The organism is Pseudomonas sp. SWRI154 (assembly GCF_014268645.1).
GTDB classification, from domain to species: Bacteria; Pseudomonadota; Gammaproteobacteria; order Pseudomonadales; family Pseudomonadaceae; genus Aquipseudomonas; species Aquipseudomonas marvdashtae.
Genome location: NZ_JABWQW010000033.1, coordinates 1 through 54744, shown reverse-complemented (window position 1 = coordinate 54744; position 54744 = coordinate 1). Strand labels below are relative to the sequence as shown.

Below are 54744 nucleotides of genomic sequence, written 5' to 3'. Positions count from 1 at the left end.
CTTTCCCACGGGTACCGAGGAAACTGGAGCAACCAGGCCTGGCTGGCGAGCGCCTTGGCTCATAAGGGCTATATCGTCGTCGCCGTCAATCATCCAGGCACCACCACCCATGACCGAAGCCCTCGGGCAGCGGCGCAGCTTTGGCAGCGACCCGTTGACCTGCGCCGGGCCATTGATGGGATCACGACTCAAGCGGAAAAATTTGGCCAGGTCGCCAATGGCCGAGTTGCAGTCGTGGGCCATTCGCTTGGCGGCTGGACTGCCCTGGAGATTGCTGGTGCTCGTTTCGATCCCGACCGATTCGCCCAGGATTGCAAAGGCCATCCGCAGTTATCCAGTTGCACCGTCTACGACCAGATAAACCCGGCGAACACTTCAGAATCGCGGGCCGCACTGGCCGCCGATTGGCGCGATAAACGCGTCACTGCCGTGGTGGCGCTGGACCTGGGCCTTTCCCGGGGCATGACCGACAAAAGCCTCGCCGCATTGCCGGTGCCCGCTCTGGTGATCGCGGCGGGCGTGCCCTCGCAAGAGCTTCCCGCCGAACTGGAATCGGCAAACCTCGCCAAACGCTTGCCGGCGGCATCCAGCCGTTACGTGGAGATCAGCGATGCCAGCCATTTCAGCTTCATGTCGCGGTGCAAACCTGGCGCGCAGGAAATACTAGAGGAGGAAGTGCCGGGCGATGGCATCATCTGCCGGGACGGCGATAACGGTCGTGCTCGTGAGGCGATTCAACAGCAGGTCGTATCGCTGATAACGGAGTTTTCGGCGCAGTCGCCGGGCATGGAGGAGGGCAGTCGGTAAGCGCGCTCATCATCAAGGATCGGATTTCATCCGCCCCTGGATCGCCACGCGCAGGCAGCCCCAGGCGATGACGCCAATAACCAGCAACTCGGCTATGCCGATCAGCACGTGGAATGAGAAGGCCATCGGTTGCTCGGTCCAATAGAAGGTCGTCGGGCGGGAGATGCCGATGCTCAGTCGCCCGGTAAACAGCGCGCGCAGCAATGCGATGATCCGGGTCAGCTCGAACACTGCGAGGAAGGTGCCAAGCAAGGCGAGGAGGGCGCGTGCGGGGATGCCCAGTCGATCACCCGTACCAGCGCAAGGCATGGGTGCCTTTGCGTTGCGCTGCCTGGCGATCTTCGTTGGGGGTGGAGCAGGCCTATAGGCAGCCGACGCACCGGTCGCCGAACCCATGACCACTTCGGCGGGGACTGCCATCTTCAAATAGTCGGCCAGTTCGTTCAGCCACACGTTGGTGCGTTTGCGTCCCGGCGTTACCGGAACGTTGTCGGTCGTCAGGCGATGCTCGGTGCCATCGCGCAGCACCAGCCATAACTGAGTGCGGGCTGGCTCGGCCTCGGGGCGGCGGCGAAGTTCGAGGGATTTGGCGGCATCGATCCTGAACACCGAATGCACTCGCTCGCGACGTCCGAAAACATTTCGGGTGCGGCGTTTGCCTTCACCGTCCAGGCGCGATAACAGCAAGGTCTCGCGGGTGCCGGAGTAAATCAGTAGGAGCAGGCCAGCGGCAGGAATCAATAGCAGCCCGAGCACGGTAAGAAGTGTAGCCAGCGGGTCCACACTCGCCAGTGGCGAATCTGCTGTGGCAATCGCCAGGACGGCCGCCACTGGAAAGGTCAAAGCCATCGCGCTTGTCAGCAGCACGAATCCGCTCTGCACCCGGTTAATCGAGTGGATGTGCAGGTCATCCCGCGCGGTGCGTTCGAACCGATGACCTATCAACATGCAGACATCCTGGAGCAACCTTTAAGGCTGCTTGTAAGGCCGTGGACAGCAATTGCATGCCGCAGGCCGCGATGGTGTTTTACGCAGCGCAGGATACCTCATGCCGAGTGTAGGCGTGTGGGGCAGGCCGTGTTTTCGCCGGCGAGCCTTGAGCGCTGATTCCCGACCTACAACGCTTGATGAAAACGGAGCTGGCAGTAAAGGAAACCTCCTACATCGCCGATTTCGTTGCGTGCGTTAGCGTCCGTCCTGGATTTTCAAGATGAGATTCGCGACTTGTGACCACACGGCCAAAAGACCTGCCCAGGATCCGTAACCCAAGTTCCGGCGAAGGGCACACCGCCTCCTATCGAGACATGACCTCCAGCGAAGTGGCCGAGTACGAAGCGCTCCAACGCGGTCATGAAGCCATGCTCGCCCGCCAGGCCGCCTATGCGAAAGAGCGCTGGGCCAAGGTGGATAAAGAGCCCCTCGTCACCATCGGGTCCGTATTCGCCAAAAGCTGCGCGCTACCCAACGGCATCATTGATTACAGCAACCCCAACGGTTACATCCCGCCGGACTTGGTCAAGCAGTACGGCGAGCTGACGTGGCTGGGCGGTAGGGGGCCTGACGCTTCGGGAGTCCTTCCCCTCGAGCAGATCGGCGCAAGTGCAATCCCCGTTACCTTGGGCAGACTCGCGCTAAGCGGCTCCGCTGTGGCAACGACTGGAGCAGTTGGCGGCACGGTCGGCGCGGCACTGTTGACCGGCATCGTTGCCTTGCTCTGGCCGTCCAGCCTGGGCGATAGCGCCCTCTACAGCGAAGAACAACTGCGCAACCTCAAGCAGGCCCGCAGCCGCATGCGCCTGACTATCGAACAACAGGCCGACGGCAGCCTCAAGGGCTATGGCTTCTACACCGGGCAGAACCGCGATTGGGAAATGGTCGACATCGTCCAATTCACGCCTCGCGCCGATCAATACGTCGCCGACCTAGGCGACGGCATCGAACTGATCTGGACCCCGGCCATCGACCCCTCCGACACCCTCGGCATCCCCGCCCTGGAGGCCGCGCCCCTGGCCCCGCACATCTGGATCTACCCGCCGACGCCAGTGGCAGACAGCATCATCGTCAACCCGATCTATCCGCCGGAGTACAAGGATTTCATTCTGGTGTTTCCGGCGGATTCGGGGGTTCGGCCGGTTTATGTGGTTTTGGGTACGGCTCATCATGACTATTTCCCGAAACCAGACTTCCTACCCGCATTTCCAAGTGCAAAATGGACTCCATCCAAGACGCGTATGAAAGGCGGAGGGTTACGTCCGCGCTGGAAGGATAAAGAGAAGTTTATTTATGAATGGGATTTTCAACATGGCGCGGTAGAAAAGTACAACAAGCGAGGGAAGCACCTGGGCGAGTTTGACTATGTTACGGGTGCCCAAACGAAACCAGCCAACACATCAAGGTGGATTGAACCATGAAATACAAAATAATGGGTGTCATCGAAGGAGACGACTTTGCGTCATATGAAAAAACGCTCTGCATCGATAACCAAGATCTGGCAAAGATAATGGGCTGGGTAAAAAAGGAGGAGTCTCTATACGATTACGAATTGACTGCCGTTCAAGTAGATGCGCTGGAGGAGGCTTGCTCGATAGAGCTCCCCCGAAAACTGTTGTTATATTTAACCACCAGTAGCGAACAGTGATAGGAGGAATCTTTTCTTAAGGGTGGCGGAGTTTAATTAAGCTTCAATAGCAAAATCTGTCCGCTGTTAGGAGGGGAAATGGGACTCAAATTAAGACTTGAGTGGTATAGCAAGCAAACCGAATCTTTCGAGGCGGAGGAGTACTCAGAAGATTTAGGTGACGACGGCGCTGTCGTTGAGGCTTTAGGTATTCCATTCGAAAACAATATAAATAATGGTGGATTCGATGTCCTCGTGGACTGGGTAGCAATTCTTCAACCACATTTTCAGCACTCGATTGATTGGGGGCGCTATGACTATCAAATAGCCTTCGATTACCGAGACAGCTGGTGACTTGGGAATGGGTAGGCCTTGATGCAGCGAAGGCTTGGCAAAATCGGAACTAACCAACCCTGCCAAGCCAGCCGCCCGCTAGAAACTGTACTTAGCAGTCAACAGCATATTCCGCGGATTGCCATAGGAATCTCCCCCATAATCGGCGGACGTGGCAATCGCCGAGTAGTAACGGCGGTCAAAGATATTGTTGGCATTGACCTGCAAATCCAGGTTCTCACTGACCCTGTACCCGGCCATCAAGTCCGTCACCGCGTAGCTGCCCTGTTCGAGGCGGTGTTGGCTGCCATCCGCCAGCTGAATGTCGTTGTACAGGCGGCTTTGCCAAGAGATGTTGCCGCCTACGCGCAGTTTTTCCAGCGGGCCTTGAAATTTGTAGGTGGTGGTCAGCTTGAACAGATGCTCAGGCACGTCGGGGTCGAACTGCTTGTTGACCTTCTGCGGGTTGGCGGCGTCCTTGATGGTGTGGGTTCGCGCGTAGGTATAGCCACCGCCGACCTGCCAGTTTTCGGTCAAGGCGCCCTGCAGTTCGAAGTCGATGCCTTGGCTGCGGATCTCGCCGGAGGCCTCACTACAGGTTGCCTGGGGGCAGTTTCCCGTGACGATCGACACGGCGCGGTTTTCCTGGTCGATGCGGAACACCGCCAGGCTCGCATTGAGCGTGCCGTCAAAGTACTCACCCTTGATGCCGATCTCGTAGTTCTTGCCGATGATGGGCTTGAGCGGGCTTGCAGAGATGTCCTTTTCGGTCTGCGGCGTGAAGATGTCGCTGTAGCTCACGTAGACCGAATGATGGTCGTCCAGGTCGTAGATCAAACCGGCGTAACGCGTGACGTTGCGAGTGACTTTGAAGTCGCCGTCGCCATCACGGTTATCGTATTCGTACCAGTCCAGGCGTCCGCCGAGAATCAACTTCAAAGGGTCGGCCAAGCTTAGGCGAGTGGTGATGTAGACACCGTCCTGAGTGGTCACGTCGCGCTGGTTGTTGGTGTGGACGAAGTCCGGTTTACCCGCGTTGATCGGCCAGTTGAGGTTGTACGGGCTGTAGTTGTGGGTGGTCTTGTCATTCATGCGCTTGCTGGCGCCAACCACCAGTTCATGCGTACGCCCGAACGCCTCGAAGGGCCCGCTGGCGAAGGCATCCACGCCGGCCTGGTTTTCATCGTAGGTCGCTTGGTAAACCGTGCGGGCCAATGTGTTGTTGACCCAGCGCGATTGGTAGGAGCCGGAGAACAATGCGTCCTGTTCGGAGTAGTTGGCGTTGACCTGAAGGTTCCAGTCGTTGGCCAGGCGATGACGGACCTCGGCGAATACCGTATTGATCTCCTGATCCTTGTTCTCCCAATCGGTGCCCGGATTGTAAGAACGCGGCAGGTCCAAGTGATGGCCGTCCTGGCCGATCATCGAGGCGCCCCAGAAGTAATTGGTCTTGTCCTTTTGATGAGAAAAACCCAGCGTCAGGGTGGTGTCTTCGCTCAGGTCTGCTTCGGTGATCGCATAAAACAGGCCGTGATCCTCTTCGACATCATCGATGAAGCTATTGGCGTCGCGGTAAGACGTCACGACCCGGCCGCGCAGCGTGCCACTGTCGTTCAGCGGGCTGGAGGCATCGACCTCGCCGCGGTAGTCGTCCCAACTGCCGGCCGCACCGGTCAAGGTGACTTTCTGTTCGGCCAGTGGCCGCTTGCGAACCAGATTGATCGCCGCCGATGGGTTGCCCGCGCCCGTCACCAGACCGGTGGCACCGCGCACGATCTCGACCCGATCAAACATCGCCAAGTTAGGCTGGGAGCCGGCGGAATAACCGTCGTAGCCCGTCGGGATGCCGTCATACATAAGGTTATCGATATCAAAACCGCGCGCCTTGTAGGTCTGCCGGCCAGGGCCGCCGGAAAAATCCAGGAACAATCCGGGCGTCGCGGCCACCACATCGTTGATGTCGGTCATCGCCTGATCGTCCATACGTTGGCGCGTAATGACGGTGACGGCTTGTGGGGTTTCGCGCATCGACAGCGGCAGCTTGGTCGCTGTCGACATCGCGCCAGTGGTGTAGGACTCGGTGCCTTCCGTGGTAGTCCAAAGTTGATTGCCGGTGACCTCGGTCGCGCCCAGCTCCAGCGTGACCGGTTGGGCATTCTGCGGGTTGGCGCTGCTGTCCTCGGCGTAGGCGGGGGCGAGGGTGGCCATGCAGATAGCCATGGCCAAAAGATCGCGGGCAGGGATGAAATGACGCGGTGCGGTGGTGCAAGTCGGCATGAGCAAATCCTGAGGCGCTAATGGTGTTGATAACGATTAGCGTTTAAGTTTCGCAGGATTTGTCTGAGGGATAAAGCTCGAAACGCTCTGGGAGCATTGATGCAGAGGGGTGGAGCTTCTTTATATCGGTGCGGCGGGGGGATGACGGGACCGTTTAGCGAATCGCAGTTGCAACAGGCGAAAGGGAGCGATCCCTAAAGTTGGATCCATTGCCGTCGATAACCTTCTGAATTTCCAAATCATGGATCGATGAAATGGTACTTTCCATCAGCTCCGTTTATATCTCACCCGCCAAAACCAACCTGACGCGCTCCGAGCAACCGCTCGTGACCCAGGCGCCGACAGACGCTGCAAAACTAGCCCTGTCCAACGCCAGCCCAGCGGCCATTTTCCATCCCAGCGAAGAAGCCCAGGCGACGATGCCAATGCCTGCGGCGATCGAGACCTGGGTCGGCCGGTCCCAATCAGCGGACTTCCCTCGATACGCCGAGATCCTCAAAGGCGCGACCAGTACTCTGAAATTCTCGTTCGAGGATTTTCAATCCACGCTTTCGGCGCCCCATCCAGACTTGGCTGGCAAGAAATACGGCTTCACCGTCGAAGCCGATGGCAGCCTGAAAGTCCTCAACAGCGCCGGCCAGCTCAGCACCTCCGATATCCAGCGGCTGACCGATTTGCTCAACGACTCCAAGGACCTGAAAGCCGCCGCCATCGCGGTCCGCGACGCCTCCATCGACCTGGTCGACGCAGACTCGCCATGGTCCGGCAGCTACCTGGGGCTCTATAGCCTGACCAAGGAAAACTTCGCCAACACGATCGATCTGGCCCCGCTGCTGAAAGACCGTGGGTCGGTGTCCATACAGGAATATTCGGACGGGTTGTTTTTCAATCAGTTGGCGTACAAGGGCGAGCGGGCGACGCGGGAGACGGAACAGGCGATGTTTGAGAGGCGGGCAGCGGAGCGGTTCTCGGCGCAGGCGTGAGTGGAGGGGATTCAATTAGGAAAAAGGACGGATTTATTTGCCAAATAGACCCGTCCTTTTTCGATTTTTAGAACTCCAGCGAAGCCCCATCTTCCGGAATGTCTACACGACCCTCAATCCCTTGCTTCTTGACGTAGGCACGCAACTCTTCACGCGTCAGGGACATATGGTTGATCGCGTCCATGTGCACCGCGACTATCTGCGCGTTTTTCGCGGCTTTTGACGCGCGAAGCACATCTTCTTCACCCATGATGATCGAGCCGTCGAACCCCGCCATCTTGGCCTTGCCGGCATTGAGCACGATAACTTCCGGGTGGTATTGGTTGATGGCCTGGTCGACCTCTTTACGCCAGATCGTGTCACCCGCAAGGTAGAGCGTCTTGTAGCCCGGTGCCTGGAAAACCACGCCCATGGCTTCGCCTAGCGGTTTTGCGAGCGCAGGTATGGCGTACATTTCATCAGTGCCATGCTGGCCGCCGGTCTTGGTGATTTTGACGCCGCCGAATTCCGCTTCATCCGTCAGCACGCGTACGTTCTTGAAACCCTGGGAACGAATCAGCTGTGCATCTTCTTCATGCTGAGCGAACAACGGAATGTCTTTAGGCAGCGCTTTTTGCGCGGCATCGTCCCAGTGATCAAGGTGCGTATGGGTGACGATGACAGCGTCGACCCCGGCGATAACTTTCTCTGGCGATTCCGTCAGATCAACCAGGGGATTGCGAAGGTTGCTCCGATAAGTATTTTCAAATCCCGGGTAGGCGCCTTTTTTTGCCAGCATGGGATCAATCAGGAACGTGGTACCACCGTAAGTGATTTTCACCGTGGCGTTACGAACCTGCTGCAGATCCAACTTATGAGAGGCGTCAGGCGCCTTGGGCGCGTTTGAACTGGCAAAGGACGGCGTAGCGGCGACAGCACAAGCAATGCTGAAGGCAAGCGGTAAAGTTCTGAGTTTCATGGGAATCAATCCTGTTGTTTACATCGAGGCATCCATTCTTGCCGAATGCCTCTGGGGTCAACAGTGGCCCAAATGACATAATTCGATATAATCGGGCCAACTGACCGACATTGTTCGGCTTGAGCCCTGCGGGGCGAACCGAGGCTGCCTGATGCTCCCGATACGCGTTGCTGTTCTAGCTTTTGAAGGCGTGAGCCTTTTCCACCTTTCCGTGCCCGGAATGGTATTGGGGACCGTCCAGCCCGCCCCCGATGAGCCTCGGTATAAAATCAATTACTGCGCGGAACTGCCCGGCATGGTCAGTACCGACCAAGGCGTCGGCCTGTCGGTAAGCCTCGGCCTGGAACTGATGGAAGCCTGCGACGTCATCATCATCCCCGCGTGGGGCGATCAATCCCTCGTTGCATCGCCCCAACTCATGGAAGCGCTGCAGCTCGCCAACGCGCAAGGCAAGCTCATCGTCGGATTATGTTTGGGAGCGTTCGTCCTCGGCGATGCAGGGCTGCTCGATGGAAAGGAGGCAACCACCCACTGGGCCGTCCGTGATCAGTTTGCGCAACGTTTTCCCAAGGTTCGATTCAAACCCGAGGTGCTCTACGTCAGCGCCGATAACATCGTGACGTCTGCCGGAACCGTCGCGGCAATCGATTGCTGCCTGCACCTGGTACGCGAGCGACTCGGCGCAGACGTGGCGAATCGCACCGCGAAAATGCTCGTGACACCACCCCACAGGCCCGGAGGCCAGGCGCAGTATGTTGAGCATCCGGTGCCGCAATTACTTGGCGAAACGCATCTGTCCGACGTCCTGACATGGGCCCGCATGAACCTGTCCAGCGACCTCTCGCTCGACGTTCTGGCCGGGATGGCGAAAATGAGCAGGCGGACTTTTACCCGTCGGTTCAAGGAAGCGACTGGCACAACCGTATCCAAATGGTTGACCGCAGAACGAGTGGCCAGAGCGCAGGCGTTGCTGGAAACGACGGAGTTGTCTATTGAATGCATCGCAGGGGAGGTGGGGTTTGGGACGTCGCTGTCGTTGAGGCAGCATTTTGGGATGCATCTGGGAACGTCGCCTTCTGATTATCGGAAGATGTTTTGTCTTGGGGTGGGGCGCAATGCTGGCGGTCGCCCAAAAGCGGACACCTGAGCGCCACGTATTTGCCTAAGGCCTATCGCCTGAGTAGAATGCGATTAATTATCAATCATGTACTTGCCGGGATTCCGATGCGCAGCGATGAAACACTAGGTACTGCAGATCTAGGGCTGCTCTATCGAACCCACCACTCATGGTTACACGGCTGGCTAATTCGACGCATTGGATGTCGCGATAACGCAGCAGATTTGGCGCAGGATACCTTCGTACGTCTGCTCAAATCCCGCCAGTCCAGCCCCTTGCGCGAACCACGCGCCTATTTGAGCAGTATCGCCCGCGGACTGATGATTGATCAGTATCGTCGTCGCGAACTCGAACGTGCCTACTTGGAAAGCGTCATGTTGCTGCCTCAACACGAGGTTCCCTCGGAAGAAAGCCGGCTGATGATTCTTGATGCGCTTGAGCGCATCGACCGCATGCTCGGTACGCTTAAACCAAGAGTCCGCCAGGCATTTTTATTTGCCCGACTCGACGGTCTAACCTGCGTGCAAATAGCCGAAAAGCTGGGTGTTTCCCGGGCGACGGTGGAACGCGACCTGGCCACGGCCCTGCAACACTGCTATCGCTTGCGTTATGTCGAGGCGTGAGCCGCAGGCGCTCAATCCGGCCATTGTCGAGCAGGCAATCCAATGGCTGGTGCGCCTTCGCTTCAATCAAGCCGATGAACAAACACAGCGCACTTTTGAGCACTGGCTGCAGCAGAGCCCGGAGCATGTGTTGGCGTGGCAGCGTGTGGAAACGCTTGGGGATGAATTCGCCGGCGTGCCAGTTCAACTGGCCCGACAAACCCTTAATGGTACCCATCATGGAATGCGGCGGCGGGAAAGCCTGAAGCTACTGGGCATATTGGCTACTGTCAGTACTGCAGCCTGGCTCGGCCGGGACTACACACCCGTACCCGCCATGCTTGCGCAGCAGCGCAGCAGCACCGGCGAGCAACGACGCTTCCAACTCGATGATGGCAGCCTTATCCAGCTCAATAGCGATAGCGCCGTCGACAGCGATTTCGACGCCCAGCGACGCCTGATCATCCTGCGACGTGGTGAAATCATCGTGAATGTCGGCGCGGATCAACACGCGCCTCGAGCGCGACCGTTCTGGGTGCAATCCCGTGACGGGATCATGCGCGCCCAGAGTTCCCGCTTTCTGGCACGCGAGCTGGATGATGGCACTCTGGTCGCGGCTCAGGAAGGATCAGTCACGGTTTTCCCCGGCTCCAGTCAAGCTCCTGCGAGCCGCAGCGTCCAGGCAGGAAATCAGCTGCTGTTCACATCCAGTGGCGCCCGAGTGTTCAGGGACAACGGCCTTGATCTTTGGAGCTGGGGTGACGGGGTGATCAGTGCGCGCAATATGCGCCTCAATGATTTCATCGTGGAGTTGTCGCGTTATCGCCCAGGGGTATTGCGCTGCGCGGAAGAGGTCGCTGATCGTCGCGTTTCCGGCACCTTCCAGCTCGCCGACAACGATCAGGTCCTGGCATTGATCGCGCAGTCACTGCACTTGAACATTGATTATCGAACCCGTTATTGGGTGACCGTGACCGCTGCTACCTGAGCCCATCAGCACTTTTCGCCACCTGAAAAATAATGAGGTGGCTTCTCATTCTCGTTCGACCTCTAAGGAAGGCCGGAATACAGGCCAGTCTGCCGATGTCCTTTCTTGGAGCGAGAAAATGAGTTCGTCCCCTGTTTCACAGCGCCATCCATTAAATCGTGCCTTGCAGGGTGCGATTCTGGGTTTGATCGTAAGCAGCTACGCATTGCCATCGCTGGCACAAACGTCGAGCGTTGACCACAGCAATCAAGTCAAGCAGTGGAACATCGCTGCCGGCCCACTGGCGCCGGCGCTTGACCGCTTTGCCCGCGAGGCTGGGATCAGTCTTTCGTTCGACGCGTCGAGTGTAGCGAACCGCACCACTGCTGGCGTGAATGGCACGCTCGATACGTCGGCTGCGCTGTCATCGTTGCTGCAGGGGAGCGACTTGCAAATCGAACAGCAAGGCCCGAATGCCTATCTACTATCCCCTCAACCAAAGCCCGCCGGCCCGCTGGAGCTCGACGCAACGGACGTTGAGGAATACCGTCTTGCACCCCTCATCATCAATGCCAAGGTCAGGGTCAGTGCCGACGACGACACCAACTCGGTGGTCGCCAAGGAACTCTGGGTTGGCGGCAAGGTGGCAACCAGCATTCTCAATACACCGGCATCGGTGTCGGTTGTTACCAATAAGGAAATGGAGCAACGCAGCGTCAGCACCACGGAAGAGGCGTTGCAATACACGCCGGGCGTGGTCAGTGACTTTTATGGTACGGATGACCGCAACGACTATTTCCAGATCCGGGGCTTCCAGGCCACCACCTACCGTGACGGCTTGACCCTGAGTTCGATGCGCGGCGTACGCGAAGATCCATTCGCTTATGAACGCATAGAGATTCTGCGTGGCGCCAACTCCACGCTGTTTGGCCCAGCGGACCCGGGCGGCTCGGTGAATTTCGTGACCAAACAGCCGCGCTTCGAGCAGTTTGGTCAAGGTTATGTGACCTACGGTTCGTTTGACCATGTCGAGACAGGCATCGATGTGGGGGATGCGCTGAACGACGAGAAAACCGTGGCTGGCCGCTTTACCGCCAAAGGCCAAAACAGCGACCGCGAGTACGATCACTCACAGGACGACAACCAGTTGGTGATGGGTGGCCTCACCTGGGCACCCACGGATTACACGTCAGCCACCGTGATTCTGGACTATCTGAAAACTGAAAGTTCGCCCAACAGTGGCGGCTATCCGCTGGACAAGGAATACGACCGCAGCAAGTTTTATGGTGAGCCCAGCTACAACTTCCACGATGTCGAGCGCACCAGCCTCAGCGGTAACGTCACCCATGACTTCGACAACGGCTTCGTACTGCGCAGCAATCTGCGTTACAGCAAATTGACCGATGATTTTGGCTACGTTTACCTCAGCGACAGCGCCGCACGTGTCGGTACTACCGTTGATCGGTTTCTGTTTGGAACGGACACTGAGGCCGACCAATTCAACGGCAACTTGATGCTGCAATACGATGCCCGCTTCGAGAACATCGACAGCAGCAGCCTGGTGGGGGTGGAGTACCTCGATTCGACCACCAAGGAAAGTTCGGTCTACGCCCTGACGACTCCGATTGACATTGCAAATCCCGTGTTTACGGGCGTTTCGCGCTCAATCACGCCGTATGCCGTCAACAAGCGAGACGCGACCACCAAGGCCGTGTTCCTTCAGCAGAATCTTTCGTTCTACGAGCGTTTCATCGTCACCGCGGGTATGCGCAACGACTCGATGGACCTTACCAGCAAAGGCTTGCAATCCACTGAGAAAGACAACTTCTCCGAAACCTCCTACCGAGGTGCGTTGACCTATATCGTCAACGATGAGGTGTCCACTTATGTGAGCATGGTGGAATCCGTCTCGCCGCCTCAGGTTGGCGTAACGCCGCAGACGGGCAGGCAGTACGAAGTGGGCGTGAAGTATGCGCCGATGGGGATGGACGCACTGTTCTCCGCAGCCGTTTATGACTTGACCCAGGAAAACGTCACCATCGCCGTGGTGCTGCCGAGCGGCATCATTGAGCAACAGACAGTGGGCGAATCGCAGGTGCGTGGCCTCGACCTGGAGGCCAAGGCGCAGGTGACGCAAAACCTCAGCCTGATTGGTGGCTACTCCTACATGGAGTCCGAGGTACTGCGCGGTTCGTTGTACGACGGCAGCTCCCTAAAGGGTAATGAGTTCACCACGGCACCCAAGCATTCCGCTTCGCTCTGGAGTTATTACGACGTGCCCGGCACGGATGTCAGCGTTGGCTTGGGTGCGCGCTACGTCGGCTCTTATTACTTCGATGCAGCCAACTCCGGCAAAAGCGATGGCACCACACTGTTCGACGCCGCCTTCAACTATGAGATCGCCAAGGGCACCGACCTTGCGGTGAACGTCAGCAACCTGTTGGATGAACAGCACGTGGTCGGTTCCGGCACAGCGAACTTTTACAACCCGGGTCGCGAGATTACCGCCAAAGTGAGTTACAACTGGTAGGTAGGCGTGTAAGCATTTTTCCATAAAGACGGGCGCTTCCAGCGCCCGTTTCCCCGTCAACCCTCAACCCCCTCCTGAAGCCGCCGCCCACTCACCTCCAACAAATCAGGTTCAAGCACTCCCCCCGAACAGGTGACCATTTCCGAGAGTCGCGTAGGAATCATCACAACTCACCCCAACGCGTCCCCAACACAATCCCCTGCACCTTGAACCCCTCAAGCGCCGCCACCCCCACCGGCATCAACTCCTGCACCGTCAACCCAGCCGTATCAGCCAGCGCCACCAGATGTTCCCGTCCGCTGCGTCGGTTATCCATCAGCGAAACCAACAACGCATAAGCCATCGGCGCAAGGCGCGAAAATATCACTTGCCCGGCGCGTCGCTGGAGCAGGACCAACGTCGGAGCCGCAGGCTTTTCGGTGGGTTGGTAATCCGGCCCGATGTCACACACCGGCCATTCATACGCCTGCACCCAAGCCAATCCGGACACCACGGGCACGCCGTCGATCAAGTCGCCGAGGGGATTGTATGACGGTTCCACGGCATCGCTCAGCAGCAGGGCGCTTTCGCTCCATTCGTGTTGCGCGAGTTCGGGCAGCCAGGCGGGGAAGTCATGCAGGTCCGGGTGTTGTTCAAGGTAGGTGACGAATTCGCCGGCGAGCTGTGTGAACAGGGGCGTCTGGCTGCGGTGGTTGGCGTAGAAGTCGTGGACCAGCCGTTGCCAGTCTGTGCGCGGTAGGGTTCGGTGGATGACCGGGAAGCTGGCCGCCAGCAGTGATTCGATGCTGCCGATGAACAATCGGCGGTAGATGGCCAGGCGTCGGGCTTCGAGCCCTGGCGGGGGCGGGTTGTGGGGGTTGCGGACGAAGCTGGCCATGCAGTTGAGTTGTTCCAGCAATTGTTCAGGCATGGCGGGCCTCCGGTGTTACCGGGCAGGTGAGTTGTTGCAGGTGTTTGATCTGCTGGATTTCGGCCAGCAATTCAGCCAACGGCGGAAAGTTGAAGTCGCGTTCCAGCAGTGTCGGCACTGGTCCGAATCGTTGGTAGGTCTGGTATAGGAGGCTCCAGACGTCTTGCTTGACCGCCGCGCCGTGGGTGTCGATTTTCAGGTCGTCGGCTTCGTCGTAATGGCCGGCGACGTGCAGGTAGGTGACGCGTTGCGCGGGGAGGGCGGCGAGGAATTTCTGGGCGTCGTAACGGTGGTTGATGGCGTTGACGTAGAGGTTGTTGACGTCCAACAGCAGGTCGCAGTCGGCTTCTTCGAGCACGGCGGTGACGAAGTCGATTTCGCTCATGGCCTGAAAGGGCGCGGCGTAGTAGGAAATGTTTTCCACGGCGATGCGCTGGCCGAGTATGTCCTGGGTCAGGCGTATGCGGGCGGCGACGTGGTGGACGGCTTCTTCGGTGAAGGGGATCGGCAAGAGGTCGTAGAGGTGGCCGCTGTCGGAGCAGTAGCTCAGGTGCTCGCTGTAGATCGCCACGGCGTAGCGATCGAGAAAGCGCCGGGTGCCGCGCAGCAGCTCGAGGTCGAGTGGTTGCGGGCCGCCGAGGGACAGCGACAGGCCGTGGCAGGTGATGGGGTGCCGTGCGGCCAGTTGGTCCAATTGCTCGGCGTAGACGCCGCCGACGCCGATCCAGTTATCCGGGGCGCATTCGAGGAAGCCCACGGCGCCCGGGGCCATTTCCAGCAGATCGCCAAGCATGGCGCGACGCAGGCCGAGCCCGGCGCCGTTGGGTGAGGTGAAAGTGCTCATCGCTGTTCTCCAGGAATAACCAATGCCTCCCGGTGTGATCCACCGGGAGGGCGGGAGCGAAGGATTTACTCCTTGGCTTTGCTCATGTGGATGAACAGCTCGGTGGGCACTTTCTTGCCGTTGGCGGTGTATTGGCCAGTCCGGTATTTGTAGGTTTCCGCCTCCGACAGGTAGCCGTCGTGGTTGGTGTCCATCTTCTCGAACTCGGCTTGCTGGGTCGGCGCGACGGTGAGGAATTCTTTCAGCGACACGCGCGCATCGTCGTCGGTGTCGGTACGGGCAAAGGACGCGTCGCCGCATTTGCCTTCGCCGCACTTGCCTTCCGCCGCGGTGACTTTTTTGCCGGATTCGTCGGCGCCGCATTTGCCTTCGCCGCACTTGCCTTCCGCGTCGGTGACTTTTTTGCCCGATTCGGCAGCACCGCATTTACCTTCACCGCATTTGCCTTCAGAGGTTTTTTCCGCCGAAGCCAGCTGATAACCCTGGGGCAGGGCGTCCACCGCGAAGGCGGATTGGGCCAGGCTCAAGCCGCCGGACAGGGCGAGTGCGGCGAGGGCGAAGCGAGCGGCGTTCGAGTTTTTTGTACGGGTCATGACAGTTCTCCAGATAAGAAGGGGTGTGCCCCAAGGCAACGTTGCGCGGGGCGTGCCGTGGCGGTTGTCACGCTGCTTGCGACCCGGCGATGCGTTGAGCGCGTCGGGACGAAGCAAGCGGGACAGGCCTGTTCGGACGGGGCCATTTGGCCCTTGCCGTGTATCTGGGATATGTCATTTAGCGGGGTGTTTGTATTGCTCTGTGTCGTGGATACAGAGGGTGCAAGGGGCTGCTGCGCAGCCCAGCGGAAGCAAGCTCCCTCGCCACGGGTTTGGTGTGTTTCCTACAGAAGATGGATGCTTATGGAGTGAATGAACGAAATCTCTGACGACTTTTTAGGGTTGGCCTTCGGAAATACTGCCCCTAGGATCTGGTGCTATCTGTTGTGCATGCAATACAGCAAGCGCAGCCCCGTTCTATTGGATGAGGATTGATTGATGCCGGGAAGCCAGGAAGCCGGGCCTGATAAATTCAATTGTTGCCCTGACGACATTTGGCGCTATGCTTACGTCAAATGTCGTAAGGAGGCTAGCATGATGACCGTTGCAGCTAAGCAGGCAGAGGGGGCCACCGTCAGACCTACCGGGAAAACGGCGGCGATGCACCGCGAGAAGACCGTTGAAAAGCCGACCCAGGTGTTGTTGCAAGGGCGCAAAGGGGATGAACGCCTGCTGATTATTCGTTACACCCAGGAAGGTTTTTATTTGAGCGATGTCAGGGAGATGCTCTCCGGATCAAAGCTGTACATGGAGCATGGTCTCCTTGAGCGCATCACAGGCAAGTCTGTCAGGACCGTACAGCGCTTGGCGAAAGAGGCGCAACCGGTACGGCTGAACCGCCAACAAAGTACCGTTGCGTTTCAATATGCCCAAGCCTTGGAACATGCCACTGAGGTATTTGGCAGCCAAACATTGGCTGAGGACTGGCTGGAGAAGCCCTGCAGGTATCTGGATGGCCATGTACCCTTGGAATTGATCGACAACTCGCTGGGCTTTCAGGTCGTGGAGGATTACCTGAGCCGTATTGAGCATGGGGTTTATCAATGAGTCCCTTGCCCTGGGAGGGCAAGTGGCATGCATGGCGTCTTGATCGCGAGGTCTACAAGGAGACATGGGACAGTGGCGTCGGTGCGCAACGATCCGGCGGGCGCTGGAATCCTCCCGGCCGTCGGGTGATCTACGCCTCGGCCGATCCTTCCACTGCTATTTTGGAGGTCGCGGCGCATCTGGGGTTCGACGCGCTGGACAAGGTGCCCCATCTGCTGACCTGCTTTGAGGTGCTGGATCCGGCACTGATCAAGGTGGTTCATGCCGAAGACGTGCCAAATCCTAATTGGCTCGCCCCGACTCAACCTTCGCCGAACCAGCAACTGTTTGCCGACGAGTTGCTGGCGAACTTTCCCTTCGTGCTGATTCCTTCGGCGGTAACCCGTCATTCCTGGAATTTGCTGGTGAGCTGCGATTTGGCGACGGACCAATTCAAGCTGATTTCCCAAGAGCGGTTTGGCTTGGATACTCGATTGGTCAGGTAAAGACTAGGCATGTTCTGACGGGGTAACGAGCCCTGCTACGGATTACTTTTTCACCGAATAATCCTTCCCCCAAACCCGCACGGAACTGATCGCCTCGTTCATGCCTTCAAACACGAACTTCTGTCGCACGGCGGTCTTCGGTGGGACGGTAACTTCGTCAGCGTTGTCCAGCCCGGTGAGTCGGTTGGCGTAACCGGCTTGGTCGATGGCCAGCAGCGCACCGGTTTGCCCGAGGTTGATCAGGCGCAGTTGTGTGTCGGTGCTGTTCTTGAAACCGAGGGTGATGGTGACGTTTTCATCGCTGGGCTCCAGCTTCAGCACTTCAACGTTGATGCGATCTTTCATCTGCTCATCCGAAGAGATAATCGCTGCGCCGTCGGTGCCCTGGACTGATTCGCGACCATCGAGCACGCCTTCGCTGACGCCGCCCAAGAGGTTCTTGCCGGCGGTGATGAATGACGAGACCGCGGATTTGGTCGAGTCCTTGATAACGCTTTCTGCCGGCTCGCCTTCGGCCAGGCATACGGAACTGAGCAAAATACCGGAGAAGAAGAGGGTGGTGCGTGACGGCAGAAGGGTCATACCTGAGTCCTTTAGGGTGGCTTGCAGCACGCCCGTCGGATGGGCGTGCGGCATGATAGCGGGGATCATGGCGTACTTGTCCATTCCTGGTTTCTCGGGTCATTGGGTTTATGCGCTGATCCGCATTTTTTGGCGGCAGGTGCATCTGTAACGGTATCAGTTCCCACTCCACAATTCGGTCACGGCGCAATGACTCTGGGGGAGAAAGCTCATGGCGAAGATGGCGATTTTTTTGGGTGGTTTCCTGGCGTTGACGTTGCTGATTGGTATGTTGGCGACCATTTCACCAGTGTAGAAGAGCCTTTGTGGCGAGGGAGCAAGCTCCCTGGCCACGGGTTACGCGTCGATCAGCGATGTAATATCACCTGCGCGATCTCCTGCAACGGCATCACCCGCTGCGCGGCGTTGAGCTTGATGGCTTCCTTGGGCATGCCGAACACCACGCAACTGGCTTCGTCTTGGGCCACGGTGGCGCTACCGGCGTCGAGCATTTCCTTGAGGCCGCGGGCGCCGTCGTCGCCCATGCCGGTCATGATGATGCCGGTGGCGTTGCGGCCGGCGAACTTGGCCACCGAGCGAAACAGCACGTCTACCGAAGGGCGATGTCGGTTGACCAGCGGGCCGTCCACCACTTGCACGTGGTAGAACGCGCCGCTGCGAGTCACCATCATGTGCTTGCCGCCGGGGGCGATGAGGGCCAGGCCCGGGTGGATGCGATCGTTGTTTTTCGCTTCGCGCACTTCGATCTGGCACAGGCTATTGAGCCGGGCGGCGAACGACGCGGTGAATTTCTCCGGCATGTGCTGGACGATGACGATGCCAGGGCTCACGCGGGGCAGGGCGGTCAGCACCGCTTCCAGCGCCTGGGTGCCGCCTGTGGAGGTGCCCATGGCGACGATGCGTTCGGTGGTCTGGGCCATGGCGTGGCCATTGGCGGCGGGCAGCATCGCGTCGGCGGTGAGTTTGGTCGCCGGCGTCAGCGGGGCCGGGGCAGGGCGCTTGCCCAGGTTGCGGACGTTGACCTGAGCGGCGGCGCGGATGGCGGACACCAGTTCCGGCGCCGACTCCAACAAGAAATTCTTCAGGCCGCTGGTGGGCTTGGTGATGATTTCCACCGCGCCCGCGGCCATGGCTTGCAACGTGGTTTCCGCGCCCTTGGGCGTCAATGATGAGCAGATCACCACCGGCGTGGGCCGCTCGCTCATGATTTTCTTCAGGAAGGTGATGCCGTCCATGCGCGGCATTTCCACGTCCAGCACAATCACGTCGGGCCATTCCTTTGCCAGTTTATCCATGGCGAATATCGGATCGGAGGCCGCGCCGATGACGTTGATGTCCGGCGTGTCGCTGAGGATCGCCAGCAACACCTGGCGGACCACGGCGGAATCATCCACCAGCAATACATTTATCTTTTTGCCTGACATGGTTAATGCAGGGTCCTTATCGGTTGGTGCCTGACCCAGACGTCGCCCGTGCAGAGGTCGAAAATGATGCTGCGATGACCGGTGCTGCCCATGTCCTGGGCGATCAGGTCCAGGCGATACAGCGCAGCCATTTCCAGCGCCGCGTTGACGTTCGACCGCGCCACGTCGCCGAATGCCACGTGGCGTTGCAGCTCAGGGAACATCTCGCCGCCGCCGAACAGCTTGAGCTGATATTCCTCGGGCTTGGTGTGATGGGCCCGTGCCTGGCGAATGAACAATTCGATGGCTTCGTCGGCGTACATCCCGTTCAGCGCCGTGGAGCAACGCACGCGGCTGGGCAACATGAAGTGGCACATGCCGCCGATCTTGCGCTGCGGATGCCAGAGCGTGATTGCCACGCAGGATCCGAGAATCGTGCGCAGCCGGGTTGGGCAGGTCGCGAAGCGAAACTCACCCGGCCCGAGATAGACCTCGGCCACCTCCTTCATCACGGCGCTCATGGCTTGCGATAAATCGAAGGGGCGACCAGCTTCAACGCATCGGACACGCCGTTGAGGCTTTCCGAATGGCTGACGATGAAATATCCGCCGGACTTGAGCCGAGGAATCAGCCGGGCGACCACTTTGCTTTTGGTTGGCTGATCGAAATAGATCATCACGTTGCGCAGGAAAATCACGTCGAATTCTCCCAGCTCCGGCAAGGTGTCGTTGAGGTTGACCTGGATGAAGTTGACCCGGTTGCGCAACGCCCGGTCGATGAGCATCGTGCCTTGTTGGCGGCCGGTGCCCTTGAGGCAGTATTTCACCAGCAATTGATGGGGCAGGTTGCGGGCGCGCTCCATCGGATAGTGCCCGGAACGGGCCTTGGCCAGCACTTGGGTGCTGATGTCCGAGCCGATGACTTCCCAGGGCGTGGTGCCCAGGCTTTCGGCCAGGGTCATGGCGAGGCTGTAGGGTTCCTCGCCAGAGGAGCTGGCCGCACTCCACAGGCGAAAGGTCTTGCCCGGTGTCGCATGGGGCAGCACTTGGTCGCGGAGGAAATCGAAGTGTTTGGGTTCGCGGAAAAAATAGGTTTCGTTGGTCGTGAGCAGGTCCAGCGCCACCTGCAATTCGTCGCTGCGCTGGCCGCTCATGATCAGCTTGAAATATTCGCCGTAGCTGTCCAGTTCATAGTGCTTGAGGCGCTTGAACAGTCGCCCGGCCACCAAGGCTTTCTTGGCCGGCGACAGGTTGATACCGGCGGCCTGGTACAGCCAGGATTGGAACTGGCCGAACTCCCGGTCGGTGAGCGCCATTGAATGCACCGTGCGTTCCTTGCAAGTGGCTGTACTCATGAGGCCGGCGCTTCCAACGCGGCAGGGCTGGCTTGGGCGAGTTCGGACATCTCGTCGATGGACAGCACCCGGTCTACCTCCAGCACGATGACGAACTTGCCATCGACCTTGGCCATGCCGCTGATGAAGTCGGCGCGGATCTTCGCGCCGAAACTCGGTGGCGGCTCGATCTGCGAAGCCGGGATTTCCAGCACCGCCGACACCGTGTCCACCAACAGACCGATGTCCTGGGCCTGTCCGTCGGCGCTGGCGGCCTCGATGATCACCACGCAACTGCGCCGGCTGATGGCGGAATTCGGTCGGCCGAAACGCGCCGACAGATCCACCACCGGCACGACCGCGCCGCGCAGGTTGATCACCCCGCGCACGAAGGTCGGCATCATCGGCACCACGGTGAGGTTGCCGTACTCGATGATTTCCTTGATGCACAGGATGCCGATGGCGAACATCTCAGTGCCGAGCATGAACGTCAGGTACTGCGCTTCTTCCTCGACCGCGCTGACGGTTTGACGTGTGGTCGCGATGGCGCCCATTGCCTTTTCTCCTTTAAGCAAGCCTGTGGGACCGGGCCATCAGAACCGGGTGAATTCCGATTCGTCCGGCGCGCTGGCCATGTTGTAGGCAAACGCCTTGGGCATCACCGGTGCCGGTGCCCGCGCCGGTTTACGGCTGGATGGCCCCGGCGTGTTATCGACCCTGGCGACCTGCATGGCAGACTTGGCCGGCGTGTCCAAGGTGAAGAAGCTCATGGCCTGTTGCAGTTGCTCGGCCTGGCTGCTCATCTCTTCGGCGGTGGCGGCCAGCTCTTCGCTGCTGGAAGCGTTCTGCTGGGTCACCTGGTTGAGCTGGGTCATGGCGGTGTTGATCTGCGCCACGCCAGCGGCCTGTTCTTCAGAGGCGGCGCTGATTTCCTGCACCAGGTCCGAAGTCTTGTTGATGGACGGGACCATTTCGTTGAGCAGGTTCCCGGCTTTCTCGGCCATGTCGACGCTGCTGGACGACAGTTCGCCGATTTCCTGGGCGGCAACCTGGCTGCGCTCAGCCAGTTTGCGCACTTCGGCGGCGACCACCGCGAAGCCTTTGCCGTGTTCGCCGGCGCGGGCGGCTTCGATGGCGGCGTTGAGCGCCAGCAGGTTGGTCTGGTAGGCGATGTCGTCGATGATGCTGATGCGCTGGGCAATTTTTTTCATCGCCACCACGGTCTGCTGCACCGATTCACCGCCGTCGGTGGCTTCCTTGGCAGCCTTGCTGGCCATGCCGTCGGTCACCTTGGCGTTCTCGGTGTTCTGGTTGATGCTGGCGCTCATCTGCTCAATGGACGCACTGGTTTCCTCGACGCTGGCCGCCTGTTCGCTGGTGGCCTGGCTCATCGACTGTGCGGTGGCGCTGACTTCTTCGGAGGCGCTGGCGAGGTTATCCGCCGCGTTGCGCACTTCACCGATGATGTGCGACAGCTTGCCGACCATGTTCTGCATGGCGCTGAGCACCATGCCGGTTTCGTCCTTGGAACCGGCTTCGATTTTCGCGTTCAGGTTGCCTTCGGCCAGTTGCTCGGCAACGGCGGCGGCCTGCTTCAACGGGCGGGAAATGATCCGCGAGATGAACAGCGCCAGGCCCAGGCCCACCAGTAGGGCAGCAGCCAGCACGGCGATGATCGACAGGCGCGCTTTTTCATACAGCGCGGTGCCGTGCTCGCTGGCGGCGCCGGCGCCGGCGTCGTTGAGCTCGACCAGTTTTTGCAGGTCGTTCGTCACCAGGTCGAACTGACGCTTGGACTCGCCTTTGAGCAGCGCCATGGCTTGCTCTGTCTGGTTCTGCCGCGACAGCGCGAACAGATCCTTGCTGACCACCAGGTAAGCAGCCCAATCGTTGCGCGTGGTGTCGAACAGTTGGCGATCTTCGCCGCTGGACAACAGTTTTTCATAAGTGCCAAGACGGGTTTCGAAGGCTTTCCTGGCCTCTTCGGCTTCCTGTTCCAGGGTGGCTCGTTCCTGCTCGGAGTCGGCCGCGATATGGCGGTTTTCCTTCAGGCGAAAGCTCGCTGCGTAGAAGCGCATCCCCGATGCGGCGCGCATGGATGGCATCCAGTTTTCGCGGATCTCGGTGGTGGTGCCGTTCACCTGGCCCAGCTGAATGATCGAAAACACGCCCATGACGGCGGTCAGCGCCAACACCACAAGGAACGAGGTGATCAGTTTGGTGGCGATTCTAAGGTTGTAGAACCATTTCATTGGGGAATACCTCTCCATGGAGTGTTGAAGCGTCAGCGAGCGTTGGCTTGTTGTAATTGAGTTGGGGTGTAGCGAATTTCGGTTTGGGCGATCTGGGTGAGCAGGGCGGGTACGTCGAGGATCAACGCCACGGCGCCGCTGCCCAGGATGGTCGAGCCGCTGATGCCGCGCAGGGCGCCGAACAGCTTGCCCAAAGGCTTGATCACGGTCTGGAATTCCCCCAGCAAGTCATCCACCACCAGCCCGGCCTTGAGTTCGGCGTAGCGCACCACCACCACGTTCTGCCGACGTGAAGCCGGGCCTTCGTGGTGGAAGTGATCGCGCAGGTACACCAGCGGCAGCACTTCGCCGCGCAGGTCGAGGTAGCCTTGTTCGCGACTGGCCAGGCCATCGTCTTCGCTCAGCTCGATGCATTCCTGGACCATGTCCAGCGGAATCACATAGGTGGACTGGCCGATGCCGACCAGAAAACCATTGATGATCGCCAGGGTCAGCGGCAGGCGGATGCGCACCACGGTGCCCTTGCCGGGCTGGCTGTCCAAGTCGACCGTGCCGCGCAGCAGGGTGATGTTGCGCTTGACCACGTCCATGCCTACGCCACGTCCGGACAGGTTGGTCACGGCCTGGGCGGTGGAGAAGCCGGGCTCGAAAATCAGGTTGTAGATTTCCTGGTCGGTCAGGCTCGCGCCCGGCGCAATCAGTCCGCGCTCCTGGGCTTTTTCCAGGATGCGGTCGCGGTTCAGGCCGGCGCCGTCGTCGGCGATTTCCAGCACGATGCTGCCCGAGTCGTGATAGGCGTTGAGGTGCAGATGCCCCTTGGCCGGTTTGCCGGCCGCCCGCCGCGCCTCGGCAGTTTCGATGCCGTGGTCCATCGCGTTGCGCAGCAAGTGCATGAGCGGGTCGCCGATTTTTTCCACCACGGTCTTGTCCAGCTCGGTTTCCGCGCCGCTGATGATCAGGTCGATGTCCTTGCCCAATTCCTGGCTGACATCGCGCACCACCCGGCGAAAGCGGTTGAAGGTTTCGCCGATCGGGATCATGCGCAGGCGCAAGGCGCCGTCGAGGATTTCTTCCACCAGCCCGGACACCGACGAGGTGGCTTCCTGCAACGGGTCGTTCTGGCAGGTGCGGGCCAGCAGGCTGGCGCCGGCGCTGGCGATGACCAGCTCGCCAACCAGGTTGATCAGTTCGTCGAGTTTGTCGGCGTTGACTCTTACATAAGTCCCATCTTTGCCTTTGCTGTCGCTGGTGACGGCTTGTTTGTCAGGCGAGACCTGGGCAGGCATGCGTGGGGTCTTGCGTTGATCCGGCATCAGCTCGCCCGTGGTGACCATCGCGGTGCTTTCGTCGACCTGCGCCTGGGCGCTGGCGACCAGGCCCGTGTTGGCTTCGGGCTCGATGTCTTGCGCGGCAACGATGTCGATCAGGCAATCTTCCCGCACGAAATCGAAGACTTCGTTGATCGCGGCATGACCGGCCGCCGAGCGAAACTCGATATCAAAACCCAGGTAGCACGACTCGGCATCCCAGGCTTCGACCGTCGGCATCGCGTCAGTCAGTGTGGTGATGTGGACGATGTCGCCGAGGGTCTGCAGATAGCGCAGGAATGACAACGGGTCCATGCCATTGCGGAACACCTCCTGGCCGAAGCGCAGGGAGATGTGCCAGCGGCTCGCCTCGGATGATTCGCCCGTTTCGGTTTCCTGTGGCGCAGGCGGTTCGGCCGCGACCGTGGGCGACTGGTATTCCTGCAGCATCTGGCACAACTCGATTTCCCGGGCCTGGGCAGGGGCCTGCAACGTCGAGCCCTGGTTGGCGACCACGTCGATCAGCTCAAGCATATGATCGCCGGATTTGAGCAGCACCGCGATCAGGCCCGGGTCCACGGTGACGCTGCCTTCGCGCAGGCGATCGAGCACGTCTTCGACGATGTGGGTGAAGCTGACGATCGGCTCCAGGCCGAACAGCCCTGCCGAACCCTTGATCGTGTGGGCCGCCCGGAAGATCGCGCCGATGGCGTCATCGTCGGCGGGGTCGTTCTCCAATTGCAGCAGCGACTCTTCCATCGCCTGCAATTGTTCCCGGGCCTCGACGATGAAGGTTTGTTGTGCCTGATCGAGATTGATGCTCACGCTCATATCCTTTGTCGTGTCCGACGTAGTGCAGGGCCTCTAGGCAACCAGGTTGCACAGGGCGAGTGTTTCCGTGACAGCCTTGCTTTGGCCGGTCACCGTCAGTTCGGTACCGGCCTTGGGGGCTTCGCGCTGGACCATCAGCAGCAGTTGCAAGCCGGCGCCGTCCATCTCGGTGACCTGCGACAGGTCCACCGCCATTCGCGGCGTTGCCCCCAGTCGCGGCAGCCATTGCGCGGCGAGGTCGGCGGCGGTGTAGATCGTCAGTTCGCCGTCGATCTGCACCTGCGCAGTGTCATCGTCTATTTCGTACAGCAGCGGCATTGAAGCCTCCGACCATCAAGGAAGAATCAGCTTGGATACCGCCGCCAGCATCTGCGCCGGTTGGAACGGCTTGACCACCCAGGCCTTGGCGCCTGCGGCCTGACCCTCTTGCTTTTTCGATTCCTGGGATTCGGTGGTAAGCATGATGATCGGCGTGAACTTGTAGCTGGCCAGCTTCTTGACCTCCTTGACGAAGGTGATGCCGTCCATGTTCGGCATGTTCACGTCGCTGATGATCAGGTGCACTTTCTGGCCGTTGAGCTTGCCTAGCGCGTCCTTGCCATCGCTCGCCTCGATGACGTCGTAGCCGGCACTTTTCAACGCGATGCCGACCACCTGCCGAACGCTCGCGGAGTCGTCGACAACCAATACATTTTTAGCCATGAGGGGCTCTCCTAAAAGAAGGTTATTTCCTGTGAAGCTTGTTGCGCTGCCGAGTCGCCGTGGTGGTTGCGGCGTTGCTCGTCAGTGGCATAAGTGGTTTCCATGCGCGCCAGCCATTGGCCGGCGTCGATGGAGACAGCCTGTTCGGGCGACTGGCTGGCCTGCTGAATGTGCACGTGCAGGTCCTCGATGTTGTCGCGCACGTGGCTGAGGATCTGGCTGACCCGATCCTGGAATTGCAGGTTGACCAGCACTTCGGTGAGCTCGTCGCGAATGCCGAAGCTTTCGCGCTGCAGCATGTCGGCCGAATCGGCGAGGCGCCCGGTGACGCTTTTGAAACGCTCGAGCACGCGTTGGATGCTGCCTTCGGACACGACCACGGACTGACTGTCCTGGTCCGCGCCGCTGGACGCGGCCTGCACCAGTTGGGTGATGGCGGTATTGATCACGTCGACCTTGGCCGACATCTGTTGGCCGGTCTCGCTGGATTTGCTCGACAGGGCGCGCACAGCGTCGGCCACCACGGCAAAACCGCGTCCGGCTTCGCCGGCCCGGGCCGCTTCGATGGCGGCGTTGAGGGCCAGCAGGTTGGTCTGGGCGGCAATCGCCGCGACATCGGCGGCCATGGTCCGCAGCTCGCCGGTGTAAGCGGTCAGGTTGCGCACCTGGGCCAGGGTTTCATCGCGGCTGGCCTGGGTCGATTTCAACGAGTCGATAACCTTGACCAGTTCGCCTTCGCTTTGCGCCAGGACTTGTACGGCACCACCGCTGCTGTTGCCGGTCAACTCGCCGGCGGCCAATTCAGAGGCTTGCACGGTCTCTTCCAGACGCGAAGAAATGCCAATGAAGCGGCTGGTCAGCGAGACGATCGCGGTTTCGGTTTGCTGGCGCGAACTTTCAACTTGCTTGGCCCAGATCGGCATCGCGCCGAGGATCACTTCGTTGAGTTGCGCGGTGGCTTTATGGGCGCCATGGTCGGCGGTCTCCTGCTCGCGACGGGCGATGGCGACGACGACTGCCTCGTCAAGCTCAAGCCGTTGCGACCGCGCGGCCAAGACACCGACAGCCACGCCAAGGACCAGGAGCACGACGCTCAAACCGATGTTCTGCGCGCTCGTGTCATTGACTGCCAGCACGCCGACGCTCGCGGCAACGGCCACGATAACGGCGTGCCAGACGATGCGCGGCGGGGTTTGGGCGAGGGAGTGGTCGTGGGAATACGACGTCATGGTTCGGTCCTTGAACAGTGTTGCCAGAGGATATTTGCGAATAACTGGTTATCTGCAATGCCGACTTGGTCTTGAGTACCAGTCGTCCGGTTTCGGAAAAAATAATGGCACATTGCTATCTAAGCATAGACGAAATCGGAGAAATGTCGAGAAAGCCAGGTCCACGCAGACCCTGTGGCGAGGGAGCTTGCTCCCGCTGGACTGCGCAGCAGTCCCAAAATTTCATGGTATGACTAAATCAGGATGGGGGCCGCTACGTGCCCCAGCGGGAGCAAGCTCCCTCGCCACAAAAGCGGACATTCACTGAAACGATATCCGGAGATTGAGCTAAATTACCCCGCATCGGATTCCGAACCTGCCAACGAGCCCTCATGCCTGCCCAGCCGCTCTGGAAAACCTACCTGTTGTTCCTGGCCCCCATGGTCCTGTCCAATTTCCTGCAGTCGATGTCCGGCACGTTCAACAGCATCTACATCGGCCAGATGCTTGGCACGCAGGCGCTGGCCTCGGTGTCGGGCATGTTCCCCATCGTGTTTTTCTTTATCGCCCTGGTGATCGGCCTGGGCGCTGGCGCGGGGGTGTTGATCGGCCAGGCCTACGGCGCTGGCGAGACCGGCACGGTGAAAGCGATTGCCGGTTCGACGCTGTTGCTGGGGGCGATCATCGGGTTGGTGGCGGCAGTCCTTGGCAGTGTCTTCGCCCGTGAGGCCTTGCAAGGACTGGGGACGCCGGACGATGTGCTCGAAGATGCCATTTCCTATGCGCGCGTAATGATGTGGATTCTGCCGATGCTGTTGGTGTTCGTGCTCTTCACCCAGCTGCTGCGCGGTGTGAGCGATACCCTGTCGCCGCTGCTGGCGTTGCTGGTGTCCACCAGCGTCGGACTGATGCTGACGCCAGCGCTGATTCGCGGCTGGCTGGGATTGCCGCAGATGGGCATCCAGAGCGCCGCGTGGGCCGGGTTGGTGGGCACCGCGACGGCCATGGGCATGCTCGTGTGGCGGCTGAACCGCCGCAAGCATGCCCTGGCGCCGGACCGTGCGCTGTTCGCGGCGATGCGCCTGGACCGGGTAATCCTCGGCAAAGTGCTGCGCATCGGTTTGCCGACGGGGCTGCAGATGGTGGTGATTTCGCTGTCGGAGCTGGTGATCCTGGCGTTGGTCAACTCCCACGGCTCCCAGGCCACGGCGGCCTACGGCGCGGTGACACAGATCGTCAATTACGTGCAGTTCCCGGCGCTGTCGATTGCCATCACCGCCTCGATCCTTGGCGCCCAGGCCATTGGCGCCGGGCGTCTGGAACGGCTGGGGCCGATCCTGCGTACCGGGTTGTTGATCAATGTCTGGCTGACGGGTGGGCTGGTGCTGCTCGGGTACCTGATGTCCCATTGGCTGCTGGGGCTGTTCATCACCTATCCGGCGGCGCGAGTCCAGGCTGAACACTTGTTGCATATCATGCTCTGGAGCTTGCTGGTGTTCGGCTTCCAGGCAATCATCGGCGGCATCATGCGCGCCAGCGGCACGGTGCTGGTACCGGTGGCGATCTCGATTTTTTGCATCCTCGGCGTGCAAGTGCCAGCAGCCTACCTGCTGGACGCACACTTCGGCCTGCAAGGGGTGTGGATGGCGTTTCCAGTGGCGTACCTGAGCATGCTGTTGTTGCAGACGCTGTACTACAAACGGGTCTGGCAGCATCAGCGGATCGAGCGTTTGGTCTAGATACCTTGGGTGGGTTTAGCGGGTGTTACAGTGCCCGCCGTTGATCTTGTCATTCACGGGGATTTCGATGTCTGTAGAACTTCCATCCGCCAGCTACCGCGCCTTCCTCTTCGATATGGACGGCACGCTGCTCAATTCCATCGCCGCCACCGAGCGGATCTGGACGCGCTGGGCCCTGCGCCACGGCTTGGACGTGGCGAAATTCCTGCCGACGATCCATGGCGTGCGCGCCGTCGATACCGTCGCCCGCCAGTGTCTGCCAGGTGTGGACGCCCAGGCCGAGGCCGAGCAGCTCACCCGGGAAGAAATCGAGGACGTGGATGGGGTGGTCGAAGTGCCCGGTGCATTGGCCTTCCTCAAGCGCCTGCCGCCGACGCAATGGGCGATTGTCACCTCGGCGCCCATGGCATTGGCCTTGCGCCGCATGGAAGCGGCCGGGATTGCACGGCCCGACGTGATGGTGACCGCTGAAGACGTGAGCGCCGGCAAGCCGAACCCCAGCTGTTATTTATTGGCGGCGCAGCGCTTGCAGGTGACCGCGCAGCAATGCTTGGTGTTCGAGGATGCCGAAGCCGGCATCAAGGCCGGCGAGGCGGCGGGGGCGGACGTGATGGTGGTCACCGCCACGCATACGCACCCGGTGGTGACGCTACATTCCCAGATCGCGGACTACCAGGGCATTGGCGTCGAAGTTGATGAGGAGGGATCGATGCGTCTTTCAACACTCCGCTAGAACCTGTGGGCGTTTGCACCCACAGGCTTGCTTCGTGACTCAGGTCAGCTCACCACGCGATAGCACGGTACATATTCCGCGCCGCCCGGCAATTTCATCCGATGCTGGGCGACGAACGCCTGGAGCAGGCGATCGAGGGGTTCCATGATCGCCGGGTCGCCGTGGATCTCGTACGGCCCATGCTCTTCGATCAGGCGGATACCTTTGTCCTTCACGTTACCGGCGACGATTCCGGAAAACGCCCGGCGCAGGTTGGCGGCCAATTCGTGGGGCGCAAGGTCGCGGCTCAGGCCCAGGCTGGCCATGTTGGCGTGAGTCGGGTCGAACGGGCGCTGGAAGCCTTCGTCGATCTTCAGCAGCCAGTTGAAGTGGAAGGCGTCGTTGCGCTCGCGGCGGAACTGCTTCACTTCCTTGAGACCCTGGGTCATCTGCCGCGCCACTTCGGCCGGATCGTCGATGATGATCTGGTAGTGCTTCTGCGCGGCCTCGCCCAAGGTTGCACCGACGAACGCGTGCAGTTGGTCCAGGTACGGCGCGGCGCTTTTCGGTCCGGTGAGCACGACCGGGAAGGGCAGGTCCTGGTTGGCCGGGTGCATGAGGATGCCCAGCAAGTACAGGAACTCCTCCGCGGTGCCGGCGCCGCCCGGGAAGATGATGATGCCGTGGCCGACGCGCACGAAGGCTTCGAGGCGCTTCTCGATGTCCGGCAGGATCACCAGCTCGTTGACGATCGGGTTTGGCGCTTCGGCGGCAATGATGCCCGGCTCCGTCAGGCCCAGATAGCGGCCGCCCTGGATGCGCTGCTTGGCGTGGGCAATGGTGGCGCCTTTCATAGGGCCTTTCATTACGCCCGGTCCGCAACCGGTGCAGATGTCCAGGCTGCGCAGGCCGAGTTCGTGGCCGACCTTCTTGGTGTATTTGTATTCTTCGGTATTGATCGAGTGACCGCCCCAGCACACGACGATCTTTGGCTCGACGCCTGGGCGCAGGGTGCGGGCATTGCGCAGCAGGTGGAACACGTAGTCGCTGATGCCCTGGGACGAGCTGAGGTCGATGCGCTGGCTGTCCAGTTCGTTCTCGGTGTAGACGATGTCGCGCAGGGCGCTGAAGAGCATTTCACGGGTGCTGGCAATCATCTCGCCGTCGACGAACGCGTCGGCCGGCGCGTTCAGCAGCTCCAGGCGCACGCCCCGGTCCTGCTGGTGAATACGGATCTCGAAGTCCTTGTAGGCTTCCAGGATGGTCTTGGCGTTATCGACATGGGCGCCGGTATTGAGGATGGCCAGGGCGCACTGGCGGAAAAGATCATAGATGCTGCCGGAACCGGCTTCGCTCAGTTGCTGGACTTCGCGCTGGGACAAAGTCTCCAGGCTGCCCTTGGGGCTTACCGAGGCGTTGATTACATGTCTTTGAGTCATTCAGCTTTCCTTGAAAACGATGCCGTACACACGACGAGCGGCATCTTGAAAAAAACGTCCACGCAGAAAGATCGCACGATCCTCGCGGTATCGCCATGGACTTTGATCCGGGTCCTTCGGGTTGGTTGCCTCACAAAATGAGCCCCAGCATAGCTAAATCGACCGGGCAGGCGATAATGCGCGAGTCTTTTCACGCCACACAAGGAAATTGCGACGCGATGTTCGAGATCAAACCGTGGGACGCGGCGGCCTACCGGCAGCAGACGCGGCGCAGCACCCTCATCATTGCGGTGGTGTTCCTGGCGCTGGCGATGCTGCTGTCCACCCTGGCCGTGATGCTGTTCGGAACCCCTGGGGGTGATAATTTTCGCTTCAACGTGGGTGGGGTATTCGCTGCGGTGCTGGTGATGGCAGGACTGATGCGCATGTATTTCTGGTCCCAGCCTTGGATGGCGGCGGCGGTCTACGGCTGGCAACTCAAGCGCAGCCTGATGAGCATCACCAATGTGATGCACCAGGTGAAAGCCGGCGTGCAGGCGCATGACCCGGCGGCGATGAAGCTGTTGCGGTTCTATCATTCGGGCCTGACCCAGATGCACCAGCTGGACGCCAACTCCAGTGAACAAGCCTCCCTGGATCGCGAAGCCGACGAGCATCAAGAAAAGATGCAGGCGCTCGGCCTGGACCCGGAGCAATTGCGCCTGGACCCTTCTTGGATCGATACGGTGAAACAGGCCTACAGCGCGCGCGAATAACCGCCACTCGTCGCTTGCCCAAAGGGAAAAATCAAACCTCGAACCTTGGCCGCTTTTCTCATGAACAATCATGGAAAGGAGAGTCGAGATGTCAGGCAAGATCGTTCATGGAACCTGGGCCATGCTGTGCGCGGCGACGGTGGGACTGGCGGGCTGCGCGGGTGGCAATAGCGATTCAGCCGTGGACGCCCCGGGCGCCGCGAAGAGTCCGACCACCGCGACGCTGGAGGCGGGGGCGGGGATCATGCAGAACAAGCCTCCGTTGCAGGCGCTGGACACCTATCTGGATGGCTTTCATTTTTACAACGGGCGGATGTCCGGGCAAATGGAAGCGCACCACTACTGCACGGCGCTGAACGAAGAAGTGTTCCAGTGCGCGATCTTCGATGCCAACAGCGCCAATGCCAAGTTGATGGGCGTGGAATACATCATCAGCAAGCGGCTGTTCGAAGGCCTGCCGGCCAGCGAAAAGCAGCTGTGGCACAGCCATGTGCACGAGGTGAAGTCGGGGCAATTGGTAGCGCCGGGCATACCCGAAGTGGCAGAGACCCGCTTGATGAAAAACCTCGTCAGCACCTACGGCAAGACCTGGCACACCTGGCATACCGAACAAGGCAATGCGCTGCCCTACGGCGTGCCACAGTTGATGATGGGCTTCACCGCCGATGGCCAGGTCGACCCACAGCTGGTCCGTGAGCGCGACCGCCGGATGGGCATCGACAGCGAAGCGAAAAAACGCGCCCGTGCTGGTATCGACGCGCCGGCGATTGATCCGGGCGCGGATGCCTGGCAAAACGGGCAGGTGTGGCAGATCAAGGATCCGACGGGGCATGCCCACTGAAAGCGAATCTGCTGAACATTGCTTTTGTGGCGAGGGAGCTTGCTCCCGCTGGGCTGCGCAGCAGCCCAAAGGCAATCAACTTGGATATTTTGTTTAATCGAATAATTATCGGGGCTGCTGTGCAGCCCAGCGGGAGCAAGCTCCCTCGCCACGGGAGATATATAGGCTGGAAGATCGACTACGGCTGTTTAAAGTGCCCCGGCACATCATGTTCCGTTTCGTTTGGCTTGGTTCTTTTCTGAACTTGAACATCACTGATTCCGACGCTCTTTAATTCAGTGAAGGTGACCCTCAAGAGCGCCTCGGCTTCTTCGGGGCTGAGCGTCTCGGTATCGGCTGCCAGCACCCGGTTGTCGGGTTGGCCGTCGGCGATGAAACTGACGATGAATCGATCCTGGCTCATGCATGACCTCGACAAGATTAAGCGCCAGGGCGCGGTCAGGCCGCGCCCCAACGGTTCTCCGGGTTACGATTTCCTGCCACCGCCATGGCTGCGTTCGCCACCTTTTTTGCCGGCTTCAGAGGCTTTTTCCCGGTCGTTGGCAAAGTTGCCGCCAGAAGCATGTCCGCCTTTCTTGCCGGCTTCGGATGCTTTCTCACGGTCGTTTGCGAAGTTACCTGGGTTTTTGTTTCCGCTATTAGCCATTTCGAGATTCCTCATTTTGGTTAAGCGAGTAAATCGTGCCTCGCAGTACTGTGAAAGAAAATTGCCCAGGGAAGTTTAAAAAAAACGTTTCGCTGGCGACGAACGGCATCGAGTTGAAAGTACCGCGACGTGAAACTTGGACAGCCGTTTCGCTTGAACTTATACAGCATCGATTTTGTTAATAAACCTAGCGCTGGCATATTGTATTTGTTCATCGTTCCCGGGTCGTTTCAATCCTCGCCGCCGCTGACTTTCCAATGCTTGGCCTCGGCTGGAAACACCACTTGTTCCACGCGGTGGGCTATGCCGAAGGCCAAGGAGTTTTCTGCCGGGATCACGCGCTCCTCCGCGCAGAGGCACTTGAAAATATCCAGTTGCGTTGCGGCACCGGCGGTTTCCTTCACATAGATTTCTACATACCGCGCCACGTCGTTGTCCAGGCTGGACAGGTATTCGCGCAGGCGCGAATGGTCCACCGATTTCTGGCCGAAATACCAATTCATCGGGTGGATCAGGAAGCGTGAGTGCGGGGTGGTGGTGCGGTCGCTGGCGGCGAGGTACATGACGATGCCCATCGACTCGATGTTGCCGGCATTCACCGCTCGTACTGGGACGGGGAGGGACTTGATGAAGGTGTAGAGGGTGAAGCCGAAATTGGTGCTGCCGCCGACCGTAGACAGGTTGAGCATCAGCGAGTCGGCGCCTTTTTCGATGGCTTCCAGGCAGTTGTCCCGGAAGCGTTCGGTGGTTCCCTGGTCGATCTGGCAATGGAAATGGACAATGTGTTCGGACATCTGAAACTCCTCTCGGCTTGACGCGGTGACGAGTCTGCGGATCAGCGGCTCTGTACAGTTGGGAGTTCGCCTGCTGTCGGATGTTCCACTGCGTCGCGGGCAAATCCAGAGCGGTCACTCATCCAGCGCTTCGCTCAACAGGCTTCGACCGCTTGGGTCATGCGTTGCAGGAACATCGTCAGCGTGGCTTCTTGCGCACTCAGGCCTTTGCGCACCCGAGGTTTAGGCAGTTCGCGCAGCACACCGCGCATGAATCCTTCCAACACGGCGGGGTGGATGTAGCATTTGCGACAGACGGCGGGCGTGTTGCCCAACTGCCGTGCGACCTGCCTGACCATCTCGGCGACGTGGCGCTTGGCTTCGGTTTCGGTCTCCCATTGCAACGTCCGCAGCCCCTCCAACGCCGCGGCGCTGCCGGCCCAGGTGCGATAATCCTTGGCGGTGAAGTCGGCGCCAGTGAGCGCCTTGAGATAGGCGTTGATATCGGAAGAGGTAATGGCGTGACGCTCGCCGTTCTCGTCCAGGTATTGAAAAAGGTTTTGTCCGGGAATTTCCTGGCAGCGCTTGACGATTCGCGCCAGGCGCCGGTCTTTCACGGTGATCTGGTGTTCGACGCCACTCTTGCCGCGGAACTGGAACGCGATGGCGCTGCCGTTGACCTCGACGTGTTTGTTGCGCAGGGTGGTCAAGCCATAGGAGCGGTTGTCCCGGGCGTATTGCGTGTTGCCGACGCGGATCAGCGTCACGTCGAGCAAGGTGATGACCGTCGCCATGACTTTATCGCGGCTGAAACCGGGTGTGGCGAGGATTTCCTCCAGGCGTTTGCGCAAGCGGGGCAGGGTGCGTCCGAATTCCAGCATGCGTGAATACTTATCGGCATCGCGCACTTCGCGCCAGCGCGAATGATAGCGGTACTGCTTGCGTCCCCGAGCGTCGCGCCCGGTGGCCTGGATATGGCCGCGCGGGTCGGTGCAGATCCACACATCGGTGTAGGCCGGCGGAACGGCAAGGGCATTGATGCGCTGGATTTCAGCAGGGTCGGTCAGGCGCTGGCCTGATGGGTCGAAATAGCAGAACTTGCCCCGCAGTTTCTTGCGGGTGATGCCCGGGGCGGTGTCATCGACATAATGGAGGTCGGCCGGGAGTGCATCGGGCAGTGGCGTGTCGGGCATGATTGATCCTTGGCGACGAATTCGGTGGCCTGTGAATTCATTGACCGTTGCCCGTTGCGGTCGTGCCGAGATTCTGCTGTCGCCCGAATCCTCAGTTCTACGCCAACACCGCCACCGCCTTGATCTGCGCCCACAGCACCTGGCCGGGTTGAAGCTTTAACTGGTCCCGGGAGTAACGGGTGATGCGCGCCAGCAGCGGCGTGCCGGCAGCTTCCAGTCGGATCAGGACGTGGGCGGCGTTGTCGCCGGCCAGTTCGCTGACCACCGTGACCGGCAAGCGATTGAGAATGCTGGTCTGCGCGTCGTTCGCCAGGCTCAGGCTGACGTCCCGGGCCTGGACCTTGAAGCGCAGCGGCTGGCCGACAGCCATTGGCTGATGGGCGACACGCACATGGAGCTGGCTGTCGGGCAGTGTCAGGGTGAGCAATTGGTACGCGGGGTCATAGCCGCTGACGCTGCCCTGGATTACCACGCCCGCGTCATCGCCTTGAGCCAGAGGCAGGTCGAGCCGGGCCAGGGTTTCGCCGATCGGGCCGCTGGCCAGGGCGCGGCCGGCGTCGAGCAGGACGATGTGATCGGCCAGGCGCGCCACTTCGTCCTGGGAATGGCTGACGTAGAGGATCGGTATGTCCAGCTCGTCATGCAGCCGTTGCAGGTACGGCAGGATTTCATTCTTGCGCCGCGTATCGAGAGCCGCCAGTGGCTCATCCATCAGCAACAATCGGGGGCTGGTGAGCAGGGCCCGGGCGATGCCCACGCGCTGGCGTTCGCCGCCGGACAGGTTGTGCGGTCGCCGGTCGAGTAAATGACCGATGCCCAGCAGTTGCGTCGCGTGGTCCATGTCCACGCGTCGCTGCGCCGGTGCCACCCGCTTGAGACCGAATGACAGGTTGTCGCTTACCGAAAGGTGCTCGAACAGGCTTGCTTCCTGGAAGACGTACCCCAACGCGCGTTGATGGGGCGGCACGAATACGCCGCGCTCGCTGTCCTGCCACACCTGGCCATTGACCTCGATGAAACCCGGCGTCGGCCGCTCCAACCCGGCGATGCAGCGCAGGCACGTGGTCTTGCCGGAGCCGGACTCGCCATACAGCGCCGTTACGCCATTGCCGGGCAGCTGCACGTCCAGGTCCAGGGAAAAATCTCCATGGCTGAGTTGAAATTTCGCCTGGATCATCGATCAGCTCCAACCCGCGCGTGCCCGGCGGCTGGAGTACAACGCCAGCAGCACCAGGAAGGAAAACCCCAACATCGCCGCCGCCAGCCAGTGGGCCTGGGCGTACTCGAGGGCTTCGACATGGTCGTAGATCTGCACCGACACCACCCGCGTCTTTTCCGGGATGTTGCCGCCGATCATCAGCACTACGCCAAATTCGCCGACGGTGTGGGCGAAACCGAGAATCGCCGCAGTGATGAAACCGGGCCGGGCCAGGGGCACGATCACGCTGAAAAACGTGTCCCAGGGGCCGGCGCGCAGGGTGGCGGCGACTTCCAGCGGACGGCTGCCGATGGCGGAAAAAGCGTTCTGCAACGGCTGCACCACAAAGGGCATGGAGTAAATGACCGAGCCAATCACCAGTCCGGGAAAGCTGAAGGTGAGGGTGCCCAACCCGAGCGCTTGGGTAAACTGGCCGATCCAGCCATTAGGTCCTAATGCCAGCAGCAGATAGAAGCCGATAACAGTGGGCGGCAGCACCAGCGGAAGGGCGACTACCGCGCCTACAGGCCCGCGCAGCCACGATTGAGTGCGCGACAGCCACAGGGCAATGGGCGTGCCGATGAGCAGCAGGATGACCGTGGTCAGCGACGCCAGTTTCAGCGTCAGCCAGATGGCGGCGTAGTCGGCACTGGTCAGCGGCATTTAGCGTTGATAACCGTAGGCTTGGATGATCGCGGCGGCTTTTGGGCCCTTGAGATATTCCAACAGTGCGAGCGCGGCGGGGTTGTCCCGGCCTTTGCCGAGAATCACCGCGTCCTGCTTGATCGGATCATGCAGTTCGGGCGGGACGATCCACGCTGAACCGCTCGCCAGCTTGCCGTCCTTGTACACCTGGGAGAGGGCCACGAAGCCCAGCTCGGCATTGCCCGTGGAGACAAATTGATAGGCCTGGGTAATGTTCTGGCCTTCGACGATTTTGTTTTTGACTTGCGCGGTCAACCCAAGTTTTTCCAGTACCTGAGTGGCGGCCAGGCCGTAGGGCGCGGCTTTCGGGTTGGCGATGGACAGATGCTGGAATGCGTTCTCCCGCAGGACTTGGCCCTCGCTGTCGACATAACCGGCCTTGGCCGACCATAACGCCAGCGTGCCAATGGCGTAGGTGAAGCGCGAGCCTTTGAGCGTATCGCCTTCGCTTTCCAGCCTGGCCGGCGTCGTGTCGTCGGCGGCGAGGAAGACCTCGAACGGCGCGCCGTTCTTGATCTGGGTGTAGAACTGCCCGGTCGCGCCAAAGGCGGCTGTCAGTTTGTGGCCGGTGTCCTTCTCAAAATCGCTGGCGATAGCTTGCATCGGCGCGGTGAAGTTGGAGGCAACGGCGACCTGCACTTCCCCGGCTTGGGCAGTGACAATGGCCAGCGGGATCAGCAGCAACGGCGCAAAGCGGGTGAGACGCATGAAAGAGGCTCCGTGGAGTGGTTTCGCTATATAGCGGAATATATAGCGAATACACGACAAACGGAACGCTGCATTTGTGGGAGCGGCTTGCTCGCGTAGACGTCGCCGTCCAGTCAGCCCTGGAACCGGGCCAGCGCTTCCTCGGCCAAGCGCCGGGTCAGCTCACCGCTCGACAGCTCGCGGCCCATGGGAAAAGCCTGACCGGCCCAGAGATTGGCGAAGTCCGCGTCATCCTTGGCACGCAAGGGCATCAATGCACCGCCCGCCAGAGGAAAGGCCGGTGCGAGCGGGCTCATCGGGCCGACTTCACGCATCACGCGGTTGACGATCCCCCGGGCGGGGCGACCGGTGAACAGGTTGGTGACGGCGGTCTGGCTTTCCTTGGCCGTGTGCAGCGCCCGGCGATGGGAGTCGCTGATCTTGGCTTCTGGCGTGAACAGATAGGCGCTGCCCAGTTGCACCGCCGACGCGCCAAGGGCAAACGCCGCGACGATTCCCCGTGCATCGCCAATACCACCGGTGGCGATCACCGGCACTTTCACCGCGTCCACCACCTGCGGCAGCAAGGCGAACAGGCCCACCTGGGTGTTGAGGTCATCGCTCAAGAACATCCCGCGATGCCCGCCGGCTTCATAGCCCATGGCGATGATCGCGTCGCAGCCATGTTGTTCAAGCCAGATGGCTTCCTCGACGGTGGTGGCCGAAGAGAGGATTTTCGCGCCGGTGGCCTTTACCCGGTCCAGTAGGGATTTTTCCGGCAGGCCGAAATGGAAGCTCACCACCTTGGGTCGCATTTCTTCCAGCACCCGGCAGGCCGCATCGTCGAACGGAGTGCGATTTGACACGGGCGTCGGCGCCTCGAAATCGGCGCCCAGCTCTTGGTAATAAGGCTTGAGGTGTTGCTTCCAGGCTTCGGCCCGCTGCGCGTCGAACGCCGGTGGCTGGTGGCAGAAAAAATTCACGTTGAAGGGCTTGTCGGTCTGTTCGCTGATCGTCGCCAGCGCCTGGCGCAGTTGCTCCACATCCAGCATTGCCGCCGGCATCGATCCCAGCCCTCCGGCATTGCAGGTGGCGACCACCATCGCCGGACCGGTCACTCCGGCCAACGGTCCCTGGATGATGGGAAGCTCGATCCCAAGCAGGTGAAGAATGCGCGTGTCTGGCCACTGGCTCATGTACGGGGTCTCCGACGGCAGAAGGAAACAACGTTTTTAGCAGGAGTGACCCGGCCGAGGCCAGTCGAGTTTTTCAATCGGTACGCGGGTTTGTTCCTGGCGATGGGATGGGTACCATGCGGCTTCACTCATCAAGGAGCCTGACCCATGGACGTGAAACTCAAGACAGTCGAACCGTTCACCGTTGCCGGTTTGCAGGTGCGCACCCGCAACTCCGAGGAGCAACAGGGCGACACGGCAAGGATCGGCCCGATGTGGCAGCAATTCTTCACCGAAGGACTGTTCGACAAAGTCCCGGCCAGGCAGTCGGAATCGTTCGTCTATGGGGTGTACTCCGACTATGAGTCCGACGCCACCGGCTACTTCAACGTGACCGCTGGTGTGCAGGTCGACGCCACGAGCGCAGGCTACCCCGCCGTTAACGTCGAGGGCGGGGATTACCTGATGTTCTCGGCCAAGGGGCCGATGCCTGACTGCGTGATCGAGGCTTGGGGCTTGATCTGGGCGTACTTCGCCGACAACCCGCAGACCCTGCGTCGTTTCACCACCGATTTCGAGGTGTACAACGCCCCCGACTCGGTCGCGATCTACATTGGCGTTCAGTCTTCGGACGAGCGTTCAAGCGCCAGCAACTGACGCTTGCGCTCAACGCCCCAGCGATAGCCCGACAGGTTGCCGTCGCTGCGCACCACCCGGTGGCAGGGGATCGCCACGGCGAGGCTGTTGGCGCCGCAGGCCTGGGCCACGGCGCGCACCGCCTTGGGCAGGCCGATGCGCTGGGCGATCTCGGCGTAGCTGGCGGTGCGGCCTGGCGGGATCTCCCGCAGGGCTTGCCAGACCCGCTCCTGGAAAGCGGTGCCGCGTAGATCCAGTGGCAGGTCCAGCCCCAGCGCCGGAGCTTCGATGAAGCCCACCACCTGGGCAATCAACTGTTCGAATTCCCGGTCGGCACCGATGAGGTTGGCGCGACGGAATTTGTCTTGCAGGTCGCGCACCAGGACATCCGGGTCGTCCCCCAGGAGGATCGCGCACACGCCTCGCTCGCTTTGCGCCACCAGGATCGCCCCGAGGGAGCACTGGCCGACGGCGAAGCGAATGTCGGTGTTCTGCCCGGCGGCGCGGTAGTCGGCGGGTTTCATGCCAAGGACTTTATCGGCGGCTTCATAAAACCGGCTATTGGAATTGAATCCAGCGTCGTACAGCGCTTCGGTGACTGTCCCGGCATTGGCCAGGCGTTCGCGTACTTTGCGTGAACGGTGGGCGGCGGCATAGGCTTTGGGCGTCAGGCCGGTAACGGCCTTGAAGACCCGATGAAAATGGAAAGGGCTCAGGCCCGCGGCTTCGGCCAGTTCACTGAGCCCAGGAAGGTTTTCAGCTGCCTCGATCTGCCGGCAAGCGGCCGCGACCCGTGCCGCTTGCTGCGCGGCGATCTGCGTCTGATCCCTGGCGATGCGTTTGCTGGGCCGATACCCGGCTGCCTGGGCCTGTTCCGGCGTATCGAAGAATTCGACGTTGCGCGGGTTGGGCAGGCGCGACAGGCTGCTGGGGTGGCAATAGATGCCGGTGGTTCTCACACCATAGACGAATTGCCCATCGGCGCGCGGGTCCCGAGCGAGCACGGCGGCCCAACGAGGGTCGAGTTCCGGAGCGAGAGTGTTGGAAGTGTTGTTCATGGTCGTTTTGTCCATTGGCCCGTTTTGCCTACAGTAGCGAGCCCGCATGGCGGCAACACTCCGGGTCTTGCGGTTGAATTCTGCACGTCAGCCGGCGGTGCGAAACGTCAGGTTGATCCGCTGGGCGCCCAGTTGCGGATGCTCTCCCTGCTTGAGTGGCAGCACGCCGTGATAACGCAACCGATCCACGCCGCCCCAGACCACGATGTCACCGTGGAACAGCGGGATCCGCAGGCTTTTATCGCTGCGCTCGAAACCGCCGAACTGAAACACCGCCGGCAGGCCCAGGGACATCGACACGATAGGCGCGCTGAGGGAGCGTTCGTTCTTGTCCTGGTGCAGCGACATCCGCGCGCCGGGCACGTAGCGGTTGATCAGGCAGGCATCGGGTTCGAAATGCTCGAACTGTGCCTGCCGGGCAGCGGCGCGTGCAAGTTCGCGGAAAACCGCCGGCATGTCCGGCCAGGGTTGGCCTGTCTGCGGGTCATGGGCGGTGTAACGGTAGCCGCTGCGGTCAGTGGTCCAGCCGAGCGCGCCGCAGCTGCTCAAGGCGACCGACATGGTAAAGCCGCCGGGCGTGACCATTTGCCGGAACGGCGCGGCCCGTAACACCGCGTCCAGCGTCGGCAGCAACCGATCGAGCCAGGGCAAGGCAAACCCGCGCAGCACGAAGGACTGCTCGCCGATCTGTTCGGTCTGGCCGGGCGTGGTGGGCGCCTGGTCGGCGAACAGGTCCAGGGTGATGGGCGTATCGTCATTGCGCATCATGAAAAATGATCCCGAGTGTATGCCGGCGGCCGCTGAGCACGCGGCTGACGCCGTGGCGCAAGTTCACCCGATAATAACCGCGAACGCCTTTGACGGGTCGCTGGTGCACGGCAAACACCACGGCATCGCCCTGTTTCAGATCGATGACCAGGGGACGCGACTGCATGCGCGGACGTTGCTCGGTCAGGACAAACTCGCCACCGGTAAAATCCTGCTCCGGTTCCGACAGCAGGATCGCCACCTGCAAAGGGAACACGTGCTCACCGTACAGATCCTGGTGCAGGCAGTTGTAATCCTGCGGGCCGTATCGCAGCAGCAAGGGCGTGGGACGTTGTTGCCCGGCAGCGTGACAGCGCTGGACGAAATCGGCGTGCTGGTCGGGATATCGCACTGGCAAACCCATGCATTCATTCCAGCGATTAGCCAGCGGCACCAACAGTGGATACAGCGACTGACGCAGCTGTTGGATGGGCTCTGGCAGCGGGTAGCGAAAATACTGGTACTCACCACGGCCGAATCCATGACGCGCCATGATTACCCGGGAACGAAACAGCCCGGGCTGGGCGTACAAACCACTGAGTTCCAGGCAAAGCGCTGCCGGCAGCAGATTGCGGATGATCGCGCAGCCGTCCTGGTCGAGGTTCTGCTCCAGGGCGGGCCAGTCAAGATCATTAATGCGTTGGATCAGCGATGACGTAGAGGACATGAGTGCAATCCTTATGGAAGGACTGATCAGTCTGTGGAGCGCTGCGTTGCCGGGCACTCCGATTCTTGCGGTACTGAAAAGCTTTCTGTGGCGAGGGAGCTTGCTCCCGCTGGGTGGCGAAGCCGCCCCAATCAGGCAGCAGGAGCCATCAGATGTACCGCATTGATGCATTTTACGACTGCTGCGCAGCCGAGCGGGAGCAAGCTTCCTCGCCACAAAGGCATCTTGTCCCGCCGGGTGCCACGCTCAGAGTGGCTTTCTGACCTGGAGGTCACTGATCACATCGCTCTCGCCATGCAGCTTCTTCAGCTCTGCCAAGGCTTCTTCCTCGGTGCCATTTTCCAGTTGCGCGAACTCGAAGCGGCGTTCGCCGTTGAGCTTGTACTTGATCACGTATTTGGTTGTCTGGGCCACGGTCTGTCCTGTCTTTGGCACGGGGCGGCTCAGCTCAGTTTCGAGCTGGAGCGCCGGATGATCTTGATTTTGTGGGTCAGGGTCGGCTTGCGTGTGACGCTGATGGCGCGATGGCTGACAGTGTCGATGGTGATGTTCCAGAAACCGGTGCTAGGCGCGGTGATCTTGGCCGGGAACGTGTCGAATGCGCCGCCATGGTAAGTGTGCCGGCCACCGTTCTTGAAACTACGAAAATTGGCGTCGTTCATCAAACGGATATTGCACATTTGGGAGCATTCGATAACGACGATATCGTCCTCGTTGAGGTGCTCGCGCTGGTGGATGAATTTCATGGGCGCCTCCAGAAGGGCATTTCTTGCAAGTCAAGACGGTAAGGTGGAGCAATAATTATGGCGCGCAGTTTATCAGCACCGCGGGTTAATATCCGTCCCCCGTTCCAGGTGCCGTCCATTTACTGCGCGCGGGATGGATAAAAAAGCGCAGGGCGCCGGAGAAAAACGGCGTTTGTATTGTCGGAGGGTCTTTACCGGAGGAATCGTATGAAGCGCAGCGTGTGGGTATTGGCCTTGGCCTTGGGTGGATGTGCATCGGTATCGGACATCAACCAGTCGCCTCCCACCATGAGCGTCATCTCCGGGAAGAAACCCCACGAATACGCCAAGTGCGTGGCCGACAAGTTGCTGAAAACCCGTGGCCCGCTGCAGATGGAACCGCATAAGAACGGTGTCCGGATGATCGTCCCAGGCAAGCTGTCGGCGCTGCCTGCCGCGGTCTTTGACATCGACGAGCGCTCCAGCGGCAGCAGCATCAAGTTGCACGAAAGCATGTCCAACGTGCCGGTGCGCCCGGGTGATGTGCAAGACGCGGCCAACGCTTGCATCTCCGGCTGAGCACGCTCGGCCTGACGAGCAGGCCGGGCATCGGTTAAGCTGCGCCCTCGACAAAAATAATGCCGCCACGGTTGAACGTTGGCGGCATTGTCATTTATGGAGATGAGTCGATGAAACGCGAGCAGGTGCGCGAGCGCCACGCAGAAGGGTTGATCCACGCCACCCATGTGATCCAGAACCCTGGAAGCCCGGGCGAGTGGATCGTGTTTTTCAAGAAAAGCGCCGGGCGCAGTTACTTCCTGGTGGATGACCAAGACGAAGTCGAATCTTTCAGCCGGCTCGACGACCTGATCGAGACCCTGAGGGGCCTGGGCATCAAGTTCGCCGAGATCCACATCTAGATTATTTACATACCACCAGCACGCTACGGCTGGTGAAGTTGCCGATGTCGACGCCGAGGGTTTTCTCGCTTTCCTTGGCCTGTGGCGTACCGTCCGTGCCGACGATGCGGTAGCCCGTACCGGCACAGGACGCATCGGCTTTTTCGTAACAAGTCGCCCAAGAGTTCGCCTCGCCCGAACAATCGATGGTCAGGCCCTGTTCGCCGTTATCCAGATAAGTCTTTTGTGCCGAGGCACAGCCTGCCAAGGCCAGGACTGCGAACAGCGCCAGGATATTTTTCATGGGATCGTCATCGAGAAGGGGAGGAATGGCGCGAGATTATAGCGAATGGCCATTCCGGTACAGCTAAACCACGAGCCCCATCAAGACAACCTGGCCTCGATGGGGATCGATCGATTACTTCTTGCGGCGATTATTGCGCGCGGGCGCCTGCTCACGCTCCCGAGGGGCCGGGGCAGAGCGTTCGTCCTGGAAAACTGCGGCCACTTCAACCGCCATGGCTTTGCTGGGCAGGGGGCCGGCGACTTGTTCACCGTGGTAGTTGGTAATCCACCATTGGCCGTCCTTGTCCTGGCTGACCGAATAACCGTTTGCGTTCTGTGTTGCCGACATCTAGCTGCCTCGTTGGCGTGATCAAGGCCGCCATGATACGCCAAATGCTCGCAAACAGCGCTCAGGGGCGTACAGTGGGACCGCTGGAGCCATCGGAACGAAAGGGGATTGAACTATCCGACGGTTTATTTCTCTATGATGGCATCGGTTGGCCAGTGCAGGCATTGTAAGGCGCCTGCTGGCTGATTAGACTGCGCCGAAACTCGTACATACCGCCTTTTCAAGGACTTATATGATCAAGAAATGCTTGTTCCCAGCAGCCGGTTACGGTACTCGCTTCCTGCCAGCGACTAAAGCCATGCCCAAAGAAATGCTGCCGGTGGTGAACAAGCCACTGATCCAGTACGGCGTCGAAGAAGCCCTTGACGCAGGCCTGACGGAAATTTCCATCGTCACCGGCCGTGGCAAGCGCGCCCTGGAAGACCATTTCGACATCAGCTACGAGCTGGAAAACCAGATCAAGGGCACCGACAAGGAGAAATACCTGGTCGGTATTCGCAAACTGCTGGACGAGTGCTCGTTCTCCTACACCCGTCAGACTGAAATGAAAGGCCTGGGCCACGCGATCCTGACCGGCCGCCCGCTGATCGGTGACGAACCGTTCGCCGTGGTGCTGGCGGATGACTTGTGCGTCAACCTGGAAGGCGACGGCGTACTGACCCAGATGGTCAAGCTGTACAAGCAGTTCCGCTGCTCTATCGTGGCAATCCAGGAAGTCGATCCGCAGGAAACCAACAAGTACGGCGTGATCGCTGGTGAAATGATCCGCGACGACATCTATCGCGTTCACAGCATGGTTGAAAAGCCGAAGCCGGAAGATGCACCGTCGAACCTGGCGATCATTGGTCGTTACATCCTGACTCCGGATATCTTCGACCTGATCGAACAGACCGAGCCAGGCAAGGGCGGCGAAATCCAGATCACCGACGCCCTGATGAAACAGGCCCAGAACGGCTGCGTGATGGCGTACAAGTTCAAGGGCAAGCGTTTCGACTGTGGCGGCGCCGAAGGCTACATCGACGCGACCAACTTCTGCTTCGAGAACTTCTACAAGACTGGCAAGGCTTACTGATAGCCTGCGCCATGCCTTAAACAAACGCCCCGACTGGTTCGGGGCGTTTTTTTTGCGTGCCGTTCCAGGCGCTGAATTCCCGTGGCGAGGGAGCTTGCTCCCGTTGGGCGCGAAGCGCCCCGTTGAATTGCGTCTGCTTCGCAGCCGAGCGGGAGCAAGCTCCCTCGCCACAAAAGCAACCTGCAAAATGCCGGTTGGCTTTTCCGCTTGCGCCCCCATAATCATTTCCATCGCTGCCCGATCTGGCTGCTCCATGCAGGAACAGCAGGTATGCTGATGACCTGCCGAAGGAGATAGAAGATGGCCTACGATTTTGATCTGTATGTGATTGGCGCCGGTTCCGGCGGTGTGCGGGCGGCGCGGTTTGCCGCCGGTTTTGGCGCGAAAGTGGCCGTGGCGGAAAGTCGTTACCTGGGCGGTACGTGCGTGAACGTGGGCTGCGTGCCGAAAAAACTGCTGGTCTACGGCGCACATTACGCCGAGGACTTCGAGCAGGCGTCAGCCTATGGTTGGACGGCAGGCGAGGCAAGTTTCGACTGGGCTACGCTGATCGCCAACAAGGATCGCGAGATCAATCGACTCAACGGCATCTACCGCAACCTGTTGGTCAACAGCGGCGTCACGCTGCATGAAGGCCACGCGAAGATTACCGGTCCTCACGAAGTCGAGATCAACGGCCAACGCCATACTGCCCGGCACATCATGATCGCCACGGGCGGCTGGCCGGTGATTCCGGACATTCCAGGGCGCGAGCATGCCATCGGTTCCAATGAGGCTTTCTTCCTCAAGGAACTGCCCAAGCGCATCCTCGTGGTGGGCGGCGGCTACATTGCGGTGGAATTCGCCGGGATCTTCCATGGCATGGGCGCGCAAACTTCCTTGCTCTATCGCGGCGACCTGTTCCTGCGCGGCTTCGACGGCGCGGTGCGCAAGCATCTGGCTGAAGAGCTGGAGCGTCGCGGCTTGGATCTGCAGTTCAACGCGGACATCAAGTGCATCGAAAAACTGGAGGATGGCAGCCTGAGGGTAGAGCTCAAGGACGGCAAAACGTTGCTCGCCGATTGTGTGTTCTATGCCACCGGCCGGCGCCCCATGCTCGACAACCTCGGCCTGGAGAACACCGGCGTCACCCTGGATAAGAAAGGTTTTGTGCAGGTCAATGAAAAGTACGAGACCGCCGAGCCATCGATCCTGGCCATTGGCGACGTGATCGGTCGCGTGCAACTGACACCGGTCGCACTGGCCGAAGGCATGGCCGTGGCGCGCCGCCTGTTCAAGCCCGAGCAATATCGCCTGGTGGACTATCGGATGATCCCCACGGCCGTGTTCAGTTTGCCGAATATCGGCACCGTTGGCCTGACCGAGGAGCAAGCCCGCGAAGAGGGCCACGAAGTGCAAATCTTCGAAAGCCGTTTCCGGCCGATGAAACTGACCCTCACCGAATGCCAGGAACGCACGCTGATGAAGCTGGTGGTCGATGCCAAGACGGACAAGGTGTTGGGTTGCCATATGGTCGGGCCGGATGCCGGGGAAATCGTCCAAGGACTGGCGATTGCCCTGAAAGCCGGAGCCACTAAGCGCGACTTCGACGAAACCATCGGCGTACATCCAACCGCCGCCGAAGAATTCGTCACCATGCGTACGCCAACCGCCTGACTCAACGCCCTCAAGACGCAAGGCTGCGACCCATCGGTCCAGCCTCGTGAACTGTTCGTCGATTGCCACGATCAACAGATCGCCGCCTTCGGCAGCCGCTACAGATTTTTTCTATCTATATAGATTCCTGATAGCCAAAACCAATCATTCGCATGAGGTTTGCCAATGAGCCATCAGAGGAATGAGTGGCTAAGATTCACTTCATCAACTTTTCAACCCCTGACGGAGAGTCAACGATGCCTATCATCAACAGCCAAGTTAAACCGTTCAAAGCCACTGCTTTCAAAAACGGCGCTTTCGTCGAAGTATCGGACGCCGACCTGAAAGGCAAATGGTCTGTCGTATTCTTCTACCCAGCTGACTTCACCTTCGTTTGCCCAACCGAACTGGAAGACCTGGCCGACAACTACGCCGAATTCCAGAAGCTGGGCGTCGAGATCTACAGCGTGTCGACCGACACTCACTTTGCCCACGCTGCCTGGCACAACACTTCGCCAGCCATCGGCAAGATCCAGTACACCATGATCGGCGACCCGACCCTGGCTATCTCCCGCAACTTCGACGTGCTGATCGAAGAAGCTGGCCTGGCTGACCGCGGTACTTTCGTGATCAACCCTGAAGGCCAGATCAAGATCGTTGAAATCAACGATGGCGGTGTAGGCCGTGACGCTTCCGAGCTGCTGCGCAAGATCAAGGCTGCTCAGTATGTTGCCGCTCACCCAGGCGAAGTCTGCCCAGCCAAGTGGAAAGAAGGCGAGGCCACCCTGGCTCCGTCCCTGGACCTGGTCGGCAAGATCTAAGTCTGTGAGTCATCCGAGGGCGATTCGCTCTTAACCAAGTAAGCCGCTTCGCCCCAAAAAACGCCCGGGCGAGATTCGCTCGGGCGTTGTTTTTTCTGAAATTCATACATGGAAATCGCCCGTATGTTGGACGCCAATCTTAAAGCTCAGTTGAAGTCATACCTGGAACGGGTCACCCAGCCGATCGAGATCGTCGCATCCCTCGACGACGGTGCGAAATCCCAGGAAATGCTCGCGTTACTTAAAGACGTTGCCAGTCTTTCCCAACAGATTACTTTGCTCGACAACGGCACCGATGGGCGCAAGCCATCGTTTTCGTTGAATCGCCCGGGAGCCGATATCAGCCTGCGTTTCGCCGGCATTCCCATGGGGCATGAATTCACTTCGCTGGTGCTGGCCCTGCTGCAAGTCGGTGGCCACCCGTCGAAGGCCAGTGTCGAAGTCATCGAACAGATCCGCTCGCTCAAGGGCGAGTTCAACTTCGAGACGTATTTCTCGCTGTCGTGCCAGAACTGCCCGGACGTGGTCCAGGCGCTGAACCTGATGGCGGTGCTGAACCCGAACATCCGTCACGTCGCCATCGACGGCGCGCTGTTTCAGGCTGAGGTCGATGAACGCCAGATCATGGCCGTGCCGAGCATTTACCTGAACGGCGTGAACTTCGGCCAGGGTCGCATGGGCCTGGAAGAGATTCTCGCCAAGATCGACACCAGCGGCATCGAGCGCCAAGCCGAGAAGATCAGCGCCAAGGATGCCTTTGATGTGCTGGTGGTCGGCGGTGGCCCGGCCGGTGCTTCGGCGGCGATCTACGCGGCCCGTAAAGGCATCCGCACCGGTGTGGCGGCCGAACGTTTCGGCGGCCAGGTGCTCGACACCATGGCCATTGAGAACTTCATCTCGGTCCAGGAAACCGAAGGGCCGAAACTGGCCGTTGCCCTGGAAGAACACGTCAAGCAGTACGACGTGGATATCATGAACCTGCAACGTGCCGACGGCCTGGTGCCAGGCAAGGACGGCGGGCAGCATGAAATCAAATTTGCCAGCGGTGCGAGCCTCAAGGCCAAGACCGTGATCCTGGCGACCGGTGCCCGCTGGCGCGAAATGAACGTGCCGGGCGAGCAGCAATATCGCAACAAGGGCGTGGCGTACTGCCCGCACTGCGACGGGCCGCTGTTCAAGGGCAAGCGCGTGGCGGTGATCGGCGGCGGCAACTCCGGCGTCGAAGCGGCGATCGACCTGGCCGGTATCGTGGCTCATGTCACCTTGTTGGAGTTCGACGTCCAACTGCGCGCCGACGCGGTGTTGCAGCGCAAGTTGCACAGCCTGCCGAACGTGACGGTAATCACCAACGCCCAGACCACCGAAGTGATGGGTGACGGGCAGAAGGTCAACGGCCTTCGCTACAAGGACCGTCCAAGCGGTGAATTGCGCGACGTCGCGCTGGAAGGCATCTTCGTGCAAATCGGCCTGCTGCCTAACACCGATTGGCTCAAGGGCACCGTCGAGTTGTCACCGCGTGGCGAGATCATCGTCGATGCCCGGGGTGAAACCTCGATCCCTGGCGTGTTCGCCGCCGGTGACGTGACCACCGTGCCGTACAAGCAGATCGTCATCGCCGTGGGCGAGGGCGCCAAGGCTTCGCTGAGTGCTTTCGATCACCTGATCCGCACCTCCGCGCCGGCCTGACGCCAGCCGCTGGAAAAACAAAACCCCATGGGCTTTTCGGCCCATGGGGTTTTTTATTCGGCGAGGCGTTTACAGAGGTGCGGGCTGGATGATTTCGACCCAGTAGCCGTCCGGATCCTTGATGAACGCCAGGCTTTTCATGCGGCCATCGCTCAGGCGCTTCTGGAAGTCGCAGCCCAACGCTTCGAAGCGCTCGCAGGCGGCGACGACGTCCGGCACCGAGATGCAGATGTGGCCGAAGCCGCGTGGGTCGGTGTTGCCGTTGTGGTAGGCAAATGCCGGGTCGTTTTCGGTGCCATGGTTGTGGGTCAGTTCGAGGATGCCGGGGATCGACTTCATCCACTCGGTACGCGCCGCAGCGTCCGCCGGGATCTGGCTCTTGTCGACCAGCGCGAGGAAATACAGGCTGAATTCAGCTTCCGGGAAATCGCGTTTCTCCACCAGGGAAAAACCCAGCACGCGGGTGTAGAAATCGAGGGACTTGGTGATGTCCTTGACCCGCAGCATGGTGTGGTTGAAGACGAACTTGGCCGTTGCAGCGTCGGGCTGGGCGGTGACGCCAGGGAAAGTGTTGAGTTCGTGCAGGCTCATGGGCCCTCCGCAAAATAAGTGGGGCAAACGGTGTCGCACGCTTGGCGCGACGGTCCTGGGCTTGCGTCAGACGGCTTCCTTGCAGGTGTGTCCATGATACGCAAGGGGACGTGGTATCGCCAAATTCCGATGAATCGATTCACTGTCGAGGGTGACAGTTGTTCGACTCAGCAATGGAGCCTAGCTTGGATCGGGCTGCGCCAATCGGTAGTTCCAATCCACCGTTTCCTATTTGTCCCTCGCGTCGGGCAGCTGCGAGCCTGGCGGACCGAGCGGTACTGAGGGAGAGTTGCATGCCATCCTCGTTGGTTTCATTGCGCGACAGCGCGGTCTTCATCTTCCCTGGCCAGGGCGCAGATCCTCGAGGCGCCTTGGCAACTCTCCACGGCAGTACCCCGCAAATTGCGCAACGGATAGAAGAAATCCTGGGTGCGGTAGATGACGTCCTGGCGCACGCTCAACAGCGCCGGCCGATTGCGCCAGGCCTGATTCGACGGATTTTGCTCAACCCTGATCTCCAGTGCTCGCTGCCGGTGGGCGTCCCGCAGATGGCGTCCTTTATCGCTTCGATAGCAGTGGCTGAGGTCTTCGAACTTTTCGCTATTCGTCCTCAACTCATCGTTGCGCAAAGCCTGGGGGAAATCGCGGCGATGGTCTGTGCTGGCGCGCTTGACCTGACGGATGGCGTGAGGGCGATTTGTGCACTAAACAACGCGTTTCAGGACCAGGAGGGCAAGGGCACGATGGTCTTGGTTGAGGCCTCCGAGCAGGATACCTTGAATATTATTGCGACCGTGGGGCGACCGGACCTGGTGTTGGCGTGCATTAATACGCCGCGTCAATGCGTGGTCAGCGGTCCCAACGAGGCAATCGAAGCACTGATGAACCAGGCCCCTGGCGGCGCAAGGCTGCTGAAGCTGGATATGCCATATGCATCCCATCACCCAGCCTTGGAATCATCAGTAGCTCAGTGCTTTCTTGCTCAGCTGCGCGCACTCTCACCAAAAACCTTACGGGTTCCCTTGTATTCCTGCGTTGCGCGCAGGGTTTATAACGACGAAGACGACCTGCTGCGGGGACTCGCCGACTGCGTTGTCAAACCGGCCGATTTATTACAGGCGCTGCGAGAGGTCGAGTCGACTGCTCAGACGGTCTTCGTTGATCTCGGTATCGGTGGAGGCATGGCCCGGTGCGCGCGCGCTGCATTGCCGCAGGCGCGGACGTATGCCCCGTTGGTACAGGGTGGCGCCGAGTTGAAGGTGTGGTTCGACGAACTGCTGTGTCGGCCCGACGTTGAAGGCCCGCTGACGGACCGGACAATCGGCGGCCTTGCCGAAGCCCTTGGGGGAAGTGTTTCTCTGCAGACGCGGGATCAGGCAGCGCAGATCCTTGCAACTCTGGATCTTACTCATCGCATCGGCATGAGTAATCTGCAGCTGCATCGTGGTACCTATGCGCGGCTACGCGCTAATCAAGGCGCTGCCCACCAACACCCGATTATTCGACGAGCCGGGCCTGATGCTGGCGCTCTCGCAGTTGTTGGGGGTGATCGATCCGTCTTTGTTTATAGCCTATGCCATCCAGTTTGGGCTGTGTGTCGGTACTTTGGTTGAGTTCGAGCAAAACAACCCGGACGCCATTCGTTTGCGCCAAGCGCTGGAGTCGGGAGAAAAATTCAGTGCTTACATGATCACCGAAATCGGCGGCAGTAACAGCCAGATTGCCAATCGCACCGAAGCCGTTTTCGATCCTGCGAGTCGGACCTTCACGCTGAATACACCGGACAATGGTGCGCTGAAATTTACTAACGTGGGCATCAGCGACCAGGCCAAAGTCGGGGTGGTGTGCGCGCGCTTGAAGATTAATGACCGGGACTGCGGTGTCTACCCTTTCGCATTGGATATCAGTGATCATCGAGGGCCGCGCCCAGGCGTGCGGATGTCTTCCCCGGCCGAGATCCCTCTGGTTCCTTTCGACTATGGGTTGGCGGGCTTCGATCACGTACAGCTACCTTATTGCGCGTGGTTGTCCGGCGCGGCTTCCATCGATGAGCAAGGCGTATTGCAGGATCCGCTCAGCGATCCGGACGATCGCCTTGTCCGTACGTTAGTGGCTCCTGCGCACGTCTGGGCCATGGCCGCAGTGGCGATGTGCGCGGTGGCCCGTGCCAGCGTCGGGCTGGCCCTCAATCATTCCTTACGCCGCTCCACGATGGCGCGGATTGGAGCCGATGCCAGTTTGCTGAGCTACAGCACCCAACGACGAGCATTGTTTGCGGCCTTGGCAACGACCTATGTCGCAACCTGTCGCGTCAATCACGAAGTCGAACGGTGGATGCAACGGGTGCGTGAGCGCACCACGCAACGTACTGCCGATGCGTCGGGCCTGACCTGGGCGCCCTGGTCCAGTGCCAACCGATCCCTGGCCTTGAGCAAGGCGTTGTGCACTTGGGCCGTCGAGCAGGTCATCAGCGAGTGTCGGCTTCGTTGCGGCGTCGCGGGTGATCTGACGTTGAACCGATTCATGGAATACCAGGGGCTGGCCCATGTATTCAACGATGCCGGTGGCAATAATTTGCTGATTGTCCTGGATACCGCCAAAAGCTTGAGTGCGTCACCGCTTGACCTGCCTGTGGCATTCAGCGGGAAGGCGCGCCTGTCGGAGCCCGAATACTGGCTTTACCTGTTCCGCACGCGGGAGTACCGGTTGATCAGCCGGCTCAAGGCGGATGTAGCCACCGGCGAGGTGCTGGGCGGCGATCCGATGCAGGTGTGGAATCCGTTGTTGGTCGGGGCCCGAGCGACGGGCGAAGCGCATGGTTTGCGCCTGTTTCTCGAGAGCGCGCTGCAGGCCGTGTCAGCCGTGCCCCAACCGCAGGTGAAAGCGCTGCTGGGAGATTTGACCACACTGTTTGCGCTGGAGCGTATCGAGCAGCATGCGGCTTGGTTCATAAACGAGGGGTTGCTTGAACTGGAAACGTACCGTCAACTGGAGGGCGAGATAATGACGCTGTGTGACCGACTGGCTGAACACACGCCGCAATGGATCGCGGCCTTCGGTTATCCGGGCAGTGCAACGCAGGCGCCCATCGGTGACGTTGACCAGGATTATGCCAGCGCCTTGGCCAATGCCTTGCATTGGGCGACGGGGGCCGGCCCCCAGGGTTGATCCCGAGGGATTTGCGCCGATGATTGATCTGCTCTGGCTCTCGTCGAAATCATGCTTCAGACTTGACGATTCGTCCGTGAGTGCAACGCAATGTTTCGACCGTTCCTTTCGCTGGTTGTCCCGCTGTTTGTCATCGCTGCGAGTCTTGGGGCCAGTGCGGCCGAACCGCAGGTTACCTGGCCCCAGGGCTGGCTCATCGAGTCGCTCCCTGCCGACGCGTCAGCTCCCGTGACACCGCCGGGCACCACCCGGCAGCGTGCGACCAAGAACGACCCTTCAGGCAACGCGGTAATGGTCATGGAGCTGACCACCACTCCCGTGGAAGCTGGTCACCAAGTCAACTTGCAAGGCGTGTTGCTGGAAATGCGCAAGTCCATTCAAAAGGATTTTTTCCAAGGCGGATATCAAAGTGTATGCACTAAGATTCACGCTTCCATGTTGGGCGGCGTCAACGCTTTGGAAACCACTTGCACAATCACGCAGAACGGCAGTCATGTATTGTCGCAGACGCTGGTTGCAGCATTAAGCGAGGGGAGCGCCTACGTGTTGTCCTACGCCGGACAGGCGCAGGTATTTGTTGAAAGCCAGGATGAAATACAGTCGGTACGAAATAGCCTGAAACTATAAGACCTTCCGTGTAATGCGCTCGAAGCAAGCCAGAAGTTCAGCCCATAAAAAAAGCCCTGAGTCTACGTCAGGGCTTTTGCATTGTAGTGGTTCTCAGCTGCGCAACCAGGAATCAACGGTGCTCGCACCGTACTCCTCTTTCCATGACTTCAAGCCGCGATGGTTGCCGCCCTTGGTTTCGATCAATTCGCCAGTATGCGGGTTCTGGTACACCTTGACGACCCGAGCACGCCGGGTCTTCGGCGTCTTGGCAGACGACAGGCCTGACTTGGATGGATTCGGATCGAGAATCGCGATGATATCGCGCAGGCCCTTGCCATAAGTCTTCATCAGTCCCTGGAGCTTCTCTTCGAATTCGATTTCTTTCTTGAGCCCGGCGTCATTCTTCAAGGCTTCCAGCTGCGCGAGCTGCTCTTGAAGGGCCTTTTCGGCTTTGCGAAATTCAGCGAGTCTGGACAATATCATTACTCCAATCAAAATATATGGCTGATACCAACCGCAAACAAAGCTATAAGCACAGCGCCTTGTAGCGACTCGGTGACTAATGACTCTCCTGCTATCTGGTACAGGCAGAAAAAATTGTAGTAGTTAAACCAAAAAGTGTAAATCGTAACTTTTTCGTTATGTAACAACAGCACGGATTCCTGTCCGGCACGCCACCAACGTCAAGACCTTGGCGGCGGAATCTGGCTATTAGAATCACGCTGATAAGGTTATCGAAAGTTTATGATCTTGTTCCCATCGATTTATTCAGAACTCAAGCATGCCCGCCAAGTGAGCAAGCTTCGCCGCGGCGAGCAAGCGCCACGCTAGACCGGGAGTAGAGTCCTGGCCAGCTCGATAAATGCCAGCGTCGCCGGCGAGGACTGACGGCGGTCGAGCACGGCCAGGCCGATCTGCCGTGGAATCGGAGGCGACAGAGGCCGAAAAACGAACCCTGGATTCTCGATGGAAGGCAACGAGCCTTCAGACACCACACTCACCGCCTCCCCGCGGCTGACAATATCCAGCGTACTGAGCAGTTGCGAGCAGCGATAGCGTACGTTCGGAGTAAGTCGGGCGGTATTGAACAGGCGCCAGACCAATTCCGACGAGCCCGCCTCGGTGAGTATGAAAGGGTCGTCGCACAGATCCTTGAGCTCAACGCTGGTTCGGGCGGCGAGGGGG

60 protein-coding genes (1 of these 60 only partly in view) are annotated in these 54744 nt (G+C 60.0%); 25 read left to right on the top strand and 35 right to left on the bottom strand.

What is annotated here, in order from left to right; genetic code table 11:
- Nucleotides 1-807, top strand: the 3' portion of a protein-coding gene (locus tag HU806_RS23120; protein ID WP_186614727.1) for an alpha/beta hydrolase family protein. 249 nt of this gene lie to the left of the window's left edge; 807 of the gene's 1056 nt are visible here — the last part of the coding sequence; its start codon lies off the left edge, out of view; the stop codon is at nt 805-807.
- Between the two features lie 12 nt (nt 808-819).
- On the opposite strand, the gene HU806_RS23115 is transcribed toward HU806_RS23120, so the two are convergent.
- On the bottom strand, nt 820-1755 hold the full coding sequence (locus tag HU806_RS23115) for a hypothetical protein (protein WP_186614726.1): 936 nt from the start codon (nt 1753-1755) through the stop codon (nt 820-822).
- Between the two features lie 278 nt (nt 1756-2033).
- On the opposite strand from HU806_RS23115, the gene HU806_RS23110 reads away from it, so the two are divergent.
- The 3 genes from HU806_RS23110 to HU806_RS23100 all read left to right on the top strand — a co-directional run bounded on the left by HU806_RS23110 (nt 2034) and on the right by HU806_RS23100 (nt 3778).
- On the top strand, nt 2034-3218 hold the full coding sequence (locus tag HU806_RS23110) for a colicin E3/pyocin S6 family cytotoxin (RefSeq protein ID WP_346657187.1): 1185 nt from the start codon (nt 2034-2036) through the stop codon (nt 3216-3218).
- Nucleotides 3215-3445 carry a hypothetical protein gene (locus tag HU806_RS23105; protein WP_186614722.1) on the top strand — a complete coding sequence of 77 codons (231 nt, stop codon included), beginning with the start codon at nt 3215-3217 and terminating at the stop codon, nt 3443-3445. The genes HU806_RS23110 and HU806_RS23105 overlap by 4 nt, the downstream gene beginning before the upstream one ends.
- Nucleotides 3446-3523: 78 nt before the next feature.
- The gene (locus HU806_RS23100) at nt 3524-3778 is read left to right on the top strand and encodes a colicin E3-like toxin immunity protein (protein ID WP_186614719.1); all 255 of its coding nucleotides are present in this window, start codon (nt 3524-3526) and stop codon (nt 3776-3778) included.
- A 78-nt stretch (nt 3779-3856) separates the two neighbouring features.
- On the opposite strand, the gene HU806_RS23095 is transcribed toward HU806_RS23100, so the two are convergent.
- Nucleotides 3857-6034: a TonB-dependent siderophore receptor gene (locus HU806_RS23095; protein WP_186614717.1), complete on the bottom strand. Its 2178-nt coding sequence runs from the start codon at nt 6032-6034 to the stop codon at nt 3857-3859.
- Between the two features lie 254 nt (nt 6035-6288).
- Between HU806_RS23095 and HU806_RS23090 the strand changes: the two genes are divergently transcribed.
- Nucleotides 6289-7017, top strand: coding sequence for a hypothetical protein (locus HU806_RS23090; RefSeq protein WP_186614715.1), 729 nt, complete (start codon nt 6289-6291; stop codon nt 7015-7017).
- A gap of 67 nt (nt 7018-7084) precedes the next feature.
- Here the strand turns inward: HU806_RS23090 and HU806_RS23085 are convergent, their stop codons facing one another.
- Complete coding sequence (locus HU806_RS23085) at nt 7085-7975, bottom strand: MBL fold metallo-hydrolase (protein ID WP_186614714.1); 891 nt, start codon at nt 7973-7975, stop codon at nt 7085-7087.
- 151 nt (nt 7976-8126) lie between these two features.
- Between HU806_RS23085 and HU806_RS23080 the strand changes: the two genes are divergently transcribed.
- The 4 genes from HU806_RS23080 (at nt 8127) to HU806_RS23065 (ending at nt 13191) form a co-directional block, all read left to right on the top strand.
- Nucleotides 8127-9122 (top strand): GlxA family transcriptional regulator, encoded by a 996-nt coding sequence (locus HU806_RS23080; RefSeq protein WP_186614712.1) that lies wholly within the window; start codon nt 8127-8129, stop codon nt 9120-9122.
- A gap of 77 nt (nt 9123-9199) precedes the next feature.
- The gene (locus tag HU806_RS23075; RefSeq protein ID WP_186614761.1) at nt 9200-9715 is read left to right on the top strand and encodes a sigma-70 family RNA polymerase sigma factor; all 516 of its coding nucleotides are present in this window, start codon (nt 9200-9202) and stop codon (nt 9713-9715) included.
- Nucleotides 9702-10682 carry a DUF4880 domain-containing protein gene (locus tag HU806_RS23070; protein WP_186614710.1) on the top strand — a complete coding sequence of 327 codons (981 nt, stop codon included), beginning with the start codon at nt 9702-9704 and terminating at the stop codon, nt 10680-10682. The genes HU806_RS23075 and HU806_RS23070 overlap by 14 nt, the downstream gene beginning before the upstream one ends.
- Before the next feature lie 118 nt (nt 10683-10800).
- The gene (locus HU806_RS23065; protein ID WP_186614758.1) at nt 10801-13191 is read left to right on the top strand and encodes a TonB-dependent siderophore receptor; all 2391 of its coding nucleotides are present in this window, start codon (nt 10801-10803) and stop codon (nt 13189-13191) included.
- A 163-nt stretch (nt 13192-13354) separates the two neighbouring features.
- On the opposite strand, the gene HU806_RS23060 is transcribed toward HU806_RS23065, so the two are convergent.
- From HU806_RS23060 to HU806_RS23050, 3 genes are all read right to left on the bottom strand, one after another.
- Nucleotides 13355-14101, bottom strand: coding sequence for an HvfC family RiPP maturation protein (locus tag HU806_RS23060; RefSeq protein WP_186614708.1), 747 nt, complete (start codon nt 14099-14101; stop codon nt 13355-13357).
- Complete coding sequence (locus tag HU806_RS23055; protein ID WP_186614706.1) at nt 14094-14945, bottom strand: HvfB family MNIO-type RiPP peptide maturase; 852 nt, start codon at nt 14943-14945, stop codon at nt 14094-14096. Before HU806_RS23055 ends, HU806_RS23060 begins: the two co-directional genes overlap by 8 nt.
- 65 nt (nt 14946-15010) lie before the next feature.
- The gene (locus tag HU806_RS23050; protein ID WP_186614704.1) at nt 15011-15538 is read right to left on the bottom strand and encodes an HvfA family oxazolone/thioamide-modified RiPP metallophore; all 528 of its coding nucleotides are present in this window, start codon (nt 15536-15538) and stop codon (nt 15011-15013) included.
- Nucleotides 15539-16138: 600 nt separating this feature from the next.
- Between HU806_RS23050 and HU806_RS23045 the strand changes: the two genes are divergently transcribed.
- Both HU806_RS23045 and HU806_RS23040 read left to right on the top strand, forming a co-directional pair.
- Nucleotides 16139-16585: an Xre family toxin-antitoxin system antitoxin gene (locus HU806_RS23045; protein ID WP_186614756.1), complete on the top strand. Its 447-nt coding sequence runs from the start codon at nt 16139-16141 to the stop codon at nt 16583-16585.
- Nucleotides 16582-17070 (top strand): RES family NAD+ phosphorylase, encoded by a 489-nt coding sequence (locus HU806_RS23040; protein ID WP_186614702.1) that lies wholly within the window; start codon nt 16582-16584, stop codon nt 17068-17070. The genes HU806_RS23045 and HU806_RS23040 overlap by 4 nt, the downstream gene beginning before the upstream one ends.
- A gap of 42 nt (nt 17071-17112) precedes the next feature.
- On the opposite strand, the gene HU806_RS23035 is transcribed toward HU806_RS23040, so the two are convergent.
- The 10 genes from HU806_RS23035 to HU806_RS22990 form a co-directional block, all read right to left on the bottom strand.
- A complete protein-coding gene (locus tag HU806_RS23035) occupies nt 17113-17652 on the bottom strand; it encodes a hypothetical protein (RefSeq protein ID WP_186614700.1) in 540 nt (179 codons plus the stop codon).
- Between the two features lie 347 nt (nt 17653-17999).
- Nucleotides 18000-19076 carry a protein-glutamate methylesterase/protein-glutamine glutaminase gene (gene cheB, locus HU806_RS23030; RefSeq protein WP_186614698.1) on the bottom strand — a complete coding sequence of 359 codons (1077 nt, stop codon included), beginning with the start codon at nt 19074-19076 and terminating at the stop codon, nt 18000-18002.
- Nucleotides 19077-19078: 2 nt separating this feature from the next.
- A complete protein-coding gene (gene cheD, locus HU806_RS23025; RefSeq protein WP_186614697.1) occupies nt 19079-19576 on the bottom strand; it encodes a chemoreceptor glutamine deamidase CheD in 498 nt (165 codons plus the stop codon).
- Nucleotides 19573-20409 (bottom strand): CheR family methyltransferase, encoded by an 837-nt coding sequence (locus HU806_RS23020; RefSeq protein WP_186614696.1) that lies wholly within the window; start codon nt 20407-20409, stop codon nt 19573-19575. The genes cheD and HU806_RS23020 overlap by 4 nt, the downstream gene beginning before the upstream one ends.
- The gene (locus HU806_RS23015) at nt 20406-20942 is read right to left on the bottom strand and encodes a chemotaxis protein CheW (protein WP_186614694.1); all 537 of its coding nucleotides are present in this window, start codon (nt 20940-20942) and stop codon (nt 20406-20408) included. The genes HU806_RS23020 and HU806_RS23015 overlap by 4 nt, the downstream gene beginning before the upstream one ends.
- A gap of 39 nt (nt 20943-20981) precedes the next feature.
- Nucleotides 20982-22640, bottom strand: a complete 1659-nt coding sequence (locus tag HU806_RS23010) for a methyl-accepting chemotaxis protein (RefSeq protein ID WP_186614692.1) — start codon at nt 22638-22640, stop codon at nt 20982-20984.
- Between the two features lie 32 nt (nt 22641-22672).
- Entirely contained in the window at nt 22673-24772 is a 2100-nt protein-coding gene (locus HU806_RS23005; protein WP_186614690.1) for a chemotaxis protein CheW, read from the bottom strand.
- Between the two features lie 39 nt (nt 24773-24811).
- Nucleotides 24812-25096 (bottom strand): STAS domain-containing protein, encoded by a 285-nt coding sequence (locus HU806_RS23000; RefSeq protein WP_186614688.1) that lies wholly within the window; start codon nt 25094-25096, stop codon nt 24812-24814.
- 15 nt (nt 25097-25111) lie between these two features.
- Complete coding sequence (locus HU806_RS22995; RefSeq protein WP_003180343.1) at nt 25112-25480, bottom strand: response regulator; 369 nt, start codon at nt 25478-25480, stop codon at nt 25112-25114.
- An 11-nt stretch (nt 25481-25491) separates the two neighbouring features.
- The gene (locus HU806_RS22990) at nt 25492-26403 is read right to left on the bottom strand and encodes a methyl-accepting chemotaxis protein (protein WP_527251166.1); all 912 of its coding nucleotides are present in this window, start codon (nt 26401-26403) and stop codon (nt 25492-25494) included.
- Nucleotides 26404-27080: 677 nt separating this feature from the next.
- Here HU806_RS22990 and HU806_RS22985 point away from each other — a divergent pair.
- On the top strand, nt 27081-28427 hold the full coding sequence (locus HU806_RS22985) for an MATE family efflux transporter (protein WP_186614684.1): 1347 nt from the start codon (nt 27081-27083) through the stop codon (nt 28425-28427).
- 67 nt (nt 28428-28494) lie between these two features.
- Entirely contained in the window at nt 28495-29160 is a 666-nt protein-coding gene (locus tag HU806_RS22980) for an HAD family hydrolase (RefSeq protein WP_186614682.1), read from the top strand.
- A gap of 44 nt (nt 29161-29204) precedes the next feature.
- Here HU806_RS22980 and ppnN read toward each other — a convergent pair whose 3' ends face one another.
- Nucleotides 29205-30578, bottom strand: a complete 1374-nt coding sequence (gene ppnN / locus HU806_RS22975) for a nucleotide 5'-monophosphate nucleosidase PpnN (RefSeq protein ID WP_186614680.1) — start codon at nt 30576-30578, stop codon at nt 29205-29207.
- A 218-nt stretch (nt 30579-30796) separates the two neighbouring features.
- Here ppnN and HU806_RS22970 point away from each other — a divergent pair, with 218 nt between their 5' ends.
- Both HU806_RS22970 and HU806_RS22965 read left to right on the top strand, forming a co-directional pair.
- Entirely contained in the window at nt 30797-31333 is a 537-nt protein-coding gene (locus HU806_RS22970) for a DUF3087 domain-containing protein (RefSeq protein WP_186614678.1), read from the top strand.
- An 88-nt stretch (nt 31334-31421) separates the two neighbouring features.
- A complete protein-coding gene (locus HU806_RS22965) occupies nt 31422-32174 on the top strand; it encodes an OBAP family protein (RefSeq protein ID WP_186614676.1) in 753 nt (250 codons plus the stop codon).
- Nucleotides 32175-32352: 178 nt separating this feature from the next.
- On the opposite strand, the gene HU806_RS22960 is transcribed toward HU806_RS22965, so the two are convergent.
- From HU806_RS22960 to HU806_RS22925, 8 genes are all read right to left on the bottom strand, one after another.
- Entirely contained in the window at nt 32353-32577 is a 225-nt protein-coding gene (locus HU806_RS22960) for a hypothetical protein (protein WP_186614674.1), read from the bottom strand.
- Between the two features lie 63 nt (nt 32578-32640).
- A complete protein-coding gene (locus HU806_RS22955; RefSeq protein ID WP_186614672.1) occupies nt 32641-32820 on the bottom strand; it encodes a con-10 family general stress protein in 180 nt (59 codons plus the stop codon).
- A gap of 230 nt (nt 32821-33050) precedes the next feature.
- Entirely contained in the window at nt 33051-33614 is a 564-nt protein-coding gene (locus HU806_RS22950) for an ATP-dependent Clp protease proteolytic subunit (protein ID WP_186614670.1), read from the bottom strand.
- A gap of 134 nt (nt 33615-33748) precedes the next feature.
- Nucleotides 33749-34786 (bottom strand): DNA topoisomerase IB, encoded by a 1038-nt coding sequence (locus tag HU806_RS22945; RefSeq protein WP_186614668.1) that lies wholly within the window; start codon nt 34784-34786, stop codon nt 33749-33751.
- 97 nt (nt 34787-34883) lie between these two features.
- Nucleotides 34884-35963 carry a molybdenum ABC transporter ATP-binding protein gene (modC, locus tag HU806_RS22940; protein WP_186614666.1) on the bottom strand — a complete coding sequence of 360 codons (1080 nt, stop codon included), beginning with the start codon at nt 35961-35963 and terminating at the stop codon, nt 34884-34886.
- Nucleotides 35964-35966: 3 nt separating this feature from the next.
- Nucleotides 35967-36647, bottom strand: a complete 681-nt coding sequence (modB, locus tag HU806_RS22935) for a molybdate ABC transporter permease subunit (protein WP_186614664.1) — start codon at nt 36645-36647, stop codon at nt 35967-35969.
- Complete coding sequence (gene modA / locus HU806_RS22930; RefSeq protein WP_186614657.1) at nt 36648-37397, bottom strand: molybdate ABC transporter substrate-binding protein; 750 nt, start codon at nt 37395-37397, stop codon at nt 36648-36650.
- Between the two features lie 113 nt (nt 37398-37510).
- Nucleotides 37511-38572 (bottom strand): NAD(P)H-dependent flavin oxidoreductase, encoded by a 1062-nt coding sequence (locus HU806_RS22925; RefSeq protein ID WP_186614655.1) that lies wholly within the window; start codon nt 38570-38572, stop codon nt 37511-37513.
- 147 nt (nt 38573-38719) lie between these two features.
- On the opposite strand from HU806_RS22925, the gene HU806_RS22920 reads away from it, so the two are divergent.
- Complete coding sequence (locus HU806_RS22920; protein WP_186614653.1) at nt 38720-39208, top strand: GyrI-like domain-containing protein; 489 nt, start codon at nt 38720-38722, stop codon at nt 39206-39208.
- Here the strand turns inward: HU806_RS22920 and ada are convergent.
- The 5 genes from ada to HU806_RS22895 all read right to left on the bottom strand — a co-directional run bounded on the left by ada (nt 39172) and on the right by HU806_RS22895 (nt 42465).
- The gene (gene ada / locus HU806_RS22915) at nt 39172-40245 is read right to left on the bottom strand and encodes a bifunctional DNA-binding transcriptional regulator/O6-methylguanine-DNA methyltransferase Ada (RefSeq protein WP_186614651.1); all 1074 of its coding nucleotides are present in this window, start codon (nt 40243-40245) and stop codon (nt 39172-39174) included. The genes HU806_RS22920 and ada overlap by 37 nt on opposite strands.
- A gap of 87 nt (nt 40246-40332) precedes the next feature.
- Nucleotides 40333-41013: a DNA oxidative demethylase AlkB gene (gene alkB / locus HU806_RS22910; RefSeq protein ID WP_527251165.1), complete on the bottom strand. Its 681-nt coding sequence runs from the start codon at nt 41011-41013 to the stop codon at nt 40333-40335.
- The gene (locus tag HU806_RS22905; protein ID WP_186614649.1) at nt 41000-41719 is read right to left on the bottom strand and encodes a 2OG-Fe(II) oxygenase; all 720 of its coding nucleotides are present in this window, start codon (nt 41717-41719) and stop codon (nt 41000-41002) included. The genes alkB and HU806_RS22905 overlap by 14 nt, the downstream gene beginning before the upstream one ends.
- Nucleotides 41720-41965: 246 nt before the next feature.
- On the bottom strand, nt 41966-42133 hold the full coding sequence (locus HU806_RS22900; RefSeq protein WP_186614647.1) for a hypothetical protein: 168 nt from the start codon (nt 42131-42133) through the stop codon (nt 41966-41968).
- Between the two features lie 29 nt (nt 42134-42162).
- On the bottom strand, nt 42163-42465 hold the full coding sequence (locus HU806_RS22895) for a DUF1883 domain-containing protein (protein ID WP_186614646.1): 303 nt from the start codon (nt 42463-42465) through the stop codon (nt 42163-42165).
- Nucleotides 42466-42672: 207 nt separating this feature from the next.
- Between HU806_RS22895 and HU806_RS22890 the strand changes: the two genes are divergently transcribed.
- Entirely contained in the window at nt 42673-43023 is a 351-nt protein-coding gene (locus tag HU806_RS22890; RefSeq protein ID WP_186614644.1) for a hypothetical protein, read from the top strand.
- 110 nt (nt 43024-43133) lie between these two features.
- Nucleotides 43134-43364 (top strand): hypothetical protein, encoded by a 231-nt coding sequence (locus HU806_RS22885; RefSeq protein WP_186614642.1) that lies wholly within the window; start codon nt 43134-43136, stop codon nt 43362-43364.
- A 1-nt stretch (nt 43365) separates the two neighbouring features.
- Here the strand turns inward: HU806_RS22885 and HU806_RS22880 are convergent, their stop codons facing one another.
- Nucleotides 43366-43647 carry a hypothetical protein gene (locus HU806_RS22880; protein WP_186614640.1) on the bottom strand — a complete coding sequence of 94 codons (282 nt, stop codon included), beginning with the start codon at nt 43645-43647 and terminating at the stop codon, nt 43366-43368.
- A gap of 114 nt (nt 43648-43761) precedes the next feature.
- On the bottom strand, nt 43762-43977 hold the full coding sequence (locus tag HU806_RS22875; protein ID WP_186614638.1) for a hypothetical protein: 216 nt from the start codon (nt 43975-43977) through the stop codon (nt 43762-43764).
- Between the two features lie 232 nt (nt 43978-44209).
- Here HU806_RS22875 and galU point away from each other — a divergent pair, with 232 nt between their 5' ends.
- The 4 genes from galU to ahpF all read left to right on the top strand — a co-directional run bounded on the left by galU (nt 44210) and on the right by ahpF (nt 49191).
- Nucleotides 44210-45049, top strand: coding sequence for a UTP--glucose-1-phosphate uridylyltransferase GalU (galU, locus tag HU806_RS22870; RefSeq protein ID WP_003182953.1), 840 nt, complete (start codon nt 44210-44212; stop codon nt 45047-45049).
- Between the two features lie 300 nt (nt 45050-45349).
- On the top strand, nt 45350-46705 hold the full coding sequence (gene gorA / locus HU806_RS22865; RefSeq protein ID WP_186614636.1) for a glutathione-disulfide reductase: 1356 nt from the start codon (nt 45350-45352) through the stop codon (nt 46703-46705).
- Nucleotides 46706-46941: 236 nt separating this feature from the next.
- Nucleotides 46942-47505 carry an alkyl hydroperoxide reductase subunit C gene (ahpC, locus tag HU806_RS22860; protein WP_011061677.1) on the top strand — a complete coding sequence of 188 codons (564 nt, stop codon included), beginning with the start codon at nt 46942-46944 and terminating at the stop codon, nt 47503-47505.
- Between the two features lie 123 nt (nt 47506-47628).
- On the top strand, nt 47629-49191 hold the full coding sequence (gene ahpF, locus HU806_RS22855; RefSeq protein ID WP_186614752.1) for an alkyl hydroperoxide reductase subunit F: 1563 nt from the start codon (nt 47629-47631) through the stop codon (nt 49189-49191).
- A 69-nt stretch (nt 49192-49260) separates the two neighbouring features.
- Here the strand turns inward: ahpF and gloA are convergent, their stop codons facing one another.
- Nucleotides 49261-49782: a lactoylglutathione lyase gene (gene gloA / locus HU806_RS22850; RefSeq protein WP_186614634.1), complete on the bottom strand. Its 522-nt coding sequence runs from the start codon at nt 49780-49782 to the stop codon at nt 49261-49263.
- 293 nt (nt 49783-50075) lie between these two features.
- Here gloA and HU806_RS26555 point away from each other — a divergent pair, with 293 nt between their 5' ends.
- The 3 genes from HU806_RS26555 to HU806_RS22840 all read left to right on the top strand — a co-directional run bounded on the left by HU806_RS26555 (nt 50076) and on the right by HU806_RS22840 (nt 53577).
- Nucleotides 50076-51395 (top strand): acyltransferase domain-containing protein, encoded by a 1320-nt coding sequence (locus HU806_RS26555; protein ID WP_238350222.1) that lies wholly within the window; start codon nt 50076-50078, stop codon nt 51393-51395.
- Entirely contained in the window at nt 51301-52950 is a 1650-nt protein-coding gene (locus HU806_RS26725; RefSeq protein ID WP_346657189.1) for an acyl-CoA dehydrogenase family protein, read from the top strand. Before HU806_RS26555 ends, HU806_RS26725 begins: the two co-directional genes overlap by 95 nt.
- A 90-nt stretch (nt 52951-53040) precedes the next feature.
- Complete coding sequence (locus HU806_RS22840; protein ID WP_186614630.1) at nt 53041-53577, top strand: DUF4946 domain-containing protein; 537 nt, start codon at nt 53041-53043, stop codon at nt 53575-53577.
- A 93-nt stretch (nt 53578-53670) separates the two neighbouring features.
- On the opposite strand, the gene HU806_RS22835 is transcribed toward HU806_RS22840, so the two are convergent.
- Both HU806_RS22835 and HU806_RS22830 read right to left on the bottom strand, forming a co-directional pair.
- Nucleotides 53671-54036: a histone-like nucleoid-structuring protein, MvaT/MvaU family gene (locus HU806_RS22835; RefSeq protein WP_186614628.1), complete on the bottom strand. Its 366-nt coding sequence runs from the start codon at nt 54034-54036 to the stop codon at nt 53671-53673.
- Nucleotides 54037-54386: 350 nt separating this feature from the next.
- Nucleotides 54387-54744: LysR family transcriptional regulator substrate-binding protein (locus HU806_RS22830; RefSeq protein ID WP_186614626.1), on the bottom strand; the 358-nt coding region annotated here is incomplete at its 5' end.

What these genes read in the sequence shown, in the direction of transcription:
- HU806_RS22980 (WP_186614682.1), top strand. Translation starts at nt 28,495, where the DNA reads ATGTCTGTAGAACTTCCATCCGCCAGCTACCGCGCCTTCCTCTTCGAT.
- HU806_RS23015 (WP_186614694.1), bottom strand. Translation starts at nt 20,942, where the DNA reads ATGGGCGCCATCGCGACCACACGTCAAACCGTCAGCGCGGTCGAGGAA.
- HU806_RS22885 (WP_186614642.1), top strand. Translation starts at nt 43,134, where the DNA reads ATGAAACGCGAGCAGGTGCGCGAGCGCCACGCAGAAGGGTTGATCCAC.
- HU806_RS23115 (WP_186614726.1), bottom strand. Translation starts at nt 1,755, where the DNA reads ATGTTGATAGGTCATCGGTTCGAACGCACCGCGCGGGATGACCTGCAC.
- gloA (WP_186614634.1), bottom strand. Translation starts at nt 49,782, where the DNA reads ATGAGCCTGCACGAACTCAACACTTTCCCTGGCGTCACCGCCCAGCCC.
- HU806_RS22970 (WP_186614678.1), top strand. Translation starts at nt 30,797, where the DNA reads ATGTTCGAGATCAAACCGTGGGACGCGGCGGCCTACCGGCAGCAGACG.
- HU806_RS23085 (WP_186614714.1), bottom strand. Translation starts at nt 7,975, where the DNA reads ATGAAACTCAGAACTTTACCGCTTGCCTTCAGCATTGCTTGTGCTGTC.
- HU806_RS23050 (WP_186614704.1), bottom strand. Translation starts at nt 15,538, where the DNA reads ATGACCCGTACAAAAAACTCGAACGCCGCTCGCTTCGCCCTCGCCGCA.
- cheD (WP_186614697.1), bottom strand. Translation starts at nt 19,576, where the DNA reads ATGAGCGCCGTGATGAAGGAGGTGGCCGAGGTCTATCTCGGGCCGGGT.
- HU806_RS22880 (WP_186614640.1), bottom strand. Translation starts at nt 43,647, where the DNA reads ATGAAAAATATCCTGGCGCTGTTCGCAGTCCTGGCCTTGGCAGGCTGT.
- HU806_RS23070 (WP_186614710.1), top strand. Translation starts at nt 9,702, where the DNA reads ATGTCGAGGCGTGAGCCGCAGGCGCTCAATCCGGCCATTGTCGAGCAG.
- HU806_RS23080 (WP_186614712.1), top strand. Translation starts at nt 8,127, where the DNA reads ATGCTCCCGATACGCGTTGCTGTTCTAGCTTTTGAAGGCGTGAGCCTT.
- HU806_RS23055 (WP_186614706.1), bottom strand. Translation starts at nt 14,945, where the DNA reads ATGAGCACTTTCACCTCACCCAACGGCGCCGGGCTCGGCCTGCGTCGC.
- HU806_RS26725 (WP_346657189.1), top strand. Translation starts at nt 51,301, where the DNA reads ATGCTGGCGCTCTCGCAGTTGTTGGGGGTGATCGATCCGTCTTTGTTT.
- HU806_RS23090 (WP_186614715.1), top strand. Translation starts at nt 6,289, where the DNA reads ATGGTACTTTCCATCAGCTCCGTTTATATCTCACCCGCCAAAACCAAC.
- HU806_RS23075 (WP_186614761.1), top strand. Translation starts at nt 9,200, where the DNA reads ATGCGCAGCGATGAAACACTAGGTACTGCAGATCTAGGGCTGCTCTAT.
- HU806_RS22875 (WP_186614638.1), bottom strand. Translation starts at nt 43,977, where the DNA reads ATGTCGGCAACACAGAACGCAAACGGTTATTCGGTCAGCCAGGACAAG.
- ada (WP_186614651.1), bottom strand. Translation starts at nt 40,245, where the DNA reads ATGAACAACACTTCCAACACTCTCGCTCCGGAACTCGACCCTCGTTGG.
- HU806_RS22985 (WP_186614684.1), top strand. Translation starts at nt 27,081, where the DNA reads ATGCCTGCCCAGCCGCTCTGGAAAACCTACCTGTTGTTCCTGGCCCCC.
- HU806_RS23000 (WP_186614688.1), bottom strand. Translation starts at nt 25,096, where the DNA reads ATGCCGCTGCTGTACGAAATAGACGATGACACTGCGCAGGTGCAGATC.
- HU806_RS23045 (WP_186614756.1), top strand. Translation starts at nt 16,139, where the DNA reads ATGCACCGCGAGAAGACCGTTGAAAAGCCGACCCAGGTGTTGTTGCAA.
- alkB (WP_527251165.1), bottom strand. Translation starts at nt 41,013, where the DNA reads ATGATGCGCAATGACGATACGCCCATCACCCTGGACCTGTTCGCCGAC.
- HU806_RS22990 (WP_527251166.1), bottom strand. Translation starts at nt 26,403, where the DNA reads ATGCCGATCTGGGCCAAGCAAGTTGAAAGTTCGCGCCAGCAAACCGAA.
- modA (WP_186614657.1), bottom strand. Translation starts at nt 37,397, where the DNA reads ATGCGTCTCACCCGCTTTGCGCCGTTGCTGCTGATCCCGCTGGCCATT.
- HU806_RS23100 (WP_186614719.1), top strand. Translation starts at nt 3,524, where the DNA reads ATGGGACTCAAATTAAGACTTGAGTGGTATAGCAAGCAAACCGAATCT.
- HU806_RS23105 (WP_186614722.1), top strand. Translation starts at nt 3,215, where the DNA reads ATGAAATACAAAATAATGGGTGTCATCGAAGGAGACGACTTTGCGTCA.
- HU806_RS23035 (WP_186614700.1), bottom strand. Translation starts at nt 17,652, where the DNA reads ATGACCCTTCTGCCGTCACGCACCACCCTCTTCTTCTCCGGTATTTTG.
- HU806_RS22965 (WP_186614676.1), top strand. Translation starts at nt 31,422, where the DNA reads ATGTCAGGCAAGATCGTTCATGGAACCTGGGCCATGCTGTGCGCGGCG.
- HU806_RS22925 (WP_186614655.1), bottom strand. Translation starts at nt 38,572, where the DNA reads ATGAGCCAGTGGCCAGACACGCGCATTCTTCACCTGCTTGGGATCGAG.
- HU806_RS22840 (WP_186614630.1), top strand. Translation starts at nt 53,041, where the DNA reads ATGTTTCGACCGTTCCTTTCGCTGGTTGTCCCGCTGTTTGTCATCGCT.
- modB (WP_186614664.1), bottom strand. Translation starts at nt 36,647, where the DNA reads ATGCCGCTGACCAGTGCCGACTACGCCGCCATCTGGCTGACGCTGAAA.
- HU806_RS23020 (WP_186614696.1), bottom strand. Translation starts at nt 20,409, where the DNA reads ATGAGTACAGCCACTTGCAAGGAACGCACGGTGCATTCAATGGCGCTC.
- HU806_RS22890 (WP_186614644.1), top strand. Translation starts at nt 42,673, where the DNA reads ATGAAGCGCAGCGTGTGGGTATTGGCCTTGGCCTTGGGTGGATGTGCA.
- HU806_RS22945 (WP_186614668.1), bottom strand. Translation starts at nt 34,786, where the DNA reads ATGCCCGACACGCCACTGCCCGATGCACTCCCGGCCGACCTCCATTAT.
- HU806_RS23040 (WP_186614702.1), top strand. Translation starts at nt 16,582, where the DNA reads ATGAGTCCCTTGCCCTGGGAGGGCAAGTGGCATGCATGGCGTCTTGAT.
- ahpF (WP_186614752.1), top strand. Translation starts at nt 47,629, where the DNA reads ATGTTGGACGCCAATCTTAAAGCTCAGTTGAAGTCATACCTGGAACGG.
- HU806_RS22950 (WP_186614670.1), bottom strand. Translation starts at nt 33,614, where the DNA reads ATGTCCGAACACATTGTCCATTTCCATTGCCAGATCGACCAGGGAACC.
- gorA (WP_186614636.1), top strand. Translation starts at nt 45,350, where the DNA reads ATGGCCTACGATTTTGATCTGTATGTGATTGGCGCCGGTTCCGGCGGT.
- modC (WP_186614666.1), bottom strand. Translation starts at nt 35,963, where the DNA reads ATGATCCAGGCGAAATTTCAACTCAGCCATGGAGATTTTTCCCTGGAC.
- ahpC (WP_011061677.1), top strand. Translation starts at nt 46,942, where the DNA reads ATGCCTATCATCAACAGCCAAGTTAAACCGTTCAAAGCCACTGCTTTC.
- HU806_RS22960 (WP_186614674.1), bottom strand. Translation starts at nt 32,577, where the DNA reads ATGAGCCAGGATCGATTCATCGTCAGTTTCATCGCCGACGGCCAACCC.
- HU806_RS22955 (WP_186614672.1), bottom strand. Translation starts at nt 32,820, where the DNA reads ATGGCTAATAGCGGAAACAAAAACCCAGGTAACTTCGCAAACGACCGT.
- HU806_RS26555 (WP_238350222.1), top strand. Translation starts at nt 50,076, where the DNA reads ATGCCATCCTCGTTGGTTTCATTGCGCGACAGCGCGGTCTTCATCTTC.
- HU806_RS23060 (WP_186614708.1), bottom strand. Translation starts at nt 14,101, where the DNA reads ATGCCTGAACAATTGCTGGAACAACTCAACTGCATGGCCAGCTTCGTC.
- HU806_RS23010 (WP_186614692.1), bottom strand. Translation starts at nt 22,640, where the DNA reads ATGAAATGGTTCTACAACCTTAGAATCGCCACCAAACTGATCACCTCG.
- HU806_RS22895 (WP_186614646.1), bottom strand. Translation starts at nt 42,465, where the DNA reads ATGAAATTCATCCACCAGCGCGAGCACCTCAACGAGGACGATATCGTC.
- HU806_RS23095 (WP_186614717.1), bottom strand. Translation starts at nt 6,034, where the DNA reads ATGCCGACTTGCACCACCGCACCGCGTCATTTCATCCCTGCCCGCGAT.
- galU (WP_003182953.1), top strand. Translation starts at nt 44,210, where the DNA reads ATGATCAAGAAATGCTTGTTCCCAGCAGCCGGTTACGGTACTCGCTTC.
- HU806_RS22920 (WP_186614653.1), top strand. Translation starts at nt 38,720, where the DNA reads ATGGACGTGAAACTCAAGACAGTCGAACCGTTCACCGTTGCCGGTTTG.
- HU806_RS22995 (WP_003180343.1), bottom strand. Translation starts at nt 25,480, where the DNA reads ATGGCTAAAAATGTATTGGTTGTCGACGACTCCGCGAGCGTTCGGCAG.
- ppnN (WP_186614680.1), bottom strand. Translation starts at nt 30,578, where the DNA reads ATGACTCAAAGACATGTAATCAACGCCTCGGTAAGCCCCAAGGGCAGC.
- cheB (WP_186614698.1), bottom strand. Translation starts at nt 19,076, where the DNA reads ATGTCAGGCAAAAAGATAAATGTATTGCTGGTGGATGATTCCGCCGTG.
- HU806_RS23065 (WP_186614758.1), top strand. Translation starts at nt 10,801, where the DNA reads ATGAGTTCGTCCCCTGTTTCACAGCGCCATCCATTAAATCGTGCCTTG.
- HU806_RS22905 (WP_186614649.1), bottom strand. Translation starts at nt 41,719, where the DNA reads ATGTCCTCTACGTCATCGCTGATCCAACGCATTAATGATCTTGACTGG.